60 protein-coding genes (1 of these 60 only partly in view) are annotated in these 57,671 nt (G+C 41.9%); 10 read left to right on the forward strand and 50 right to left on the reverse strand.

Annotation, left to right across the window (positions count from 1 at the left end):
* A partial coding sequence (locus ACTHOQ_RS02450) for a gamma-type small acid-soluble spore protein (RefSeq protein ID WP_440494083.1) occupies positions 1-308 on the forward strand: 308 nt, incomplete at its 5' end.
* 247 nt (positions 309-555) lie between these two features.
* On the forward strand, positions 556-1,449 hold the full coding sequence (locus ACTHOQ_RS02455) for an AraC family transcriptional regulator (protein WP_440494084.1): 894 nt from the start codon (positions 556-558) through the stop codon (positions 1,447-1,449).
* Positions 1,450-1,585: 136 nt separating this feature from the next.
* Here ACTHOQ_RS02455 and glnA read toward each other — a convergent pair whose 3' ends face one another.
* The 3 genes from glnA to ACTHOQ_RS02470 form a co-directional block, all read right to left on the reverse strand.
* Positions 1,586-2,920 carry a type I glutamate--ammonia ligase gene (gene glnA / locus ACTHOQ_RS02460; RefSeq protein WP_440494085.1) on the reverse strand — a complete coding sequence of 445 codons (1,335 nt, stop codon included), beginning with the start codon at positions 2,918-2,920 and terminating at the stop codon, positions 1,586-1,588.
* Between the two features lie 61 nt (positions 2,921-2,981).
* Positions 2,982-3,362: a MerR family transcriptional regulator gene (locus ACTHOQ_RS02465; RefSeq protein ID WP_440494086.1), complete on the reverse strand. Its 381-nt coding sequence runs from the start codon at positions 3,360-3,362 to the stop codon at positions 2,982-2,984.
* A 148-nt stretch (positions 3,363-3,510) separates the two neighbouring features.
* Positions 3,511-4,758 carry a methionine gamma-lyase family protein gene (locus tag ACTHOQ_RS02470; RefSeq protein WP_440494087.1) on the reverse strand — a complete coding sequence of 416 codons (1,248 nt, stop codon included), beginning with the start codon at positions 4,756-4,758 and terminating at the stop codon, positions 3,511-3,513.
* A gap of 117 nt (positions 4,759-4,875) precedes the next feature.
* On the opposite strand from ACTHOQ_RS02470, the gene ACTHOQ_RS02475 reads away from it, so the two are divergent.
* Positions 4,876-5,484 carry a trimeric intracellular cation channel family protein gene (locus ACTHOQ_RS02475; protein ID WP_440494088.1) on the forward strand — a complete coding sequence of 203 codons (609 nt, stop codon included), beginning with the start codon at positions 4,876-4,878 and terminating at the stop codon, positions 5,482-5,484.
* A 52-nt stretch (positions 5,485-5,536) separates the two neighbouring features.
* On the opposite strand, the gene ACTHOQ_RS02480 is transcribed toward ACTHOQ_RS02475, so the two are convergent.
* From ACTHOQ_RS02480 to gpr, 14 genes are all read right to left on the reverse strand, one after another.
* On the reverse strand, positions 5,537-5,839 hold the full coding sequence (locus ACTHOQ_RS02480) for a rhodanese-like domain-containing protein (protein WP_440494089.1): 303 nt from the start codon (positions 5,837-5,839) through the stop codon (positions 5,537-5,539).
* A 76-nt stretch (positions 5,840-5,915) separates the two neighbouring features.
* Entirely contained in the window at positions 5,916-6,143 is a 228-nt protein-coding gene (gene hfq, locus ACTHOQ_RS02485) for an RNA chaperone Hfq (RefSeq protein ID WP_440494090.1), read from the reverse strand.
* Between the two features lie 88 nt (positions 6,144-6,231).
* Positions 6,232-7,131, reverse strand: coding sequence for a tRNA (adenosine(37)-N6)-dimethylallyltransferase MiaA (gene miaA / locus ACTHOQ_RS02490; protein ID WP_440494091.1), 900 nt, complete (start codon positions 7,129-7,131; stop codon positions 6,232-6,234).
* Complete coding sequence (locus ACTHOQ_RS02495) at positions 7,124-8,041, reverse strand: alpha/beta hydrolase (RefSeq protein WP_440494092.1); 918 nt, start codon at positions 8,039-8,041, stop codon at positions 7,124-7,126. The genes miaA and ACTHOQ_RS02495 overlap by 8 nt, the downstream gene beginning before the upstream one ends.
* A 22-nt stretch (positions 8,042-8,063) precedes the next feature.
* Entirely contained in the window at positions 8,064-9,959 is a 1,896-nt protein-coding gene (mutL, locus tag ACTHOQ_RS02500; protein WP_440494093.1) for a DNA mismatch repair endonuclease MutL, read from the reverse strand.
* 13 nt (positions 9,960-9,972) lie between these two features.
* Positions 9,973-12,588 carry a DNA mismatch repair protein MutS gene (gene mutS / locus ACTHOQ_RS02505; protein ID WP_440494094.1) on the reverse strand — a complete coding sequence of 872 codons (2,616 nt, stop codon included), beginning with the start codon at positions 12,586-12,588 and terminating at the stop codon, positions 9,973-9,975.
* A 184-nt stretch (positions 12,589-12,772) separates the two neighbouring features.
* Positions 12,773-13,327, reverse strand: coding sequence for an outer spore coat protein CotE (cotE, locus tag ACTHOQ_RS02510; RefSeq protein ID WP_440494095.1), 555 nt, complete (start codon positions 13,325-13,327; stop codon positions 12,773-12,775).
* A 120-nt stretch (positions 13,328-13,447) separates the two neighbouring features.
* On the reverse strand, positions 13,448-15,634 hold the full coding sequence (locus tag ACTHOQ_RS02515) for an EAL domain-containing protein (protein ID WP_440494096.1): 2,187 nt from the start codon (positions 15,632-15,634) through the stop codon (positions 13,448-13,450).
* Positions 15,635-15,798: 164 nt separating this feature from the next.
* On the reverse strand, positions 15,799-16,236 hold the full coding sequence (locus tag ACTHOQ_RS02520; protein ID WP_440494097.1) for a YlbF/YmcA family competence regulator: 438 nt from the start codon (positions 16,234-16,236) through the stop codon (positions 15,799-15,801).
* Complete coding sequence (gene miaB / locus ACTHOQ_RS02525; RefSeq protein WP_440494098.1) at positions 16,233-17,768, reverse strand: tRNA (N6-isopentenyl adenosine(37)-C2)-methylthiotransferase MiaB; 1,536 nt, start codon at positions 17,766-17,768, stop codon at positions 16,233-16,235. Before miaB ends, ACTHOQ_RS02520 begins: the two co-directional genes overlap by 4 nt.
* A gap of 74 nt (positions 17,769-17,842) precedes the next feature.
* On the reverse strand, positions 17,843-18,187 hold the full coding sequence (locus ACTHOQ_RS02530; protein WP_440494099.1) for a hypothetical protein: 345 nt from the start codon (positions 18,185-18,187) through the stop codon (positions 17,843-17,845).
* A 119-nt stretch (positions 18,188-18,306) separates the two neighbouring features.
* A complete protein-coding gene (gene lepA / locus ACTHOQ_RS02535) occupies positions 18,307-20,136 on the reverse strand; it encodes a translation elongation factor 4 (protein ID WP_440494100.1) in 1,830 nt (609 codons plus the stop codon).
* Positions 20,137-20,436: 300 nt separating this feature from the next.
* Entirely contained in the window at positions 20,437-21,252 is an 816-nt protein-coding gene (gene spoIIP / locus ACTHOQ_RS02540) for a stage II sporulation protein P (RefSeq protein ID WP_440494101.1), read from the reverse strand.
* A gap of 84 nt (positions 21,253-21,336) precedes the next feature.
* On the reverse strand, positions 21,337-22,371 hold the full coding sequence (gpr, locus tag ACTHOQ_RS02545) for a GPR endopeptidase (protein ID WP_440494102.1): 1,035 nt from the start codon (positions 22,369-22,371) through the stop codon (positions 21,337-21,339).
* 165 nt (positions 22,372-22,536) lie between these two features.
* On the opposite strand from gpr, the gene rpsT reads away from it, so the two are divergent.
* Positions 22,537-22,785: a 30S ribosomal protein S20 gene (gene rpsT, locus ACTHOQ_RS02550; protein ID WP_440494103.1), complete on the forward strand. Its 249-nt coding sequence runs from the start codon at positions 22,537-22,539 to the stop codon at positions 22,783-22,785.
* A 48-nt stretch (positions 22,786-22,833) separates the two neighbouring features.
* On the forward strand, positions 22,834-23,037 hold the full coding sequence (locus ACTHOQ_RS02555; protein WP_440494104.1) for a hypothetical protein: 204 nt from the start codon (positions 22,834-22,836) through the stop codon (positions 23,035-23,037).
* A gap of 22 nt (positions 23,038-23,059) precedes the next feature.
* Here the strand turns inward: ACTHOQ_RS02555 and holA are convergent, their stop codons facing one another.
* Positions 23,060-24,070, reverse strand: coding sequence for a DNA polymerase III subunit delta (gene holA / locus ACTHOQ_RS02560; RefSeq protein WP_440494105.1), 1,011 nt, complete (start codon positions 24,068-24,070; stop codon positions 23,060-23,062).
* A 244-nt stretch (positions 24,071-24,314) separates the two neighbouring features.
* Between holA and ACTHOQ_RS02565 the strand changes: the two genes are divergently transcribed.
* Positions 24,315-24,488: a YqzM family protein gene (locus ACTHOQ_RS02565; RefSeq protein ID WP_440494106.1), complete on the forward strand. Its 174-nt coding sequence runs from the start codon at positions 24,315-24,317 to the stop codon at positions 24,486-24,488.
* A 51-nt stretch (positions 24,489-24,539) separates the two neighbouring features.
* Here the strand turns inward: ACTHOQ_RS02565 and ACTHOQ_RS02570 are convergent, their stop codons facing one another.
* The 12 genes from ACTHOQ_RS02570 to ACTHOQ_RS02625 form a co-directional block, all read right to left on the reverse strand.
* The gene (locus ACTHOQ_RS02570) at positions 24,540-26,858 is read right to left on the reverse strand and encodes a DNA internalization-related competence protein ComEC/Rec2 (RefSeq protein ID WP_440494107.1); all 2,319 of its coding nucleotides are present in this window, start codon (positions 26,856-26,858) and stop codon (positions 24,540-24,542) included.
* Positions 26,827-27,402, reverse strand: a complete 576-nt coding sequence (locus ACTHOQ_RS02575; RefSeq protein ID WP_440494108.1) for a ComE operon protein 2 — start codon at positions 27,400-27,402, stop codon at positions 26,827-26,829. The genes ACTHOQ_RS02570 and ACTHOQ_RS02575 overlap by 32 nt, the downstream gene beginning before the upstream one ends.
* 86 nt (positions 27,403-27,488) lie before the next feature.
* Complete coding sequence (locus ACTHOQ_RS02580; RefSeq protein ID WP_440494109.1) at positions 27,489-28,139, reverse strand: helix-hairpin-helix domain-containing protein; 651 nt, start codon at positions 28,137-28,139, stop codon at positions 27,489-27,491.
* Between the two features lie 129 nt (positions 28,140-28,268).
* Positions 28,269-29,006: a class I SAM-dependent DNA methyltransferase gene (locus ACTHOQ_RS02585; protein ID WP_440494273.1), complete on the reverse strand. Its 738-nt coding sequence runs from the start codon at positions 29,004-29,006 to the stop codon at positions 28,269-28,271.
* Positions 28,999-29,352, reverse strand: coding sequence for a ribosome silencing factor (rsfS, locus tag ACTHOQ_RS02590; protein WP_440494110.1), 354 nt, complete (start codon positions 29,350-29,352; stop codon positions 28,999-29,001). Before rsfS ends, ACTHOQ_RS02585 begins: the two co-directional genes overlap by 8 nt.
* Positions 29,353-29,358: 6 nt before the next feature.
* Positions 29,359-29,919: a bis(5'-nucleosyl)-tetraphosphatase (symmetrical) YqeK gene (gene yqeK, locus ACTHOQ_RS02595; RefSeq protein WP_440494111.1), complete on the reverse strand. Its 561-nt coding sequence runs from the start codon at positions 29,917-29,919 to the stop codon at positions 29,359-29,361.
* Positions 29,888-30,481, reverse strand: coding sequence for a nicotinate-nucleotide adenylyltransferase (locus ACTHOQ_RS02600; protein ID WP_440494112.1), 594 nt, complete (start codon positions 30,479-30,481; stop codon positions 29,888-29,890). The genes yqeK and ACTHOQ_RS02600 overlap by 32 nt, the downstream gene beginning before the upstream one ends.
* Before the next feature lie 11 nt (positions 30,482-30,492).
* Positions 30,493-30,798, reverse strand: coding sequence for a ribosome assembly RNA-binding protein YhbY (gene yhbY, locus ACTHOQ_RS02605; protein WP_440494113.1), 306 nt, complete (start codon positions 30,796-30,798; stop codon positions 30,493-30,495).
* Positions 30,799-30,803: 5 nt separating this feature from the next.
* The gene (gene aroE, locus ACTHOQ_RS02610) at positions 30,804-31,634 is read right to left on the reverse strand and encodes a shikimate dehydrogenase (RefSeq protein WP_440494114.1); all 831 of its coding nucleotides are present in this window, start codon (positions 31,632-31,634) and stop codon (positions 30,804-30,806) included.
* Positions 31,635-31,737: 103 nt separating this feature from the next.
* Positions 31,738-32,841 (reverse strand): ribosome biogenesis GTPase YqeH, encoded by a 1,104-nt coding sequence (yqeH, locus tag ACTHOQ_RS02615; RefSeq protein ID WP_440494115.1) that lies wholly within the window; start codon positions 32,839-32,841, stop codon positions 31,738-31,740.
* A gap of 56 nt (positions 32,842-32,897) precedes the next feature.
* Positions 32,898-33,413 carry a YqeG family HAD IIIA-type phosphatase gene (locus ACTHOQ_RS02620; protein ID WP_440494116.1) on the reverse strand — a complete coding sequence of 172 codons (516 nt, stop codon included), beginning with the start codon at positions 33,411-33,413 and terminating at the stop codon, positions 32,898-32,900.
* Between the two features lie 34 nt (positions 33,414-33,447).
* Positions 33,448-34,230, reverse strand: a complete 783-nt coding sequence (locus ACTHOQ_RS02625) for a phosphatidylserine decarboxylase (RefSeq protein WP_440494117.1) — start codon at positions 34,228-34,230, stop codon at positions 33,448-33,450.
* Between the two features lie 299 nt (positions 34,231-34,529).
* On the opposite strand from ACTHOQ_RS02625, the gene pssA reads away from it, so the two are divergent.
* Together pssA and sigK are read left to right on the forward strand one after the other, a co-directional pair.
* A complete protein-coding gene (gene pssA, locus ACTHOQ_RS02630) occupies positions 34,530-35,069 on the forward strand; it encodes a CDP-diacylglycerol--serine O-phosphatidyltransferase (RefSeq protein ID WP_440494118.1) in 540 nt (179 codons plus the stop codon).
* 86 nt (positions 35,070-35,155) lie between these two features.
* A complete protein-coding gene (gene sigK / locus ACTHOQ_RS02635) occupies positions 35,156-35,857 on the forward strand; it encodes an RNA polymerase sporulation sigma factor SigK (RefSeq protein ID WP_440494119.1) in 702 nt (233 codons plus the stop codon).
* Positions 35,858-36,039: 182 nt separating this feature from the next.
* On the opposite strand, the gene mtnN is transcribed toward sigK, so the two are convergent.
* From mtnN to ACTHOQ_RS02705, 14 genes are all read right to left on the reverse strand, one after another.
* The gene (gene mtnN / locus ACTHOQ_RS02640) at positions 36,040-36,732 is read right to left on the reverse strand and encodes a 5'-methylthioadenosine/S-adenosylhomocysteine nucleosidase (protein WP_440494120.1); all 693 of its coding nucleotides are present in this window, start codon (positions 36,730-36,732) and stop codon (positions 36,040-36,042) included.
* Positions 36,733-36,810: 78 nt separating this feature from the next.
* The gene (locus tag ACTHOQ_RS02645; protein ID WP_440494121.1) at positions 36,811-37,479 is read right to left on the reverse strand and encodes a YrrS family protein; all 669 of its coding nucleotides are present in this window, start codon (positions 37,477-37,479) and stop codon (positions 36,811-36,813) included.
* 237 nt (positions 37,480-37,716) lie between these two features.
* Positions 37,717-38,202 carry a transcription elongation factor GreA gene (gene greA / locus ACTHOQ_RS02650; RefSeq protein ID WP_440494122.1) on the reverse strand — a complete coding sequence of 162 codons (486 nt, stop codon included), beginning with the start codon at positions 38,200-38,202 and terminating at the stop codon, positions 37,717-37,719.
* A gap of 440 nt (positions 38,203-38,642) precedes the next feature.
* Complete coding sequence (udk, locus tag ACTHOQ_RS02655; RefSeq protein ID WP_440494123.1) at positions 38,643-39,278, reverse strand: uridine kinase; 636 nt, start codon at positions 39,276-39,278, stop codon at positions 38,643-38,645.
* The gene (locus ACTHOQ_RS02660) at positions 39,279-40,556 is read right to left on the reverse strand and encodes a peptidase U32 family protein (RefSeq protein ID WP_440494124.1); all 1,278 of its coding nucleotides are present in this window, start codon (positions 40,554-40,556) and stop codon (positions 39,279-39,281) included.
* Positions 40,557-40,575: 19 nt separating this feature from the next.
* Positions 40,576-41,508, reverse strand: a complete 933-nt coding sequence (locus tag ACTHOQ_RS02665; protein ID WP_440494125.1) for a peptidase U32 family protein — start codon at positions 41,506-41,508, stop codon at positions 40,576-40,578.
* A gap of 5 nt (positions 41,509-41,513) precedes the next feature.
* Positions 41,514-42,146, reverse strand: coding sequence for an O-methyltransferase (locus ACTHOQ_RS02670; protein ID WP_440494126.1), 633 nt, complete (start codon positions 42,144-42,146; stop codon positions 41,514-41,516).
* Positions 42,147-42,392: 246 nt separating this feature from the next.
* Positions 42,393-43,511 (reverse strand): endolytic transglycosylase MltG, encoded by a 1,119-nt coding sequence (gene mltG / locus ACTHOQ_RS02675; protein ID WP_440494127.1) that lies wholly within the window; start codon positions 43,509-43,511, stop codon positions 42,393-42,395.
* A 249-nt stretch (positions 43,512-43,760) separates the two neighbouring features.
* Positions 43,761-44,273 (reverse strand): DUF1292 domain-containing protein, encoded by a 513-nt coding sequence (locus ACTHOQ_RS02680; RefSeq protein ID WP_440494128.1) that lies wholly within the window; start codon positions 44,271-44,273, stop codon positions 43,761-43,763.
* A gap of 72 nt (positions 44,274-44,345) precedes the next feature.
* On the reverse strand, positions 44,346-44,636 hold the full coding sequence (locus tag ACTHOQ_RS02685; protein ID WP_440494129.1) for a DUF1292 domain-containing protein: 291 nt from the start codon (positions 44,634-44,636) through the stop codon (positions 44,346-44,348).
* 190 nt (positions 44,637-44,826) lie between these two features.
* The gene (gene ruvX, locus ACTHOQ_RS02690; protein ID WP_440494130.1) at positions 44,827-45,243 is read right to left on the reverse strand and encodes a Holliday junction resolvase RuvX; all 417 of its coding nucleotides are present in this window, start codon (positions 45,241-45,243) and stop codon (positions 44,827-44,829) included.
* Positions 45,240-45,512: an IreB family regulatory phosphoprotein gene (locus ACTHOQ_RS02695; RefSeq protein WP_440494131.1), complete on the reverse strand. Its 273-nt coding sequence runs from the start codon at positions 45,510-45,512 to the stop codon at positions 45,240-45,242. Before ACTHOQ_RS02695 ends, ruvX begins: the two co-directional genes overlap by 4 nt.
* A gap of 117 nt (positions 45,513-45,629) precedes the next feature.
* Positions 45,630-48,302, reverse strand: coding sequence for an alanine--tRNA ligase (alaS, locus tag ACTHOQ_RS02700; RefSeq protein ID WP_440494132.1), 2,673 nt, complete (start codon positions 48,300-48,302; stop codon positions 45,630-45,632).
* Between the two features lie 527 nt (positions 48,303-48,829).
* Entirely contained in the window at positions 48,830-49,978 is a 1,149-nt protein-coding gene (locus ACTHOQ_RS02705) for an MFS transporter (RefSeq protein WP_440494133.1), read from the reverse strand.
* Positions 49,979-50,081: 103 nt separating this feature from the next.
* Between ACTHOQ_RS02705 and yeiL the strand changes: the two genes are divergently transcribed.
* Positions 50,082-50,750, forward strand: coding sequence for a transcriptional regulator YeiL (yeiL, locus tag ACTHOQ_RS02710; RefSeq protein ID WP_440494134.1), 669 nt, complete (start codon positions 50,082-50,084; stop codon positions 50,748-50,750).
* A gap of 53 nt (positions 50,751-50,803) precedes the next feature.
* On the opposite strand, the gene ACTHOQ_RS02715 is transcribed toward yeiL, so the two are convergent.
* Complete coding sequence (locus tag ACTHOQ_RS02715; RefSeq protein WP_440494135.1) at positions 50,804-52,036, reverse strand: NupC/NupG family nucleoside CNT transporter; 1,233 nt, start codon at positions 52,034-52,036, stop codon at positions 50,804-50,806.
* 358 nt (positions 52,037-52,394) lie between these two features.
* Positions 52,395-54,890 carry an SF1B family DNA helicase RecD2 gene (gene recD2 / locus ACTHOQ_RS02720; RefSeq protein WP_440494274.1) on the reverse strand — a complete coding sequence of 832 codons (2,496 nt, stop codon included), beginning with the start codon at positions 54,888-54,890 and terminating at the stop codon, positions 52,395-52,397.
* A gap of 161 nt (positions 54,891-55,051) precedes the next feature.
* Here recD2 and hisA point away from each other — a divergent pair, with 161 nt between their 5' ends.
* Positions 55,052-55,813 carry a phosphoribosylformimino-5-aminoimidazole carboxamide ribotide isomerase gene (gene hisA / locus ACTHOQ_RS02725; RefSeq protein WP_440494136.1) on the forward strand — a complete coding sequence of 254 codons (762 nt, stop codon included), beginning with the start codon at positions 55,052-55,054 and terminating at the stop codon, positions 55,811-55,813.
* 89 nt (positions 55,814-55,902) lie between these two features.
* On the opposite strand, the gene ACTHOQ_RS02730 is transcribed toward hisA, so the two are convergent.
* The 4 genes from ACTHOQ_RS02730 to ACTHOQ_RS02745 form a co-directional block, all read right to left on the reverse strand.
* A complete protein-coding gene (locus ACTHOQ_RS02730; RefSeq protein ID WP_440494137.1) occupies positions 55,903-56,796 on the reverse strand; it encodes a manganese catalase family protein in 894 nt (297 codons plus the stop codon).
* A 66-nt stretch (positions 56,797-56,862) separates the two neighbouring features.
* Positions 56,863-57,069 carry a YuzF family protein gene (locus tag ACTHOQ_RS02735; RefSeq protein ID WP_440494275.1) on the reverse strand — a complete coding sequence of 69 codons (207 nt, stop codon included), beginning with the start codon at positions 57,067-57,069 and terminating at the stop codon, positions 56,863-56,865.
* A gap of 74 nt (positions 57,070-57,143) precedes the next feature.
* Positions 57,144-57,590 (reverse strand): D-aminoacyl-tRNA deacylase, encoded by a 447-nt coding sequence (gene dtd / locus ACTHOQ_RS02740; RefSeq protein WP_440494138.1) that lies wholly within the window; start codon positions 57,588-57,590, stop codon positions 57,144-57,146.
* An 18-nt stretch (positions 57,591-57,608) separates the two neighbouring features.
* On the reverse strand, positions 57,609-57,671 hold the 3' portion of the coding sequence (locus tag ACTHOQ_RS02745; RefSeq protein ID WP_440494139.1) for a RelA/SpoT family protein. 2,133 nt of this gene lie beyond the right edge of the window; the window shows 63 of its 2,196 coding nt (coding positions 2,134-2,196); its start codon lies beyond the right edge, outside the window; its stop codon occupies positions 57,609-57,611.

Here is a 57,671-nt window from a genome sequence, read left to right on the forward strand (position 1 = left end):
CTTCCGGTTTATTTGCCAACAATGGCTACCAGAAAAATTCCAGTGCCATGAACGCTGAATTCGGAATGGAAACGGACGTTAATCAAGTCCGGCAGCAAAACCAGCAGGCTGAAGCTAAAAAGCAGCAAGCTTCCGGTTTATTTGCCAACAATGGCTACCAGAAAAATTCCAGTGCCATGAACGCTGAATTCGGAATGGAAACGGACATTAATCAAGTCCGACAGCAAAACCAGCAGGCTGAAACTAAAAAGCAGCAAGCTTCCGGCATATTTGCCAAAGATCGCTACAAAAACAATAATGGCAAATAAGCTAATTATTTTTCAAAACCGGCAATCTTATTTGCCGGTTTTTTGCTTCCCGTATTATCGTTTTTTCACACTTCCAATTAGCTCCTCTTTATATATGGCATTCCTCTTATTCCTTAGTTTAAGCTCAAATAATTTCTCTTATAATCTACAATTACTTCCAAATACCGCAATTTTGGAACAGTATTTCTCCAGTATTTTGATATACTGGTTTTACTGTACGAAATGCCCTTTATTTGGAGGAACTTTAATGGACACAACGGAAACTCTGCAAGGAATTCTAGAATTTATTGACGAACATATCACAGATAATATCAGCCCGGAAGTTTTAGCTGCACAAGCGGGATATTCAACTTGGCACTTCTGCCGATTATTCCAATGGGGTACTGGCTATTCGGTGATGGCCTATGTACGGAATCGCCGCCTTGCTTTCGCTGCTTATGAACTTTCTTCTGGCAAGCGAATTCTTGATATCTCAATGGATTATGGGTTTGGGACTCATTCTGGTTTTAGTAAAGCTTTTCGGCGTTATTTCGGTTGTTCACCAGGAACCTATCGCTTGCATGCACATAGTAATCGTCCGTTCCCGCCAAGTCTCCCCGGCGCGTACAAATACTTGATTGGAGGAATTATTATGGAGCCTAAATTTGTTACACTTCCTGCTATAAAGCTTGCTGGTTTTGCAATCAAAACAACTTCAGTTGCTGGAGAAAACTCAAAAGCAATCCCTGCTTTCTGGAATGATTACATGAGTAATGGAATGATGGAAAAACTACACGCAGAAAAATTCATCAAAAAGCACGATGAATATGGTGTGTGCTTCCAGGAAGACATGACGACCGGAGAATTCGAGTATGTTATCGGCGTTGAACGGAAAGACGATGCAGAAATTTCTGGAGAATATCATGTTTGCGAAGTACCTCCCGCAACCTATGCAGTATTTTCATCCCCACCAAGTGATGGAGCAAACTTTGCTGCTGCTATTCAAGGCACGTGGAATTACATTTTTAATGAATGGTTCCCTAAGTCTGGTTATGAGTACGCACCAAATTGTAATGACTTTGAACTTTACGATGACCGCAGCATGCCTGATGAAGGAAAGATTTGCGATATCTATATTCCGGTAGTTAGAATGCAAAAATAGAGACAAAATACAATTGAATGGTGTTAAAAAAGATCAAATCCATTTAAAGAAAATAGCCATGTGGGCAAGGGAAAATCAGCTTGCGGACAATAAAACCATCAAAAGCGTTGGAGCCTACAGCCCCAACGCTTTCATCTTAGTACATTTTCATATATTGGTCGCGTTCCCACTGGTGGACAGTTGAACGGTACATTTCGAACTCGATTTCTTTCGCTTCTTTAAAGTTTGCGTAAATGTGGCTGCCTAATGCTTTTTGAACAACGTCATCCTTTGCAAGCAATGCAAGTGCGTCGTCCAAAGCTGCAGGCAAGTTGTCGATGCCATTTGCTTTACGCTCTTCTTCGCTCATCACATAAATATTACGGTTAATTGCTGGCGGTGGTGTCAATTGTTTGCGGATACCTTCGAGACCCGCTTCTAAAATTACAGCCATTGCTAAGTACGGATTCGCGGACGGATCCACTGAACGTACTTCCACACGTGTTGATACACCGCGGGAAGACGGGATGCGAATAAGCGGTGAACGGTTTTGTGCTGACCATGCAACATAGCATGGCGCTTCATAACCCGGCACTAAACGTTTATAAGAGTTGACAGTCGGGTTGGTAATTGCTGTGAAGCCTTGTACATGTGTCAATACACCAGCCATAAATTGCATCGCTGTTTCAGAAAGGCCCAATTCTGTTGATTCATCGTAAAATGCATTTTCTTTCCCTTTAAATAAGGAAACATTGAAGTGCATTCCTGAACCTGCTTCCCCGAATAATGGCTTAGGCATAAATGTTGCGTGCAGGCCATGTTTACGAGCGATCGTTTTCACGACCAATTTAAATGTTTGGATGTTGTCGCAAGCTGTGATCGCATCTGCATATTTAAAATCGATTTCATGCTGTCCGGGTGCTACCTCATGGTGGGAAGCTTCGATTTCAAAGCCCATTTCTTCAAGTTCTAAAACGATATCACGACGGCAGTTTTCCCCTAAATCTGTAGGGGCCAAGTCGAAGTAGCCTCCATGGTCGTTCACTTCCAAACTTGGTTCGCCTTTAGCATCCAATTTAAATAAGAAGAATTCAGGCTCTGGTCCTAAGTTGAAATCCGTAAATCCTAGCTCTTCCATTTCTTTTAACACGCGTTTTAAGTTATTGCGGGGATCTCCTGCAAAAGGTGTACCGTTCGGATTATATATATCGCAAATAAAACGGGCTACTTTCCCCTTCTCGGCAGTCCACGGGAAAACCATAAACGAGTCATAATCAGGGTATAAATACATATCTGATTCTTCGATGCGTACGAAGCCTTCGATTGAAGAGCCATCAAACATCATTTTGTTGTCTAATGCTTTGTCTAATTGGCTTACTGGAATTTCAACGTTTTTGATTGTTCCTAAAATATCAGTAAACTGTAGACGAATGAATTTTACCTGTTCTTCCTGTACAAGATGTTTAATATCTTCTTTTGTGTATTTACCCACTAAATTCCACACTCCTAAAATTGTTTGGACCGATGATTATCGTTCAAATATAGATTGCACGCTATTGATAAAAGCGCGATAAGTCCCCTTGTCGGATAGATGTTCTTTGCATGCGCTGAGCTTGGCGCATTTCTTCGCGTAAAATTTTACGCAATTCCGAATCGGATATTTCTTTGTTTGCTTGCTGAACAGTCGGATCGTTTTTCATTGCAAACACTTTTTTGATGCCTGCCATATTGATTCCTTGTTCCAGCATATCTTTAATTTCCAATAATGTATCGACATCATTCAGTGAAAACATGCGTTGATTTCCTTCTGTACGGTGTGGCTGAATTAAATCATGCTCTTCATAATAACGGATTTGCCTTGCTGTCAGGTCCGTTAGCTGCATGACGATGCTTATCGATAATAGCGGCATTGAACGTCGAATTTCACTACTCATTTAATTCACCTCCCTTATAGTTATATTACGGTCTGTTATGTTCCTTGTCAATTACATGTAAGAAAAACTGACACCCTTAGTATAACTTAGCGTTTTCCATTCCAAATGCAGAAAAAAATCGCCCAATAAATGGACGATTCTCGAATTATTATTTCAATTTTTGCACCGCTGAACAAATGGCGTACTTCACATGCTCATAAGTTAAGCCACCTTGGACGAAAGCTGTAAACGGCGGTCGAATAGGGCCATCAGCCGTTAGCTCGATGCTTGACCCTTGGACAAATGTCCCTGCCGCCATAATAACGTCATCTTCATATCCCGGCATATATGCAGGCTCTGGGGCGAAGTGCGCATTGATGGGCGAGGCCGCTTGAATTTCGCGGCAAAACGCGATCATTTGCTCCGCTGTACGGAATGAAACTGACTGAATTAAATCTGTTCGCACATCTTTATAATGAGGAGCTGTCGACATGCCGATTTCTTCTAGCATAGCCGATGTGAAAATTGCTCCTTTCAAGCTTTGGGCAACAATATGCGGTGCCATGAAAAAGCCTTGGTAAAAATCAGCCAATGCATTCAACGTTGCTCCTGCTTCTGCACCGATACCAGGCGAAGTCATACGGTATGCGCACTTTTCCACTAAATCAGCGCGCCCTGCAATATAGCCCCCGATTTTCGCAAAGCCGCCACCCGGGTTTTTAATTAATGAACCTGCCATTAAATCAACACCGACTTCTGTAGGTTCGAGCAGCTCGACAAATTCACCGTAGCAGTTGTCCACAAAAATAACCGCATATGGAGCAATTTCCCGAATTCTCACAACCATCTCCGAAATTTGTTCAATTGTAAAAGAAGGACGTGTCGCATAGCCTTTTGAGCGCTGGATCGCAATCATTTTCGTCTTTTCATTGACCGCTTTTTTTACACCGTCCCAGTCGATTTTCTTATTTTCGATCAAATCGACATGTGCATAGCCAATTTGATAATCTTTTAATGAGCCTGTATCTTTTTCGCCCCCATCAACAATTGATTGAAGGGTGTCATACGGTTTTCCTGTAATGTAAACAAGCTCATCTCCGGGACGCAAAACACCGAACAAACTTAATGTAATCGCATGTGTACCCGAAATGATCTGCGGGCGTACAATAGCCGCTTCCGCCCCGAAAACTTCCGCGTAAACACGCTCCAGATTGTCGCGCCCTTCATCATCATACCCATATCCTGTAGAAGGATGTAGATGGAAGTCGCTTACTTGATTATTTCGAAACGCCGCCAGTACTTTTTGTTGGTTAAAAAATGCGCGTTCGTCGACTTGCTGGTGAACGAGGCGCACTTTCTCTTCCACTTCGGCTGCGAGCGTTAAAGTTTCAGTTGTTAATACTGATTGAAATGCCATTATTACTACTCCATTCTGTTCAAACTGTATCTATTATACATTAAAAAATCCGGTTTTGACGAATGTTTGAAAAACTGCTATCCTCATGGTCGATAATATTTTAAAGGGGATTTGCTTATGGCTTGGGAAGTATTTAGCGTCATTGGGACCGTTGCCTTTGCGATTTCGGGGGCAATTGTCGCAATGGAGGAAGAATACGATTTATTCGGTGTGTACATATTAGGGATTGTCACTGCTTTTGGAGGCGGGGCTATCCGGAATATATTAATCGGCCTACCTGTGTCGACATTATGGAGCCAAGAAATGATGTTTCAAATTGCGTTGTTTGCGATTACGGTTTTCTTTTTGATGCCTCATCACCTTATTAAGCATTGGAACCGCTGGGGGTACGTGACCGATGCGATTGGATTGTCCGCATTTGCCATTCAAGGGGCAATGCATGCCGTACACCAGGATTTGCCGATCGGGGCCGTTATTGTAGCCGCCGTTTTAACGGGTGCCGGCGGTGGAATTGTACGCGATCTTCTAGCAGGCAGAAGACCGATCGTATTGCGCCATGAAATTTATGGTGTTTGGGCAGCAAGTGCAGGTTTGTTAATCGGCCTTGAAATTTTCAGCGGCGATCTATTCTTATATTTATTATTCATCATAATCACCGTATTGCGCTTCTTCTCCTACACAAGAGGCTGGAGTTTGCCGACGAAAAAAATACCTTTTATAAAATAGAATAAAACTAGGGAGCGCCGGATGATCCGACGCTCCCTTTCCATGCAGAAAATTATTTAAATTCCAATTCTCCATCATAGGCCGTCATGCCGCCTTCTAAATTCGTTGCATCAAAACCTTGCGCTTCCAAATATTCACATGCATTCGCACTGCGAACGCCGCCTTTGCATACTACGATATATGATTTTGAAGTGTCTAATTCATCTGTACGCTCCGGAATCGAACCTAGTGGAATATGTACAGCTCCCGGTATCATTCCGTGCTCTACTTCAAAGTCTTCACGTACATCAATTACGTGTAAATCTCCATTCGCATCGAGTAAGTTCAACAGCTCATCTGTCGTCATCGTTTTCATCATAATTCCTCCAATACTTGTAGCATCTTAGTCATTATAATCAAACAGCCGAAATCGCGCCACAAGTTTAGCCTAATTACTGTTCTTCATCTGCCAACGCCACATTTTTTGATGGGACGAAAGTAGAGATGGCATGTTTATAAATTAACTGTTGCTTCCCTTCCGATTCTAACAACACCGTAAAATTGTCATATGATTTTATTAAACCTTTCAATTGAAAGCCATTCAACAAAAATACTGTCACAAAAATATTGCTTTTGCGCATATTGTTCAAAAACGTATCTTGCAAATTCATTGATTTCATAATCGTCCAATCTCCCTTACCATAAAATACATGCAATAATTACCTATTCGTTGTTAGAGCAAAATATCCCTTTTAAAATCAGAATATTTTAGAACAAACTTTTGATTTCATTCCAATCATTTCCAATCCAAGCGATATCCATTTTGTTGCGGAAGTACGTTAATTGGCGTTTCGCATAGCGGCGGGAATTCTGTTTAATGTTATCGATTGCCTCCCCAAGCGTTACTGCACCATCAAAATATGCGTACAATTCTTTATAGCCAATCGCTTTAATGGACTGTACATCACGGATACCGGCATCATATAAAGCGCGCACCTCTTCAAGCAATCCAGCCTCCATCATTAATTCCACACGCAGATTTATGCGTTCATACAATTTTTCGCGGTCCATATACAACCCGATAATCAGATGGTTATATAATGGGATGTTCCCACGATTGAACTGTTCTTCAGCACGCGATACACCGGCAAGTTCTGCCATTTCGAGCGCGCGGATGACACGTCTCGTATTATTCGGATGAATTTCCGCCGCTGCGGCTGGATCAATTTGCGCTAATTTTGCATGCATCTGCTCGGGACCTAGTTTTTCAAGCTCTGCATAATAGTGCGCACGCGCCTGTTCATCCACTTCCCGCTTGGCAAACTGAAAATCATACAATACCGATTGCACATAAAGTCCAGTCCCGCCAACGATGATCGGCATTTTTCCGCGGGCCTGAATTTCTTCAATTTTGCCGCGCACAAGCTGTTGGTATTCCGCTACCGAAAATCCCTCTGTCGGCTCCTTAATATCGAGCAGATGGTGCGGGATTCCCTCCATTTCTGCCTCTGTGATTTTCGCAGTGCCGATATCCATATGGCGGTAAATTTGCATTGAATCACCATTAATAATTTCACCGTTCATTTCTTTCGCCAGACGAATGCTGAGCGCTGTTTTTCCGGATGCGGTAGGACCGATAATGGCCACTACATCGATTTTTTTATTCATTCTTTAACCACCGTACTATTATTTCAATTACTTGTTGCTTCTTTTTCTCATTTAAAATTTCGTGGCGCATCCCTTCAAACAAATGCACTTTCACCTGTTTCACACCTGCAAGAGCCAGCTGTTTTCCCGCTTGCAAAACACCTTTTGCTTCTGTACCGCCGACAGGATCCTCCGTGCCGCTTATGAGCAATATTTTTAAATCTGGACGTATTCGGGCATTTTCGCGATCATTTTTCAACATGGCCATTCCTCCGGTTAGATCGGCAAAAAATTGATTTGTCGCGACAAAGCCGCAAAATGGGTCATCAATATATTTCTGCACTTCCTTTTCATCGGTGGAAAGCCAGTCAAAATTCGTTTTGGCATTTGGGATATTGCGATTAAAATTCCCAAAACTAAGCTTATCCATTAATTTGCTTCGCGTTTTCGCCCCTTGCAGTTTCACTAGCTGCCGCGCGACAATATGGCCCGTTTCATGCAGCAATGTCGGGGAACCTGTGCCGCTTAAAATTAAGCGCTCTATTTTTCCGCTATATTGCTGTATAAATCGCCGCGCTATAAATGAACCCATACTATGCCCGAATAAAATAGGGCGTCCCGCAGTTTCATCTTTTAAATATGCAAGCACTTCATGCACATCTTCCACAATGCGGTCAAAACCGTTTTTCAATCCAAAACAGCCGAGCATACCGCTTTTTTGTGCAGTAAATCCATGGCCGCGATGATCATGGGCCGATACAAAATACCCTTCTTCACATAGCTTTTCGGCAAAACGTTCATAGCGCGCACTATGTTCTGCCATTCCATGTAAAATATGAATATGGCCTAACTTATTTCCTTTTGGTGTAAATGTACGGACAAATATATCGTGTCCATCCGACATCGTTGCATAAAATGAATGTTGATCCATAAACTCCCCCCCTTTTTATGAATTACATAACTCGTTTAAACATTTTCTCCACTTCATAGGACGTAAAATGAATTAAAACAGGGCGTCCATGCGGGCATGTAAATGGGTTATCTGCATTCCTTAAATCTTCTATAAGTCTTTCCATCTGCTCTTTATTTAAATAATGGTTTGCTTTGATCGATTTTTTGCAGCTCATCATAATGGCCGCATCTTCACGCAGTTTCTTTATATTCGTTTTCCGCGCGTTTAATACTTGTTCGATTAGCTCCTCAATAATTTCCTGTTCTTCCCCTTTTGGAAACCAGGTCGGATATTCTCTTACGACAAATGACGAAAGCCCAAATTCCTCCAAATAGACTCCTACTTCTTCAAGTGCTTCCATACATTCTTTTAGACGCAATGCCTCGTCCGCAGCATAGTGGAATGTGAGGGGCATCAGCAGTGCCTGGCGTTCATTCGCATTTACATCGCCGACTTTATTCCGGTAATATTCGTACTTGATTCTTTCCTGTGCCGCATGCTGGTCGATTAAATAAAAGCCGTCCTCCATTTGCGCCACAATGTACGTACCGTGAATTTGCCCAACAATTTCTACTTGCGGAAAATGACGTTTCATCTCCTGTTGATCATGCTTTTGTTCATGTTGGACAGTTTGCGTTTCAGCGTAAGGCGCTTCACTTGGAGGCATACGCATTTGACGCTGTTCGTCCTCTTCAAAAAGAGCGTCTGCCTTATCTGAATTTTGTCGAAGTTCAATAGGTGCCGGTGCATACGGCTCTTTTACAATCGAAGCCTCATTCGTTAAACGCTCAACAATTGTCGTTAGTTTATCCTCATCAAATGCAGGCTGCGAAGCTTTCATTGGATTCCAAATATTCATTTGTTCGCTCTGTGCACGAATCGGTTTCTCTTTTTTTTCCGCAAGCGGAATACGAATGACTTCACGAATGGCTGCCCGGATCGTATCCTCGATCAGCTTGAGCAGCTCTGGCTCTTTGCTTAAACGTACTTGGTGCTTTGCCGGATGCACATTGACATCGGTTAATTGCGGATCGCCTTCCACATAAAGAAGGACGATAGGAAACCGTTCAATCGGCAAATACGTATGATATGCATCAATGATCGCTTTTTGAATGACAAAATGCTTGACCCATCTGCCATTCACGAATAAGGACATATAATTTTTCGATGCGCGTGTTACTTCAGGCAAGCTTGCAAAACCATGTATTTTATAGTCATTATTGCTCGCTTCAAACGGCAGCATTTTTTTTGCGTGATGCGCACCGTATATCGCCGCCAAAACTTGCTGTACTTGTCCGCGACCATTTGTTTGGAGCAAAGTTTGGCCATTGTGGACAAGCTTAATCGCAATTTTCGGGTAGCCGAGCGCAATCCGGTTAATAAAATCAATTGTATGCCCTAGCTCTGTCTGAATCGTTTTCAAGTATTTCAATCGTGCAGGCGTATTGAAAAAAAGCTGTGCAACGGTAATATCCGTCCCTCGGCGCAATGAAGTTGGCTTGTGTTCTTTCAAGTGGCCGCCCTCTAGATGTAAATGCACGCCGCCATCCCCGTCAGATGTGCGAAGCGTCAATTTAGAAACCGAAGCAATGGATGCCAAAGCCTCGCCGCGGAAGCCAAGTGTACGAATACGGAATAAATCCTGCTCTTTTTCAATTTTCGAAGTGGCATGGCGGGAAAAAGATTTAAGCGCGTCTTCTTCATCCATGCCGCTTCCGTTGTCGATTACTTGGATCGAGCTAAGACCTGCTTCTTCCAGAAAAATTTCAATTGATGTGCTGCCTGCATCAATGGCATTTTCGACTAATTCCTTGACGACAGATGAAGGACGTTCCACTACTTCACCAGCCGCGATTTTATTCGATAGCCATTCATCCATTATTTGAATTTTTCCCATTGCTCTTCCCTCCTTATTTATTGCCTGCCAGCTTTTGCTGCAGTTCGTATAATAAAGTCATTGCCTGCATCGGTGTCGTACCCATCACATTCAGTTTTGCCAATGTATCGAGTACTTCTTGCTGTTCCGGTGCAATTGCCGGTTCTTCATTAATCGTAAATAATGAAAGCTGCAGCTCCTCTTCCGCAATTTGTTCAGGAATTCGTTCAACTGTTTGTGGCGATTGCTCATGAATAATCACTTTCGGTTTTTCTGCGGCTGCTCCTTCAAATTGCTGAAGTAAAATACGCGCACGCTGTAAAATCGGTTCCGGCATTTCCGCAAGCTCAGCAACGTGCACCCCGTAGCTTTTATCTGCTGCACCTTTCTTCACTTTATGCAAGAACACGACACGCCCGTCTTGCTCTGTTGCACTTACATGAACATTTTGCAGACGGTCAAGCTCATTTTCCAAGCCTGTCAACTCATGATAATGCGTTGAAAATAAAGTGTTTGCGCCAATTTCCTCATGAATATATTCCATCATCGCCTGCGCCAAACTCATACCATCATATGTGGAAGTTCCTCGCCCGATTTCATCAAAAAGCAATAAACTATTTTTCGTCGCATGTGTAATTGCATGTTGTGATTCCAGCATTTCAACCATAAACGTCGATTGCCCGGCAGCTAAATCATCGGCAGCACCAATTCGCGTGAAAATTTGATCAGTAATCGGCAGTACCGCTTCATCCGCCGGTACATAACAACCCATTTGCGCCAGCACGACGATTAGTGCAACTTGGCGCATATACGTACTTTTCCCGGACATGTTCGGGCCCGTAATAAGCATCATATTTTTTTCATCTGTCAATACACAATCATTCGGTACATAGCTTTGCTTATTAAGCATTTTTTCGACTACCGGGTGACGCCCTTCAATAATTTTCAATGTGCGCCCTTCATGGAATACCGGCTTTGTAAAACGGTATTTGTCCGTCACGGCAGCAAAGCCCATCAGTACATCAAGCTCGCTTATCTGTGCGGCCAATGCTTGGACACGGGGAATATATCCCTTCAATTCATCACGCAGCGCCACAAATAGATCATATTCCAATGCCAAGCTTTGCTCTTCCGCATTTAAAATCAGCGTTTCTTTTTCCTTCAGCTCTTCTGTAATGAAACGCTCGGCATTGGCCAATGTTTGCTTCCGTTCAAAACGGGCTAAATCCGTGTTATTTAAATGCGATTTCGTAATTTCGATATAGTAGCCAAAAACGCGGTTATAGCCGATTTTCAGGTTTTTGATGCCTGTCAATTCACGTTCCTTTTGCTCAAGCTGGGCGATCCAGTCTTTGCCGTTGCGGGAGGCATCACGGTATTCATCAAGCTGTGCATTGTATTCATCGCGGATGACATCGCCTTCTTTGATCGAAATCGGCGGGTGGTCTGTAATCGCCTTTGCCAATAGCTGCTCAATTTCGGCACAGACGTCCAGTTTCTCCCCTAGTGCCGAGCATTTTTCATGGCCGCTGTTTATTAGCTTTTCTTGGATTGTAGGCACTTGACGCAATGATTCGCGCAGCTGCGCCAAATCACGCCCGCCGACAGAGCCGAATGCGACACGCCCCGCTAGACGCTCTAAATCATAAACATTTTTCAATAATGTCGTTAATTCATCGCGCAAAAAGAAATCTTCCAGCAATTCGGCAACAACTTCCTGGCGTGCTTCAATCGCCTTTTTATTGGCGAGCGGCTGATGCATCCATTGCTTCAGCTTTCGTCCGCCCATTGCTGTAACGGTTTCATCCAATAACCATAATAGCGTCCCTTTCGAATCCCCGCCGCGAATCGATTGAATCAACTCTAAATTACGCTTTGAATTTGTATCGATCCGCAAATAATTATTCTCCTCTGTATAGCGGAATGGCTGAATATGTGACAAAGAACGCATTTGTGTTCGTTCAACATATTGTAATAGACGCTTTGCCACACCTTGCAAACCCGCGGGCACATGGCTGACATACTGAGTTGCCTTTGTCGCGTCCATCTCTTCATTTTCCAAAGATAAAACAATCCCGCCCGCCTCCGCATAATCCGCCACAAGCAGCTGCAATTGCTCCGTTACAATTACTTCTTTAATCGCGTATGCTTGTACTTGCTGGATTAATTGTTTGGCGTTTCCCTCGATAATCGAACAATTCGCTTCCCCTGTCGATACATCTAAATAGGCAAAAGCGATTTCGTTTTGGGCAATGCTTTCTGCGGCTGCGATGAAATGGTTTGACTTGCCGTCAAGCGCTTTTCCTTCAGTAATTGTCCCTGGTGTAATTACTTGCACGACTTCACGTTTCACTACACCTTTTGCATGTTTCGGATCTTCAGTCTGTTCGCAAACTGCCACTTTATAGCCTTTTGCGACAAGTGTTTCGATATAGCCCTGTGCTGAATGATGTGGAACCCCGCACATCGGGATCGGATTATCGGTATTGCCTGCGCGCGCTGTCAACGTGATTTCCAACAGCTGGGACGCTTTTATCGCATCATCGAAAAATAATTCATAAAAGTCGCCTAGGCGATAAAATAAAAAAGCGTCTTTGTAATCTTGTTTCACGAGCATATATTGCTGCATCATCGGTGTATATGTAGTCATTATTGATTTCCCTCACTTGCTAAAACTTGTACAAGTATTATACCATTTGCCTCGCAATTTTCCTCACAAACACAATGAAAAAAGGAATTGCCTGAAAGAATTTTTCAAACAATCCCTATGCACAATGTAATGACAGATACTATTAGTCATGACGCAAAAAACTGGATTTCAACAATGCATGCTTTTACGAGTATGAAGAAGATTCATAGTCTTCACTGGACGAACTGGATGATGAAGATGTGCTTGATGGCTGATGCGAGCTTTCATCATAGGACCATTCCTCTTCATAATCCATTGGGTGGACATTAATGACAACCGTCGTCTCCCCGATAATCTCCACTAAAAATTCCCGCTCGATTGTCACTTGGAATTTATCGCCTTGCTTCGTGATCACCGCTTCAATACAATTCGGCTGCTGCAATACACGAACCTTTACATCATTTGAATCAATTTCATTCCCATCGCGGAACGACAGCTTTATACGGTCCTTATAGGCAATTGTTTCTGTATGAACCGCCGTTTTTGAATGATTGTTATATGCGTACCAAACATTCACATCGAATTTCCCTGCCACCTCAACAAATTTGCCGTTTCGTTTTGCCTGGTATTGATGATTAATTACCCAACAACCTAAAATGCTTGTTGGCGCATTCGGTGGACAGAGCGTTTCTACACATTCGGTTCGCTTTTTCCCTTTCGCAATAACTGCTTTCGTCACAATTTGACGTAAACGCTTCACCGAACATCTCTCCTTTCTTCAACTACTCGACTTATTGTATGCGACAGTTGCCTAAAGGGTGAAATGAGTTTATAGAAAAGAAAAAACTACTACAAAGGGTAATTGTAGTAGCGCTTTTCCCTATTTCATGGACAAATGATTATCCAGCAGCACATTAATTTGTTCAATCGGCATTGGCTTGTAATAGTAATACCCTTGCCCGATTTGGCAGCCTAGCCGTTTCAATTCCAGATGCTGCTCCTCTGTCTCGATCCCTTCGGCAACCGATATCATGTTCAAGTTGTTTGAAAGCTGAATAATCGTTTTGATAACGGCATTCATCCGCGGATCTGATAAATTATCGACAAAGCTTTTATCGATTTTAATTTCTTCAAACGGCAATTCCTGTAAATAGCTTAACGAAGAGTAGCCTACGCCAAAATCGTCGATGGAAGTTGCAATTCCAAAACGCTGCAGCTCATTGATAATTTTTTTCGCCCGCAGCACATTGTCCAATTCAACACTTTCCGTTATTTCAAATTTGATGTATTTCGGATCGACACCATACATTTCAATTAATGTAACCGAGTTTTCCACAAACGCGGCACTGTAAAAATGGCTTGGCGAAATATTGACTGATACTTGATACAGCTTTAAGCCAGCCTGTTGACGTTCCTTTTGCCACTGCAATACTTTTTTGAAAATTTCGCGGTCAACTTTATAAATATTGCCTGTATTTTCCGCGACCGGGATAAACAATGCCGGTGATACAAAACCGATATCCGCCGAAACCCAGCGCGCCAATGCTTCAAAGCTTTCAATTTGCCCTGTTTTGAGATTGACTTTAGGCTGGAGCATCGGGAAAAACTCGCTGTTTTTTAAGCCTCTCGAAAAATAGGCCAATACATTCATCTCTTGCTCGATAGATTCAATTAAACTTTGCTCGAATTTTTTAATGACTGTGCCTGTCGCCTTCAGCGCGCTCGACAATGCTGTATCCGCTTGGCGAACCGCTTCTGTAAATGTGATTTCGGAGCTGAAACTGGATGTCCCGATTTTTAATGTCAGCAGCACCTCTTTGCCATCGATATGATATGGCTCCGATAAAATTTCATCCACTTCATTTTGGGGAATATTCATTTCCCGAAGCGATAAACGTGTTGCCGCAATAATGGATGAATGAGTATATCGCGCAATAATCGAATCCTCGAATGTCGATAAGCTTTGGATTCTGTTCGCCAGCTGCCGCAAAACTTCATCTCCGCCCCGGCGGCCGTATAAATCAATGATGTTTTGGTATTCCCCAGGTTCAATAATATATAAATGGCCATCGCATCCATCTGTAATCAATCCGTTTAAAATAATTTTAAATCGCTCAAAATTATTCAAGCCGGATGCTACATCTTGATATGCAAGACGGCGTATCGCATTCTTCTGGTCAAAATATTTTACTGCGAGTGTGACGATCGGCGCAATACGATTCAAGAATTTAAAATCAGTGGCTTGCGGCTCTGCCTGCTGCTCAAAATACATCGTGAATAAACCGATTATTTTTCCTTCCGTATTTAAAATCGGCTGACTCCATAATGAAACTAAATGATGCTTCTCAATTAGCATGCGGTATGCTTCACTATATTCGGATTTCACTAAATCTTTAATAATGAGCGGTTTTTTGACGCTATTTTTATGTTCAGCGCCTATGCCCATTAACAGCACGTTTTCATCGAGCTTTTTTAAATCTTTCCACATTTCGCCATAAATATTGATCATGCGGTCATTATCATCTACAAGAACAATCGAACAATGACATTTTTTGCCGAAAGTCGTTTCCACAGTATTGCATATATTCCGCAAAACATTCTCGAAAGCATCTCCATTTTCCAAACTAAAATAAACATCGCGTTCCAGCTCAATCAAGGATTCCACATTCATGGAATCAGTGACGTCCCTCATAACGATTACACTATACTGTAATTCGCCTTGCTGGTTGCGCATCGGTAAATTGCTTACTTCATTCCAAAAAGCGGAACCGTCTTTTCGATAGTGGAAGGAGGACGTTTTAAACGTCAGCCCATTTTCAATACTTTCCTGAATCGCATCCTCATTCAACATATCAGTATTAGGTCCATGGAGTAACGAAAGCGTTGACCCTATCATGTCGTTTTCGCTGAATTCTGTCATGCGCATAAAGATATGGTTTACATAATCAATTATATACCCTTTTTTCGGGTTTATGATGGCAACTGCCGAGTCGAGCTGTCGCGCCATCTGACATAACCAAAAATACATTTCTTCATCACTTAAACTTCGATTGTCAAATTCGTTCATAGGCAATGTCCTTCCTCATAGTTCGCACTAACTAAATAGTATAACAAATTACGATAGGAATATCGACAGAAAACATATACAGATTCTTCTAAATTTCGAGAGGTAAAAGGCCCATTTCCCAAAAAGAAGATATCCTAATTCGGATATCTTCTTCTACTGGTTATTTACGAGCAAGAGCCTGGATTGCTGTTGCGCACTTTCGATCCCGTTTCGCCTTTTAATAAATCGCCTCCTGTAGAAGCGATCACTTCATTTGTTACATTGTTTGCAATGGCATTTGAAACTAATTGCAAAAGTTCATTCACTTCTGTTTGGGATTGTTTAAATTGTTGAACAACCGGCAATTCATCAATTTCCACTTCAATGCCAGCAATTTTGCCTTCAATCATCTTCAGTGCTTTTTCTTTCCCTAAATGCTGAAAATTAACCGCTTGTTTCTGCAATGTTTTTAATGAAGCAATTTTTTCGCGAACAAATTGATTTTCATTAATTTGCTCTTCCGCTTTTTTGAAAAACTCCACTTCTTCTGTGTTCGCAATCATATGTGCGATTTCTTTTGCTTTTTCTACGATTTCGTCTTTTGTATACAATTTTGTTGTCATTTTACGGATTCCACCTCTTCTATTGCTTCTTCTACAAATTCACCCGTTAAGGAGTAAGATTTTGCTTCTAAAATCTTGACTTGTACAAGCTTCCCAATGTATTTTGGATCGGCTTTAAAGTTTACAAGACGGTTTTTACGCGTATAGCCAGCTAAAACATCATCTCGTCTTTTACTGCTGCCTTCAACTAAAACTTCCACAATTTGACCTTCTAAATCTTTTAAAGCTTTTGCCGAGTATTCTGCGACAACCGCATTGAGACGTTGTAAACGGTCTTTCTTTTCTTCCTCTGTTACATTATCGACCATTTTCGCAGCCGGTGTACCTTCGCGTGGTGAATAAATATACGTGAATGCCATATCAAAGCCGACTTGGCGATATAAATCAAGTGTTTCCTGGAATTGGTCTTCTGTCTCATTTGGATAGCCGACAATAATATCGGTCGTCAGCGTAACACCTGGAATCGCCGCTTTAATTTTATCGACCAATTGCAGAAAGTGCTCACGTGTATATTTGCGTGCCATGATTTTTAAAATCTCATTTGAACCCGATTGTACAGGCAAATGAATATGGTCGACTAAATTGCCGCCTTTTGCTAGCACTTCGATTAAATAGTCATCAAAATCACGCGGATGGCTCGTCGTAAAACGGATACGCGGGATTTCGATTTTGCGCAGCTCATCCATTAAATCGCCAAGGCGGTATTCGATGTCGTCAAAATCTTTTCCGTAAGCATTTACGTTTTGCCCTAAAAGCATAATTTCCTTATATCCTTGTGCTGCGAGTTCACGTACCTCCTGAATAATTTCTTCAGGGCGGCGTGAGCGCTCTTTGCCTCTTGTATACGGCACGATGCAATATGTACAGAATTTGTCGCAGCCGTACATAATATTTACCCATGCTTTAATCGATCCAAGACGTTTTTTCGGGAGATTTTCGATGACATCCCCTTCTTTTGACCAAACTTCCACAACCATTTCTTTAGACATGTAGGCATCATGTAAAATATTCGGCAAGCGGTGAATATTATGTGTACCGAACACCATATCAACATGCTGGTACTGCTTTAAAATTTTGTTGACGACAGATTCTTCCTGCGACATGCACCCACAAACGCCGATCAGCATTTCCGGGTTTTTACGTTTATATTTTAACAAGAAGCCAAGCTCACCGAACACTTTGTTTTCAGCATTTTCGCGAATCGCACAAGTGTTTAAAAGAACAACGTCCGCTTCCTCGATCATTTCTGTCGGTGTATAGCCAAGCTGCATGAAAATACCTGCCATTACTTCTGTATCGTGCTCATTCATTTGACAGCCGTACGTGCGAATATAAAATTTACGGTCTTGTCCCATTCCTAAGTATTTTTCTTCAATATCAAAATCCTTATGATATTTCACTTCTTCTTTACCGCGTTTTTTAGCGTCTTTCAGTGAAGGAGCAGTAAATACTTTTTCAAAATATTTACTATAGTCTTTTTCTTCCTTAGGCTGCTTAATTTGTTGACTAGCTAGTCGTTGTTCTTCATTCATCGACCCAGAGCCCCTCTCATTTATTACATTTACTCATTTCATCATTATAGCGAACTGTTGCTGGTTGTTACAAGCTAGTCGATAAATTGTTTATAGCTATTTATATCATTTGTCCGCAAAATTGTAAGAAATGTGACACTTAATTTTATAACTTGTGTCCATTTCATCTCATATTTCGCTTCAAAATGATGTTTCGGCAAGCGGAGGACATCTTGAAACAATGTTTTTGCATCAAGCTTTTGCTGTGCCAAATATGCCAAAAATGCCAAAAACAGCTTATGGTCCTCTAGCTGCAATGCTTTGTTTTCCAATAATGCATCTACCCGGCCCGCCGGTGAGTTCGCGCGCTCCAGCAATTTGCTTAATTCGTTTTCAAGCTTCTCATTTTTATAGTGCAAAAAATTTAAAATGTCCGTCATCGCTTCAAGCCTCATTTTAAAATGGTTTTCATTTACTTTCTACTGTAGCAGATTGCCCCGGAATTCTCACCAAAAAAGCAAAAGACAGAAAGATTGCTCCTTCTGCCCCTTTGCTGCTACTACTTATTATCATCCATCTTCAGCACAGCCATGAACGCTTCCTGCGGCACTTCTACAGAACCGACTTGCTTCATGCGCTTTTTACCTGCCTTTTGCTTTTCAAGCAGTTTACGCTTACGGGAAATGTCCCCGCCGTAACATTTAGCAAGAACGTTTTTGCCGATTGATTTAATTGTTGAACGCGCAATAATCTTTTGGCCGATTGCCGCTTGCACTGGCACTTCGAATTGCTGGCGCGGAATCAGCTCTTTCAGCTTTTCAACAATTACTTTTCCGCGTTCATAGGCAAAGTCTTTATGAACGATGAAGCTTAATGCATCAACTTGCTCGCCGTTCAATAAAATATCCATTTTGTTTAGCTTCGAAGGCTTGTAGCCGATTAATTCATAATCAAATGACGCATAGCCTTTTGTGTTCGATTTTAAATAGTCAAAGAAGTCGTAAACAATTTCAGCTAATGGCATTTCATAGACGATAGACACACGTGTCGTATCAATATAGTCCATCCCGACAAAGTTTCCGCGCTTCAGCTGGCATAGCTCCATTACTGCCCCTACATAATCATTCGGCACCATAATGACCGCTTTTACGTATGGTTCTTCGACACGGTCAGTTTTTTGCGGGTCTGGCATCATTGATGGATTATCCACTTTTAATGATGAGCCATCTGTCATGAACACTTCATAAATTACTGACGGTGCTGTTGTAATTAAATCAATATTGAATTCGCGCTCGATACGCTCTTGAATAATTTCCATATGCAATAGCCCTAAAAATCCACAGCGGAAACCAAAGCCAAGCGCCTGTGATGTTTCAGCTTCATATTGCAATGCAGAATCGTTCAGCTCCAGCTTTTCCAGCGCATCGCGTAAATCGTTGTAGCGCGCTGTATCGATTGGGTAAAGACCACAATATACCATAGGGTTCAGCTTACGGTATCCCGGCAATGGCTCTTTTGCCGCTTTCGCCCCGGCAAATGTGACAGTATCGCCTACACGCGTGTCCTGCACATTTTTAATTGATGCGGTTAAGTAGCCTACATCCCCTACAGTCAATTCTGCTTGCGGAACTGATTTCGGTGTATGGATGCCGACTTCAATGACTTCAAATTCCGCACCTGTTGCCATCATGCGGATTTTGTCGCCCGCTTTAACCGTGCCGTTTACAATCCGAATTGAAATAATGACACCTTTATAAGCATCGTACACAGAGTCAAAAATTAATGCTTGCAGCGGCGCTTCAGGATCTCCCTCGGGTGCCGGCACTTTCTCCACGATCTGCTCTAAAATATCTTCAATGCCGATGCCTGCTTTTGCGGATGCAAGGACAGCATCTGAAGCGTCCAAACCGATCACATCTTCAATTTCTTGCTGCACACGCTCAGGGTCCGCGGCCGGTAAATCAATTTTGTTGATGACAGGTAAAATTTCCAGATCATTATCGAGCGCTAAATAAACATTCGCTAAAGTCTGCGCTTCGATTCCCTGTGCTGCATCGACTACTAAAATGGCCCCTTCGCATGCAGCTAATGAACGGGACACTTCATATGTGAAATCGACATGTCCTGGTGTGTCGATTAAGTGTAATGTATACTGCTCTCCATTCTTTGCATTGTACTTCACTTGAACGGCATTTAATTTAATCGTAATGCCTCGCTCGCGTTCTAAATCCATCGAATCCAATAGCTGGGACTTCATTTCACGCTGTGTAACAGTTTGTGTCGATTCTAAAAGACGGTCCGCTAAAGTTGATTTCCCGTGGTCGATATGCGCAATAATCGAGAAATTTCGGATATTTTTTTGGCGTTTTAAACGTTCTTCTCGGTTCATGTTTAATTCCTCTCCTAATTAGAAAAAACACCTGTGCCCTTGTTAATAAGGGTGGTGTCACTACATATGTAGATTATTCATCCATTTACTTTTCTACTAAAATACAGCCCCTACATCCATCGAATTTGCGGCAATGGAACAATAGAGGCATTTCGTATTTTAAATTATACTATGAATCGTAGTAAAACGACAACAGCGAACAATCATCTCGCATAGGAAAAAAGCATTTCGCGCCAATTTATCGCGAAATGCTGTTTTTTCATATGAAGAAATACTTTGGTATTATAACTAAAAAAACAGCTACACCATCGCCTCGACAAACGCCAATCGAATGGCTTGCGCCAAAATTGCCATCGTCCTGTGCAATTCTTCTTCCGTGTTGTCGATGCCTCCGAACTCGATAAGGAGCATATTCGATGCAAGGTCCTGGTTATAGATCCCATTTACATCAGTTCCCTGTTGTTTTAGAATGCCGCGTGAAATTCCCGGCAACATGCTGTTCAACTGTTCATTCAGCATGTTCGCATACGCTAAATTCGCTTCATATGCCGGATGTTCCGCCCCTACTACAAATGCCACTTTTGCATAGTTCTCATTATTTGCGGTAAGTGTCGTAGCCTTTTTTGGAACTGCATCCCTGTGAAAATCGATAATCAGTTCGTATTCGCGCTCTTCCAAATACTGCGCCAATATAGGCCGGGCAATTTTGTAGGCTTGAGGCAACTTCGCATCCACTAATTTCATTTCCGTCATTACATCAAAATCGACGATATGCGGCGTAATCTTATTCAATTCAAGATAATGCTGCATCATTTGCTGCAAAGAAAAAATATTCGTTTCCTCATCATACACTGCCTTCATACCTTTGCTTTTTTCAACAATTGGTTTATACGACTCATGGGAATGCGTATACATAAGCAGTACATTAAATGGTTTGGATACTGGCTCTTCTGCGACATTTAAAATTGGCTCTGTTGCTGCATACACGACAGCCGAACGCTCCTGCTGCGGAGTGGACGTTTCATTATTTGGAAAAGGGAATTGCCCAATAATGATAGGCAGTGAAAATAAAAATAAGAACAATAATGAGAAGCGTTTTAGTTTCCGCAAACACATCACCCTTTCTCCAATACAATATGGCGAAAGAGGAAAACTTAGAACGGATGACTAGTTTTTAATAACTTAAATTTTTAACTAATGCTAATTTACAGGATTTTGTTTTTCCGTAGCCCAAGTGAATAAACTTTCGCTTAACAAAAAAGCGTATTGGCTGAGCCAGAAATCCACTTCTTTCGGCGTAACCATCAATCGTTCTGGATGTGTGCTGAATACTTCTTCAAATAATTGGCGGCGGTCTTCTGTTGTCCATGTTGCCCATTGCCCAAAAATCGGCTCCACTGTCGTTAAATCCACTTGTTCATTAACAGGTGTCCAATTCGTTACAGATAGCTTGCCGGAAGGTTTCCCTTTTTCCTGAATTTTTGCGGCAATCGATCGGAAAGCAACATCAATCGCATCCGCAATTAAAATCGGCGCCTCCACGACGGTAGGTATACCAATTGCCGTTACGGGTACACCTAAAACTTCCTTAGAAACTTCTTTACGATGATTCCCGACACCCCCACCTGGATGAATGCCTGTATCCGTTAACTGTATTGTCCTGCATAAACGGGCACTGCCGCTCGTTGCAAGCGCATCGATGATTATAACGAGGGCAGGCTTTATTTTTTCTGTCAATGCATGAATGTAGTCGCTCGTTTCAAAGCCGGTCTGACCCGTCACCCCTGGCGCGTACAGTATAAACTGCGGCGTTTCTAATTCCGATTGCTTTTTATGCATCGCATCAATCGTATATGGACCGATTGCATCAGGGGTAATCATTTTATTCCCTAAGCCAATCACTAATATTTTTGATTGGGCCGTTAATTCCACTTTCTTATGCAGATCATGCAAATAGTGGATCAACGTATGTTGGAGTTGTGTAAATCCATGGCTATCTTCTGCCGTTAATGTAGGTATTGATAATGTAATATACACCCCTTGCTTTTTGCTGATTTGCTCTTCTCCTGTTGCGTTCACTTCCACTTTCGTGATTTTCACACGGTTTTGTTGCCATTCTTCCATATGAACGCCACGTTCGCGCTGTAATTCTTCCTTTTGTTCTTTTGTTTGATGAAGTACGACTTCTGCTGTTTCATCAATTAAGTCTGTACGATTCCAATCTATTTTTTTCATAAACGCACCTCCATTTTTCAGTCTGTTCAAACTGTCAAGTAAATATTCTTTGCGTTTATGTATTGCAATTCGTTCAATCCTTTGGTAGAATGATTTTTGTTGTATTGACACATGAAATAAGTGAGAAAATACTCATCTCGTACCTAAATCTAGGAGGTGAAAGAAATGCCAAACATTAAATCTGCTATCAAACGTGTAAAAGTTAACGAAAAAGCTAACGCTGCTAACGCACAAGCAAAATCTGCTATGCGTACTACAGTTAAAAAAGCTGAGCAAGCGATCGCAACTGGTGCTGACAACGCACAAGAATTAGTAGTTGCTGCTTCTAAAGCATTAGATAAAGCTGCTTCTAAAGGTCTTATTCACAAAAATGCGGCTTCTCGTAAAAAGTCTCGTTTAGCGAAAAAAGCTTAATTGTAAACTTATAAAGCCAACTGTCTATTAGGGCAGTTGGCTTTTTTCGTGATTCAGGAGATTATAGATCTTTATGTTGTTATAGCTTTGGAAAAAGAGGATTTTAGCAGAGCCTCAAAAAACCCCATTGTTAATCGGCAAGCAAGAACAAAAGCTGAAAAACGATGCTGCTCCCGCCAAAAAACAATGGGGTTTAATTATGTGCTAAATTTAGAAGGTTCTTTAAATTATATAAGGAAAAATAAATTTTAGTATGCTTTCGCGTCTTTATCTGCTATAGTTTCTTCATCAAAAACAGCTCCAAATGGCGCTCGCGGTTGCCGCCTGTTGTTTTTAGCTGGAGATCCACTTCCGCAAGGCTATATAATGCCTGCAGTAAACGTTGGTCTGATGGACGGTTTTTCTGGTTCGAAATAACTTGGACACGGTATGGATGGAGCTTTAGCTGCTTAGCGATTTGCTGCTGATGGTAGCCTTTTTTCTGCAAATAAAAAATGCTGTTCATCGTGCGGATATTGCTTGCAAGCAAACCGACAAGCTTAATCGGCTCCTCTTTTTGGCGCAGTAAATCATGATATATTTTAAGCGCTTCCTCCTGATTATGCCCCAAGTAAGCATTCAGCATTTTAAAGGCATCATGTTCAAGCGTTTTCGCCACTAAATCTTCAACGAGTTCACGTGTGATTTCCGGCTCCCCGCCTAAATAAAGCGCCATCTTCTCTATTTCTATTTGAAGCTGGAGCATATTCGGGCCAACCATTTCAAGCAGCTTCCCGATCGCTTCATCGGTGATTGCTTTGCCGTGCTGTCTCGCCTCATTTTGCACCCATACATTTAAATCATGATTTTGAGGTGTTTCCGCCAGTATGACGGTACATTTATCCTTCATAAGCTTCGTGATTTTTTTGCGCTCATCCAATTTTTCATATGGGGCTATAAATACCGTAATGGCTGTATCTGTAGGGTGCTCCAGCCATGTTTCGAGACGCTTTAGATCATGGTCGATCTTTTCTTTCCCTTTTTCCGCCGCTTTTAGAAATGATGCATTTTTGGCTATGATTAATTTACGATCTGTAAAAAAAGGGATCGTATCCGCTTCATCAATGACATAATCAATCGGCTGTTCACTTAAGTCAAAAGTCATCACTTCCGCTTCTTCCTCTTTGCGGAGAGCGCCTTTCAATTGCTTAATTGTTTCATCCACAAAATAAGTTTCTTCTCCGACAAGCAAGTAAACCGGCGCGAAATTCCCTTTTTTAAAATCTTGCCACACTTTTGTTATCATATCGGGAACCTCCTTTACTTTCGTAATTCTAAGTATAACATTATTTAACCGAATGAGGTTGTATAGTTGCGAAGACGGCTTTACTGACAGAAAAACGAAATTATATAAAATGCAATCCGCTACTTTGTGGATTTTTCTTGAAATTTGTGTCGCCGCAATACGCCAAGAAAAGGAATAATTAGCATTTCATATAGCATTTTCATTTAGATTATTCTATAATTATTGGAGATTAGGAGGGATACTTATGGCAGGACATCAAGATCCAAACTATGTAGCTGAAAATCCATTTGAAGGTCGTGGCCGAGCAATGAAAGGTAACGACTTCCCGGATGCGGGTTACGGTTTCATGATTGGTGGCGGCTTCTTCATTGTAATGTTTATCATTGCAATCATTGTAGAAGCAGCTACACGTATTTAATTTAAAAAAAGTGGGATGATTTCTTAGAATATAAAGAAATCATTCCATTTTTTATTTTGAAAATAAGGAATTTGATTTTTCAATATACATTTCGCCTTGCCGTACCGTCACTTCGACAGTTCCGTCCACACCTGTTGTAGCATAAGGGATGTTGCGTGCTTCAAATCGATTGACGACATCGATATGCGGATGCATGTACCGATTGTTTTTTCCAGCCATGAACACGGCAAACCCAGGTTGTGCAAGTGCGACAAATTCTTCTATGCTCGACGTTTTACTGCCATGATGCCCCACCTTCAATAAATCGATATTCCGTAGTTTATCTCCATAAAGACGAACTAATTGCTGTTCCCCTTCTTTTTCCAAATCACCGGTAAACAATGCCTGAAACTGCTTCTGTTCCACGAGAAGCACGAGCGAATCATTATTCCCTTCGTAATGGGTTTCCATCGGCCATAAATATTCAAATGATGCCGCACCTACTTGCCACCCGTTGCCGGCCATTTTTTCGATGAGCTTTGTATTTGTTTTTTTCAGCTCTTGCATGAAATCACCCATCACAGGCTTCGCAATCGAATTTGGTGTGACATGCACCTCCTCAACAATGACTTCCCGCAATACTTCCTCAGCCCCTTCCACATGATCGGCATCGGCATGCGACAGAATAAATGTATCCACCGATTGAATACCGCGTCCCTTTAAATACGGCACAACTACTTGACGGCCTACTTCGTACGGGGTTTGCCGCTCCTTCCATTTCTCCTGTTCAAATCTTAGCAAGCCTCCTGCATCAATGACAATGACGGATTTCCGGTAAGGCAATTCAATGACGATACAATCTCCCTGGCCGACATTCACGAAGGCAATCTTCAAATCATTGTGCAACAATGGCTGAATATGGAACAGCAAGGCAGGGATCAGCAACAAAGCGGGCACTTTTTTTAATTTCCCCTGCTGGTCGAGCAAATAAAATGCGGCAAATACCGAACCGTATAAAATAGAAAGCCATAGAAGCGATGGTTTTCCGGGATTCCACATTTGGACAATCGGCTGCTGAATGATGAATATAAAGTTTGTAAGCAATGTGCGAGCAGGTTCATAAAAATGAAAAACGATGGAATCGAGAGGGATGGGAATAAAAGTAAGAAATAATACGAGTAAATTTATCGGCAAAATTATAAACGAAAACAGCGGGACAAAAAAGATGTTTGCGATAAACGAGGAAAGACTGATTTCATAAAAATGAAAGAGCAATAAAGGATAAACGAGAAGTTGGCAGACAAACGTAATAAAAAATGATTGAACCCAAAAGTTTGAGTACTTCGCCAAAATGCGGCTTGAGTAAACTAAGCTGTATGTTGCTAAATAGGATAATTGGAAACCTACCTGAAAAATGGCTCCAGGCTCCATCAGGACAAATACAATAAAGCTTAACGATAACGCGTCGTCCATCGGTATTTTCCAACGCAAGTACTGGGCGAGCATAATAAATTCCACGACACTTACCGCACGCCAAATAGAAGGGGCGCCTCCTGCCAAAACAGCATACATCGGCAATAGGGTGAGAAGGAAAACCGTTGCGGGCTCCCGGCGAACACCGATTCGAAGCAGCAACTGAAAAAATAATAATGATACGAGCGCGACATGGAGACCAGAGATCGCAAATAAATGTGTAATGCCAAGCTTTTGATAGGCACGGTTTAATTCATCGTCGACATTTTCCTGCAACCCAATTAAAAGAGCTTGTGCTTCGGCAATGAGCGATGGAGGAAACGTCTCTTCAATGTGCAATTTCAATCGAAAGCGCTGGTCATAAAGCGGCTGCAGCAAGGAGTTCTTCGTTCCAGCATATGTGAGCTGACTAATTTCAACAATGCCACGCGCATTTTTGCTTTGCAGGTAGCGGGCCATGGAAAAGCCGTAGCGATGTGCGGGTATGGACGGCGATATTTGCTCGCCAATGACTTGAAATTCCGTTCCAGCAAGCTGCTGTGCCTGCAATAGCTGTTTTTCTTTTTCGCTTTTCAACTCATATGTCACATATAGCTTTTCGCCTGCCGCATCTTTCATAAAGCCCCGCAGCATGACACCGTTTATTTTATATTCATCTGTCCATGTCAAAATTGCCGGAAGTTCGACTGGAATGGAAAGCTTGTCCACCTCATGGCTAAAAAAGCTATAGCTCGTAATCCCGACAACGAAGATTAAGACAAGATGAACTTTTAATAAACGCTTATAAAAACAAAAAAGTAATAACAGAAAGAGCAATAGCAGCAGCCTCATCGACTCAAACGCCGCTATAGCGCTGATTAAAATCGATAAGGCATAATATATCCAGTTATGCTTGAACAAGTTTACCAAATAAAGCATGCATCTTCTCCTCTAATGGGAGCAATTCTTCTTTACTTGCACCAAATCCGCGAAGTTTTTCGAGCATTTCAAATGTTAAGGCGAATTTTTCGTCTTGCAGGAAATCAATTTTTGCCTCGTCGAATGGAATATGCACGACATGGACATTCGCTTTTTCAAGCAGCTCCATTGCATACACATTATTTTTATAATCCTTTGCATAATATAAATTCTTTATTCCTGCCTGGATAATCGTTTTTGTGCATGGCAAGCATGGAAAATGCGTCACATAAAGGTCTGCCCCGTTCGCCGGTGTTCCATATTTTGCACACTGGAGCAAGGCATTTGTTTCAGCATGCACTGTTCGGATACAATGATTGTCGACAACATAGCAGCCTTTTTCTATACAATGCTCGTCACCGGATATCGAACCATTATACCCACCCGCAATAATGCGTTTTTCCCGTACGATTGTCGCCCCTACAGCAAGACGGGTACATGTGCTTCGTAATGCAAGTAGATGGCTTTGCGCCATAAAAAATTGATCCCAAGTAATTCGCTCCATATGATAACCCCCAAAAAATTAAGTCACTTAACAGTTTATACGTTGTTTTAATCATTCGCAATGTAAGATTGTTTTGAAACTTCTCTTTATTTTACATCAACTAAATCTTTTAACTGTTCGAATGTCTTTTCGCCGATTCCTGTCACCTGTTTCAAATCTTCTATCACCTGAAAGTTCCCGTTCTCCGTTCGATGCTGAATGATGGCATTCGCTTTTGATGGACCGATGCCAGGTAATTGCGTCAATTCGGTTTCGGTCGCTTTATTTAAATTAATCTTCCCGGCGCTGTTTCCACCGCTTGCCGAATTTGTTTGGCCAACTTGCAAAAACTGCTCCATCGTTTCAGAAGCATCTTCGCCGACTTTAGGGATGTAAATGACCATTTCATCGTGAAGTTTTTGCGCATGGTTTATGAGCACAGGATTGGCATCATCCGTATAGCCCCCTGCTGCTTCAATCGCATCGACAATCCTCTCTTCCTCCGACAATGTATAGACACCCGGATATTTTACTGCACCTTTTACGTCGATAATAATATTTTGAGGTTCAATCGGGTTTTCATCAGGCTCTTGGGCTGCATTCGGGGCTTCCAATGCAGCAAGTGCCATTTGGTCAATTGTTTCGACCGTAGAATTGTTCGTGGAATCGTGGATGGAAAATAAATAAATGAATACCGCAACAGCTGCACCCGCCAGGATGATAAGCTGCTTCTTGTACTTCTCCAGAAATGAATGCACAGCAAAAAACACCCTTTCATAAAGAAGGTTTTATATATGGAGCTTACTCCCACTATACAAAGTCTGCTTCTTTATGAAAAGGTATTTTAGTAAAAACCGCTGAAACTTTCTTTTTCAGCCGTTATTTTTTCACTTCACTGCACGGATAAAAATGCGTTCGTTTTCATCGGCCGGTTGATCATTCGTCCAATCCGCCGAAACTTCGATTTGCGAGAAGCCGATTTCCTTCAGCCACTTGACATATTGTTCATATGCAAAAGTGCGCTGGAAATGCTCCTCATCAAAGCGTTCATACAAGCCGTCCTCTGTTTGTACGAAAAATGTCATTTGATGATATACGGAATGCGGGGCTTCACCGGGCTCAGTATGCCAAACATAGGAGATTTCCCCATCATCATACGTAAACGGGCCATCCAAAAAAATCTCGTCCATCTTGAATAAGGAATGCACATCGAAAAATAGTTGGCCACCTTCACGAAGACTTTCAAAAATGCGCTTCAATGTTTCGATTACATTTTGCTCCTCTTTCACATAATTAATGGAATCTATCGGAATAATCGCCACATCAAGGTTACTGAAGCCTTCCAGCTCATCCATCGACATTGCAAAAAGAGGCATCGCAATACCGGCAGCATTCATGCGGGCACTCGCAACGGAAAGCATGTCCTCAGACAAATCGATGCCTGATACATTGTAGCCCGCTTCTTGCAGCAGCAAAGCGAGCGTTCCAGTGCCGCAGCCAATATCAAGCATGTTTTTATAGCTTTGTGCGGGGGCAAATGATTGAATCCACTCGACATATTCCGCATACGGGATATCTGTCATTAATTCGTCATACACTTCCGCAAAACGCTCATAGCTACTCATTGTCCATTTGCGCAGCGTCCAGCTGTGGCGCATCTCCCCATAAACGCTCCAGGTTATAGTATGCACGCTCATCTTTGTGGAAAATATGTGCCACCACATCGCCCATGTCGACTAAAATCCAGCGCGCTGTGTCGAAGCCTTCCAATTTACGGACATTGTAGCCAGCTTCTTCGGCTTTTTCCTTTATTTCGCGCGCGATTGCTTGCACTTGGCGCTCAGAGCTGCCTTCTGCAATGATGAAGTAATCGGCTAACAGGGAAATTCCTTGCATATTTAATGCAACGATATCTTCCCCTCGCTTGTCGTCGATTGCTTTGTACGTAATATTCAATAAAGTATCATTCATGTATGTTTATTCCTCTCTCATTAAACTGTTGTAGCACTCGATTGAAACGGGGTAAATCGCCTGCTGAGACGCCACCAAAAAGCTGATTGTATGTGTGATGCATGCGCGGAATGCATCATTTAAACTGATGTCCGCGAACGCCCTTAGCTCATCTACACCAGGGAACTTGCGATTCTGCTCAATCATATCCGCCACAAAAATAATCTTTTCGAATGCCGTCATATCCGCCCGTCCAGTTGTATGGTATCGTATCGCATTCAATATCGCGGAATCGTCAATTTGAAATTCCGTTTCGGCAATCCATGCACCTACCGGACCGTGTAAAATTTCGGCATTCCAGTCAAGCAATCTTGAATCCAATTGTTGCTCCATCACGACTTTTTTCATCCATTCGACATCCGCATATTTTGCAATGTCATGTAAAATGGCCGCCACTTCAGCTTTTTTCGGATCTTCTCCATATTGCTCCGCCAAACGGATGGCCGTTTCCATTACACCTATTGTATGAATATATCGCTTTTCGGGCATGCGGTCTTTAATGGCCGCCAGCATTGTTTGTCGCTCCATACAGACCTTCCTTTCGAATATAATGTTCGACAGCAGATGGCAATAAAAAATGCAAGGGCGCCTTTTTTTGCTGTAGACGATCACGAATAAAAGTTGAAGAAAGGTTGATCTCCGGCGCTTCCACCATTTGCACATTATACGGGGATTCAGCTTCAGTGCCGGGACGCTTCACTCCAACAAATGTAACAAGTTCCATCAATTCATCAATCCGGTGCCATGTATGCAATGTATCGATCATGTCTCCGCCGATGATGAAATAAAACTCGGTATTCGGCTCACGCTCGCGCATCGCTTGCATCGTATCGAATGTATACGATACGCCGCCACGCTCAATTTCGAATGTCTCCGCTTTGAAATATGGAATATCGGCAATCGCCAATTCTACCATCAATAAACGCTGTAAATTCGTAGCGGAGGCCGAAATGTCCTTATGCGGGGGTTTTGCATTCGGCATAAAGCGGACTTCCGCCAAATCGAGTGCTGCATATACTTCATTTGCCATTATTAAATGCCCTATATGCGGTGGATTGAATGTTCCGCCAAAAAGACCGACTTTCTTCATTTTACTTCACCTTATTTCGTAGCTACTTTTGGTAATACGATTTTTTTGTTGTTGCGTGATTCCTTATATAAAACAACTGTTAATCCGATCAATTGGACCAATTCCGCCCGTGTGCCGGCAGCCAGTGCTTCTGCAACGGTGTTTTTATCTTCTTCACAGTTATCTAAAATGCGTACTTTAATAAGCTCGCGTACTTCCAGTACATCGCGTAATTGTGCAAGCATTGCATCATTTACCCCGCCTTTGCCGACTTGGAAAATCGGATCTAAATGATGTGCCTCTGCACGTAAAAAACGTTTTTGTTTACCTGTTAACATAAAATTCATTTTCCTCCTAATTGCGCCGTTAAACGTGCAATCATTGCATTTGTATTTGGGTAATTGCCTAGCCAATGTTCATAGGCAATTGCACCTTGATGCACGAACATGCCCAATCCATTGACGATTGCCGCCCCTTTTTGCTCAGCCGCCTGCAAAAATGGCGTCATTAATGGATTATACACAATATCTGCAGCAATTGCGCCTGCCGGGAACTTTTCAAGAGAAAATGGCAGCGCAAAATCGCCTGTTGCCATTCCTGCAGGTGTTGTTTGTATAAAAATCTGAAATGCGGACAAGCTTTGTTCTGCTTGCTGCAGCGACATTGCCCGGCCTGCATTCATTTCATCTGTAATTTGCTGGGCTTTCTCAATTGTGCGGTTCGCAATCGTAATGTTCGTGTAGCCTTCCATTTGCAGGGAAAAGGCGATACCGCGTGCTGCACCACCTGCCCCGATTATTAAAACAGCCTCATTGCGTTTTTTTGTGCCGATCGCTTCTTCCAATGATTTGACAAAGCCTGGGCCGTCTGTATTATAGCCTTTTAGCTTGCCTTCTGCAGTATGGACAACAGTATTAACCGCGCCCATTTTTGCAGCAAGTCCGTCCAGTTCATCCAAAAAAGGAATGATCGTTTGCTTATGCGGGATTGTGACATTCCAGCCGCTTGCGCCCAGCAGTTTGAGCGATGCCACAGCTTGTTGTATATGTTCTGGCTTTACATGCATTGGAATATACGTCGCATCCACATTCTCTTCTTCATACCATGCATTGTGCATTTCCGGAGATTTTGATTGTGCAATCGGATCTCCAATAACCGCAAACCACTTTTTCATCGACAATTCCCTCTTTCCTGCTACCATTCATTCCCTGAAGTGTATCCACTAACTACTTCAGATGATCAAATATCCTCCTGTTCTAGATGAAGAGACCGTTCTATTAAATCAGCGACGGCCGGATGAATACTTCTACTCCTTTTGGTGCGTGTGCTGCTACGACAACATTGGCATGCTGTACTGTAATCCAGCCCAATCCTGAAATGACTACATCAGTTTTTGGTTCCTTGATCGAGAACTCGTGACGTACTAATGGTGGCAACTGATCGATATGTTTAGACGTTGGCGGTGCCAGTAATTCACCTTTATGTTCTTCATATAATTGATCTGCACGCTCCAGTTTCGTACGGTGAATCGGCAAATCATTGGCGATATGAACCGTAAATGCTGAACGTTCGCCTTGAATGAAGTCAAAACGGGCAAGTGCGCCGATAAACAATGTTTGCCCGGGATTTTGCTGATATACTTTCGGCTTGATTTCTTTTTTCGGCATAATGTATTTTAATTCGCTTGAGTCAATATGGTGTGCCATTTGGTGATGGTTAATAATTCCCGGCGTATCATATAAGGACGTACCGTCATCCAGCGGAATCCCGATCATATCCAATGTTGTGCCCGGGAAATGGGATGTCGTAATGATTTCCCCCTCACCTGTCGCCTGCTTAATAATGCGATTGATGAACGTCGATTTCCCTACATTTGTACAGCCTACTACATACACATCCTTGCCGTTGCGGTACTCCTCAATCGCGCCGACAACTTCCTCCATGCCCATTCCTTTATGCGCGGAGACAAGCTTTACATCGATTGGCTTTAATCCCAGCGCTTTCGCTTCACGCTTCAGCCAGTTTACAACTTTCTTTTCCTTTACCGATTTCGGCAAAAGATCTGCTTTATTTGCTACTAGAAGCACGGGATTATTTCCGACGAAGCGGTGTAAACCCGGCAACCAGCTGCCGTTAAAATCAAAAATATCAACGATTTTCACGATGAGGCCCTGCTGCTGTCCAAGACCGTTTAAAATACGCAAAAAATCGTCATCCGTTAAGCTGACTGGTTGAATTTCATTATAATTTTTTAAACGGAAACAGCGTTGGCAAATAATCGTTTCCTTTTCCAATGAAGATGCGGGCGCATATCCTAATGCATTTTTATCTTCTGTTTGAATCACTGTTCCACAGCCAATACATTGTGGCATTTCATTCATTCAATATTTCCTCCTAACTGCTATTGCATATACATGCAAAATCTCGGGCTACTATACTAGTCTTCCCAAGGATATTGTCCTTTTCGTTTTAAATCATTGTATACACGACGTTCCACAAAACGGTTGAATTTTGTGACAAGGCCATCTGAATCAGCAACAGGGCGCACTAAAAACGTATAAAGCTTTTGACGCTTAGCACCCATTACATCTGTCAGGAGCTGGTCCCCTAGCATGGCAACTTCATGTCGACGGAGACGCAGCTGTACAAGCGCCGCATAATATGCCCCGCCTAAAGGTTTTTTTGCGCGGTAAATGAACGGGATGCCATGTGGTTCCGCAAACTGACGGACGCGCGCTTCATTATTGTTCGATGCAATAATAATTTTAATGCCTGCCTCGCGCATCATTTCAAACCATTCGACAAGTTCCTCTGTTGCATCTGCGCGATCCCATTCCACAAGCGTATTGTCCAAATCTGTAATAATGCCTTTAATGCCTAAGCCCTTTAGCTTTTCAGGTGTAATTTCGTAAACAGTGCGGATAAATTCATTTGGTAATAAAAAGTTATACAAAGCCGTAACCCCTAACTCAAAATTTATTTATTCATTATAACATAGTAGCAAAAGCTTCTCCCATTTTTATCTTCGCTGCACTTGTCACATTCTCATTAAATTCAACGGCATTTTGTTCAAATAGCATAACAACCGTCGAGCCAAACGCAAAATAGCCGATTTCCTCCCCTTTTCTCCACTGTGAGGATGTATTTGTAAGCTCAATTGTGTTCACAAATGTTGCGCCTACTTTAATGAAAGCCGCACAGAGCTCTTTTTCATAGTTAATTTCGCTAATCATACGATAATTATGACTGATTGGTTTTTTCCCGTATTGTAAGCCCATTTGATTCACAGGATAGGATTTTTGCCCGAGGATATACTGGCGGACAATTGTACCATCAATCGGACTATGGATACGATGATAATCTGCTGGACTCAAATAAAAGACAATATATTTACCATCGATGTATCGAGCTGCCTTCGCTTCGTTCCCTAATAAATCAACTAGCGAATATGGTTTGTTTTTAACCGTAAATATTTTCCCATCCGAAATATTGCCGAATGCCTCTATCTTTGCGTCGACAGGGCTCGCAAAAACATTCGGACGTTTATCTACAGGGCGCACATTGTCCTTCAGCTCCCGTACAAAAAAATCATGCAAACTTGTGAATTCTTTTGGAGATTTTGAAACTTCCTGTATATTAATTCCGTATAGTTGACTGTAGCTGCGAATAAAATTTTTACTAATACCCGATTGTGCGACAGTTTGCAGAATTTTCGAGGAGAGTTTGCCATTTGAAAGCTCTATCAGATTTTGATATAATTTTTCCTTCATTTTAAGACCTCCAATTTATAATGATACGATGATTTTCATTAATTTATTTTATCTGTATAATGTAAAGTCAAACAAACAGGCTCTTTTGGGCATGTCATTAATCCTTCGTCCGCCCTTTGTCCTGCCTTAAAGCTGAAATCGCAAGTGCCTGCCTGCTAATGTGAGATAACTAAGGAACAAAGATAAATTATATAATGTATAGACGTACAAAGAAAGGTCTTATTATGAATAAACTATTACCTTTTTTTATTAGAAGAAGTATAATAGAGAATAGCCGATGAGCAAGGGAGTGTTTTCCGATGTTTCTACTTCAAAAAGTTGATTCAACATTGAAAAAAATAAAAGCAAATGCTGCAAATATAATTACAATTACGAATATGTCATTTGGTGGGGCTGCTATTATGGCTACATTAAATGAGTATTATAGCTATAGTGTACTATTAATTTTTATCGCTGCATTTTTAGATCGTTATGATGGGAAAGTAGCCCGGAAATTTAATCAGGAATCCGAATTAGGAAAGCAGCTCGATTCAATGGCCGATATTATTTCTTTCGGTGTTGCGCCAGCTCTCTTAATGTATGAAATGGCATTGATGAATGCGGGTGTCACAGGTATGATGATGCCAGTGCTATTCATTGCCGCTGGTGCATTGCGGCTGGCCCGTTTTAATGTAATGGACTCTACAGGGTATTTTGTCGGTTTGCCAATTACAGCCGCTGGTACTTTACTTGCACTTTCTTATTTCTTTACAAATGTATTATCCGAAACATTTTACATGATTTTATTCCCTGTGTTAGCACTGCTGATGGTAAGTACTTTCACACTGAAAAAGGTGTAAGAGCTTAATTTTTGCTCTTACACTTTTTTTCATTTCAGCGCAAAATTTATCATATACTGTCGAAAAGATGAAAGGATGTTGTATGCTTGAGCGGTTTTGTGACAGCATTGCTTCAACTTTGGCTTGAGCTTCCCGCACTATTAGGCTATTTAAAAGGGCAAACGTTTTATAAACCTTTATCACGCGAGGAAGAAGAGGAAGTCATTGCCCGCTTTATAAACGGCGATGAAAACGCGCGTGTCGAATTGATCGAACGAAATATGCGTTTAGTTGCACACGTCGTAAAGAAATTTCATCCCCCGCACGATTTGTTAGACGACTATATTTCGATTGGCACAATTGGTCTCATGAAGGCGGTAAGCAGCTTCACGCCCGAAAAAAAGACGCGCCTCGCCACGTATGCCGCACGCTGTATTGAAAATGAGATATTAATGCATTTACGCGCTCAAAAAAAAGTTCAAAAAGATGTGTCGTTATTTGAGCCGATTGGTGTCGACAAAGACGGACAGTCACTTCAAATACGCGACTTGCTTCAGCTTGATGAACCTTCAACAATCGAAAAAATCGAAAAACAGGAGGATTTTGCACAGCTTTACCGCTATTTGAATACGCTCGATCCACGCGAACTTGAAATTATATCATACCGCTATGGCCTGCAAAATTTCGACCCGCATACACAAAAGGAAATCGCGAAGCGTCTTAATATTTCCCGCAGCTATGTTTCCCGCATAGAAAAACGAGCGCTCATAAAGCTCTACCAGCAGTTCAAACATGGGGAAAAAGAGTAAGCTATTTTGTTGAATGGCAAAAAGCGATGTTTCATCAATCGGAAAACGCCCAATCATTTTCGGCGATTGGGCGTTTTCCTTTCCTATTATTCTATTTTGCCTTCATTTGTATGGAGCTGCATCATGAAGCCGTCAGTTGTCGTAATCGCTGCTTGCTCTCCTGCCATTTTCAAAACAATAAATTACAGCTTCGCAATCGCATTCAATACGACTTCCGTCGAATGCTTTGCTGCTACAGGCAAAAATTCATCAAATGATACGCCAGATTCCTGCCCTGCAATATCCGACAATGCACGGATCACGACAAATGGCGTATTAAACTGATGGCAAATTTGCGCTACAGCCGCCGCTTCCATTTCGACCGCCTTCATCGTCGGGAAATCTTTTCGAACAGCCTCAACACGTTCAGGGTCGCTCATAAACACATCGCCTGAACAAATTAAGCCGACACCGCAGTTATGCTCCCCTACTTCAGATACAGCCTGTTTTGCAATTTCCATTAATTTCTCATCCGATTTATACGCTGCCGGCATACCTGCCATTTGGCCAATTTCGTATCCGAACGCTGTTACATCGACATCATGATGGCGCACTTCATCTGAAATAACGATATCCCCAACATTTAACGCTGCATCAAAGCCGCCTGCGGAACCTGTATTAATGACAACAGCCGGATTAAACTTTTCCAATAAAATCGTTGTCGACATTGCGGCATTCACTTTCCCGATACCGCTTTTCAGCAAGATGACTTCTTTGCCTTCATATGTCCCTGTCGTATATTCGCTGTTTGCGATTGTTTCTGTTTTCGTATTTTGTAATGCATTGCGCAATAATTCAACCTCTTGCTCCATCGCGCCAATTACTGCTATTTTCATTTCCGGCTTCCTCCAATTTAGTACATTGTTCATAATGCAATTTTTTCGTCAATTCTCGCATTAAAAAAATTAGTATGCTCAGTCAATTGCCGTTAACACTTCAACTTGAACCGGCTTCCATCCTTCGCCGTCGATCCATTCAATGCTTACACGGTATTTCTGCTCTTTATCCATTGAAGTGACAACAGCAATGGAACTCTTAGTATTTCCGTTATTTTTAACACTTAAGACGATGCTATTATCCTGCTCTATTTCGAGCACACTAAAGATTGCCTTTAGCTTTTCTTCATAATCGATATGCCCTTTTTCATATGTCGACACATGCTCACCAGTTTGGGCGGTTGGATATGCCTGCCAACTTGGATTAGTAATGACCTCCTGTACTGAGGGATCTGTAGATGGGCTTACAGTATCGTCTGTTTCTGTCGATGATTGTGCGGGCTCGTCCAGTGACGCATCTTCATTTTCTTCCGTATCATCATTTTCTGTTTGTTCATCCTCTGCCGCTTGTCCGCCCTCTTCCTGTGACGGTTCATTCGTGGCAACATCAGCAGGCTGGTCCTCTTTTTGCGCCTCATCATCTGGCAGCGGATCCCGGGAAATAATAAAGATCAATGTTGCGACAATTAGTATGGCAACGACCGCGATTAAATAGTTTAAGCTTTTATTAGCTTTCTCGAATTTCGTTTCTTTCGCTTTATGTTCCGCATACTGTTGCCGTGTTTGAAATCGTCTTTTTCGTTCCATTCCAATTCCTCCTATGCATGCTTATTTTAGCATTAGAAAAACAGATTGTGCACGAAAATCGCACGAAAGAAGTTTTTAGGATCTGCGTCTTCCATTACTGATGTTTTTTTGGCGTTTAGAAAAACATATTTATTGCAAAATGATGTTTTTCATTTTATGGATTCCCTTGAAAAACTAACACTTTCTTATCCGCGAAAAGAAAAGCAGTTAGCGCATGAATGCTAACTGCTTTTGAAATTATTTGACTTCTAAAATAATAACTTCCATATCTCCGCCTGGTGTTGTCAATTTTACAACATCGTCGACATGCTTGCCCATTAATGCTTTTGCGATTGGTGAGTCATTTGAAATTTTCCCTTCAATTGGATCGGCTTCAGCTGAACCAACAATCGTATATGATTCTTCAAAGTTGGCGCGTTTCCCGTTAATCAGCTCGTCAAATGTAACCGTTTTGCCTAGGGAAATTGTATTGGATGAATCGTCCTCTGTAATAATGACCGCATTGCGCAGCATTTGCTCAATTAAAGAAATACGTCCTTCCACGAACCCTTGCTCTTCCTTCGCCGAATCGTACTCCGAGTTTTCAGATAAATCACCAAAGCTGCGAGCAACTTTAATACGCTCTACTACTTCCGGACGCTTTACTGTTTTTAGCGTGTTTAATTCGTCTTCCAATTTTTGCTTTCCTTCTAGTGTCATTGGATATTGTTTTTCGTTTGACATTATTCCCACTCCTTAGTAATAACTTGAAAACGTTTTCTTTTTTCGTTTTCTTTTTCTAAATAATACGTTTTATCAATTATGCCCCGGCATAATTGCATCCGGATTTATAAAAGCTCCCTTTAAAAAATCTGTGGCATCTGCCAGGGGCTTATCTTCATTCAGCGGGCGTTCGGGAAATCCCCTGAAACTAACAAAACAAGCATTCATAATCTGCCGAAAGAGGCGAGTGTTTTTTGCTGGATGAAAATAAAATATAATTATTTAACGTATTTTCGTTCATAAATAACAGAAAACCCGACTACTAGTTTACGGTATGTGGAAATGCCCCAATTTAGAAGCTCATTTCCACAGCGTTTGCTAGCAGCCGAATTTCGTGAATACTTATTTATGTTCGTCTTTCATATTTGAAATGTAAATATTGTAAATACTACATCATCATATTACAAGTTTGATTCAGTTTCAAGAATTGTTTTTATTTTCGTTACCATTAAGTCGATTGCCACGTTATTTCCGCCACCTTCAGGAATGATGACATCCGCATAGCGCTTTGTCGGCTCGATGAACATATTATGCATAGGGCGTACCGCTGACAAGTATTGTTCAATTACAGAATCCGCCGTACGACCGCGCTCTTTAATATCCCGCTGTATCCGGCGAATGATGCGTAAATCCGAATCTGTATCAACGAATAATTTAATGTCCATCAATTCACGTAGGCGCTCGTCTTCCAGCACTAAAATCCCTTCGATGATAATGACATCTTTTGGTTCTACATGGATGACTTCATCAGAACGTGTATGCTGCACATAGTCATATACAGGCTTTTCAACAGACTGATATGCGAGCAAGCTGTTAATATGCTCAATTAATAAGTCATTGTCAAAAGCTAATGGATGATCATAGTTCGTTTCAAGTCGCTGTTCAAACGTCATATGGCTTTGATCTTTATAATAATAGTCCTGTTCGATTACGACTACTGAATGGTCACGGAAAACATCATAAATGGCACGTGTCACGCTCGTTTTGCCTGAGCATGAACCACCCGCAATCCCGATGACGACTGGACGCTTTGACATTTAGTTATTCTCCTTTCGCATCATATCAAAGTGCGATAATGAGCGATCTACTTTAAATTTAACGATTTGCAGCGGGTGGCGGGCAACATCAAGCTCATTGCCGTCTTCATCCCAAAGCTGGCCAACCGTCATTTTGAATGTATCCATATTAGGGCCGAAAAATTCAACCGTATCGCCTGTCTTGAAATAGTTGCGTTGTTCCAATGTAACCATTTGTGTTTCGGCATCATAGCCCATTACAAAACCGGCAAAATCCCACTTCATCTTATGTGAATGGAAACCAAACATTTGCTGCTTATAGCTTGGCTCCCCTTCAAAGAATGATGAGGCTGTTGCACGGTTTGCACAGCGCGCCAATTCCTCCAGCCATTCTTTTTCGAACGTGAAGTTTTCAGGGTCTGCACAGTATGCGTCAATCACTTTACGGTATACCGAAATAACTGTTGCTACGTAGTGAATCGATTTCATGCGTCCTTCCACTTTTAATGAGTCGATGCCCAATTCAATCATGTGCGGAATGGATTCGATTAATTTCAAGTCTTTCGGGCTCATCGCAAATGGTGCTTCGCCTTCGCTGAACAATGCCACTTCTTCGCCGTCTTTTTCTTCGTATAAATCATAATCCCAGCGGCAAGATTGACAGCAGCCGCCGCGGTTTGAGTCACGTGCAGTCATATGATTCGATAATGTACAGCGACCTGAGTATGCGATACACATCGCACCATGCACGAAAGCCTCGATTTCAATATCCACTTCCTCTTTCATTTTGCGCATCTCTTCGCCGCCAACTTCGCGTGCCAATACAACACGCTCCAGCCCTTCTTCTTTCCAATACTTCACAGCTTTCCAGTTTGACAATGATTGCTGTGTTGAAAGGTGGATCTCCAAGCTAGGCGCCGCCTTTTTGCAAGTTTCGATAATGAGCGGGTCCGCAACGATGATCCCTTTTACACCCGCTCCTTCGATTGCCTGCAAATATTCCTCCAACCCTTCCATATTTTCGTTATGAGCAAAAATATTTGTTGTTACGTAAATGACCGCGCCGTATTTGTTTGCAAACTCGACGCCTTCTTTCATCTCTTCAATTGTGAAGTTGCCTGCATTCGAGCGTAAACCAAATTCCTGGCCGCCGATAAATACCGCATCTGCTCCGTAATGTACGGCTACTTTCAACTTTTCCAGGCTTCCCGCTGGCGCAAGTAGCTCCGGCTTTTTTGTAATGACTGTTTTTCCGTTAACTGTTTCACGGATTTTTTCGTTTTGAATTAATTGTAGCATGCTGCCTTCGTTCTCCTTCCTAGTAGACTGTTTCCTTGTAGATGAAGCCAGTATCCAGTGGACGTAACGCTGGCTGAATTGCCTCCACTTGCTCAAATAGCTCTGATTTAATGTCATCGTATGCATCTTCGCCTTTTTCGAAATACGCATCAATCGCTTGACGGTAAAGGCTTGTCACTTTTACGACATAGTCAAATTCCTGAAGAACCCCGTCGATTTTCAATGAGTCGATGCCAGCTTCAAATAATTCATTCAACTCTTCGATAATGCACATATCGTTCGGCGAGAAAATATGCGTCCCGTTCATATCTTCATAAATCGGGTATTTGTTTTTGCGCTCTTTGTCGTGCAGGAACATATTTTTGTTTTCTTTACGGTTTTCCACTTCCATCGCTTCATCACGGTATAAGAAATAATTCCCTAAAAGTGAGCGTTTTGACTGAAACATACATGTCATGCCATGTACTTGCACTTCAATCTCATGCTCTGTATTTTCTTTAATTTCGATTACTTCATCGACAGAAAGCTCACGCGCTAAAACAGCACGCTTGCTGCCGCGCTCGCCCCAATAATTCACCTGGAAGTAGTTTGTCGCAGTCGTTTCCGGATTCCAATGCAGCGGGATTGTAATGCCTAATTCACGTACTGCAACAATTACTGCAGGATCGCCGAAAATTAAAGCATCCACACCAATTCGCTGCATTTCGGCTAAATATTCATCCAATGCATCTAAACGGTCGTTATGAAATAATGCATTGACAGCTACATATACTTTTTTGCCTGCAGCATGAATGAGCTTTGTCGCTTGCTCCACTTCGGCTACAGTGAATTCTCCAGCTAAACGCAAGCCAAATTTTTGTTCCCCAATTACGAAGGCATCCGCACCAGCATCAAGTAATGCAGCGATATGCTCAACGGATTGTGGTGTCAATAATAATTCTGGTTTTTTCACAATCTTCACCTCTTCAAACAAATTAACAAACCATCACCGACAGGGAAAAAAGCACTTGTGTATTCTGGATGTGCCATAACCCAATCAGAAAATGTTTTTAAATTTCGAATCATCGTTCTTTTTCTTCTCGGCACTTCTTTTATATCTAAATCTGAAAGCCCGTGCATATACATATTATCGATGTACAATACCCCGCCTGACGGAACTAGCGGTGCATACTTTTCGAAAAATTTCATGTACTGGCCTTTCGCCGCATCAATAAAAACAGCATCAAAAGCAGGTGGAAGTTTATCCATATCTACTTCTAACGCGTCTCCCTCAATTACTTGTATACGGTTTGCTGCCTCTGATCTTGCAATGAATTGTTTTGCATACTGGACCCGCGACTCGTCACGTTCAATCGTCACAATATCGCAATTCGGCAATGCTATTGCCATACGTATAGCGGAATAGCCAATTGCTGTGCCAATTTCCAAAATAGATTTCGGATTTTGAATACGCAATATTTGATTCAGTGACTCGATTCCCGCCAGCTGCATAATCGGAACGTGATTTTGTTCGGCGAATTTTTCCATTTCAACCAATAATTCATCACGTTCAGGAATGAAGGAAGCAATATAAGCGTCTGATAATTCCATTCGTCATTCTCCCTTTACCTGTTTGTGTGCGCATGTCTTCCATCCATAAGAAAAAAGACGAAACCTCGATGTTTGCGCCTACAAGTTTGTTATATAAGGACAAAAAATCACATCTTATAATAGCACGAAAAGAAAAGGAATGCGAATAATCTTTTTTAAATTCCGCCTTTGGACGTAATTTCAAAGCCATTCGATTCCTTTTTCAATTCAATCAATTACGCCTTTGCCTCCACACTCGACCTTGCACTAGCGCAAATATTTTTCGATGTTCGCTAAATGCTCATCATATGATTTGGCAAAGTGATTCGTGCCTTCTTTATCTGCCAGGAAGTACAAGTAATCAGTTTGCGAAGGATTCAGTGCAGCCTCAATCGACGTTTTCCCCGCCCCGGCAATCGGTCCTGGGGGCAACCCTACATTTACATAAGTATTGTAAGGATTGTCGATCTCCAAATCTTCATACAGGACACGGTCTTTATGCGAGCCTAATGCATATAAAACAGTTGGGTCTGTTTGCAGTGGCATATCAATCCCCATTCGATTGTAAAACACGCTTGCGATCGTTTCGCGGTCTGTTTGGGCAGTTGCTTCTTCTTCAAGCAATGAAGCAAATGTCAATAATTCGTGAACCGTCATTTCACGGTCCTCCAAAATTGGCGTATACTCTGACACAATCGTGTTTGTCGCAGAAAGCATCGTGTTCACAATCTCGTCAATCGATGGCTTTTCCTCATAGAAAGGATATGTCGCCGGATATAAATACCCTTCCAATGCATGACGAATATTTTCATTTAAAATATTTTCCGTTAATAAATCGGGATATTCGGACATCAGCTGCTCAATATATGATGCGTCCGTCACTTTTTTCATGAAATCCTCTGCTCGATGGGAAGTGTTTTTCTGAACGATTTCCGCTATTTGCTCAAGAGTCAATCCTTCCGGCACGGTAATCGTAAATACAGGCTCTCGATATACCCGACCCGTTTTTAAACTTTCAATAATCTCGTCCAATGTCATTGATTGCGTTAAAGAATAATCGCCTGCCTGGAATTCTGATTCATTTTTAAATTTTGTATAATATTTAAAAATTCGTGCATCTTTTATAATTCCCTTTTCCTCTAAAATGCTTGAAATTAATGTAATCCCGGAGCCCATTGGAATTTCGACATCAATTTTTTCATTCGATTCCGGATCCATTGGTTGTAATGCAGATTTGACATAGTTATAGCCCGAGTAGCCTGCAACTGCGATAACGATAAGAGCGACAAGCGCGATGAGTCCTACAATTTTTCGCACGGTTTTAACTTCTCCTTTACGCTCTTTCATCTTATTGAACATTTCCTGCTTTGAATTTTCATCTAGCACGGGAGCCCCCCCTTTTTCTCTTTCATAATGATACATAAAATTTCCTTCCGGCACAATAATGAGCCGCGAAAGTTATACTCGTTATAATGAATAGCGACGTTTTTTAACGGGAAATGTTCTAAGTCGTTCAAAAAGTTGCATTACTTAACTAAAAGAAGGGAATATACGGCAATTGCGACAAACTGCCGCGATTTTCCAAGCAAAATAAAAACCTGGCCGACGCATCAATCGTCAGTCAGGTTTTCAAAACTAATGCTGTGCCAATGAATTTAGAACTTGCTCGATCATTTCCCATTCCGCATCTGTCTCGATCGGTAAAAGATCTGCTACTTCGCCGTTTTCCCCGGCAATATATGCTGAAGCGAATACTTCATCAAGCATTGGTTCATCATCTTCCAAAATTGCGTAAAACAAATAACTTTTGCCGCTGTTTTCGAAGCGATGCAAAATTTGACACATAATTTCTTCGTCATCCTCAATAGTAATCGTAAAGTAATTTGTCTGATCTGCTCCAAACTCTGCTAATACGGTGTTCATGACTTCCTCAACCATTGCCCATTCTTCTTCTGTTTCGATATCGGAAAAGCCGCTCATTTCGCCATTATCATCAAGCACATAGCGAAGCGCGGAAATGCCCGCCTCTTCGTCACCGATCAATGAGAACAATACATAGGAATGCTCTTCGGAATCAAAAGTGAAAACAACACGGCACTGTTGCTCACCGCCATCTTCTGTCTGTAAAATGAAAATATTCTCTTCCATTATTTTTCCTCCTTATTAAGAAATAAAACAGAGCAGGCTCATCACCCACTCTGTTTCATCATGTCGAATGAATTATTCTTCTTCGCCTAATTCGTCTTCGATTTGGTTTAAAACTTCCTCGATTAAATCCCATTCAGCTTCTGTTTCGATTGGAATCAATTCTCCATCTTCACCGTTTTCAGCTGGAACGAATGCAGAAGCGAAAATTTCAACTGCGCCATCTTCATCTTCTTCCGCACCTACTAAAGAATATAATACATATGATTTACCGAACTCTTCCGAATCGAAAGTGTGTAAAATTTCGCAAAGTTGTTCGTTGCCGTTTTCATCGACTACTGTAATGTGGTGTTGTTGTTCTGACATGATTGTCACCTCTTCATTATATTTAGGCATTGCCTGTTGTTGCTTCATTTATTATACATAAAGCTTTTCCATATAAGTACAAAAAAGCCCTAATTTAAGCAACTTTCTTATTGATAAACGTCCTTGTCCCATCCTTTCCTCTTCATTTAGCCAATGCATGGAAAATGGGGATTCGGAATAAAACAAATCATTAATTTTTACTATCTAAATAACCTTGCAAAATCATGACGGCAGCCATTTTATCAATAACTTGCTTTCTTTTTTTGCGGCTTACATCTGCTTCAATCAGCATCCGCTCTGCAGCCATTGTTGTCATACGCTCGTCCCAAAGCTTAACAGGAAAGCCGAATATGTCTTCGAGCAGCTTTTTATAGTTTTCCGAAGCTTCTCCGCGGGGACCGATTGTATTATTCATATTTTTGGGATATCCCACAACGAATTCCGTTACATTGTGTTCCTTCACAAGCTCTTTAATACGTTCAATCCCAAATTCGCCTGCCGCTTCATCAATTTTAACTGTTTCGATCCCTTGCGCTGTCCACCCTAGCGCATCGCTAATCGCAACGCCGACTGTTTTCGAGCCGACGTCTAAACCCATAATTTTCATTTATCCGCCTCAGTATTCTTTCTAATATAAAATTTCACGAGCTCTTCTAAAATCTCGTCACGCTCAAGCTTGCGGATTAAATTACGTGCGTCCTGGTGGCGAGGGATGTATGCCGGGTCACCAGATAATAGATACCCCACAATCTGATTTGTTGGATTATACCCTTTTTCCTCCAAAGCCGTATACACCTTCAGCATCACTTGCTTTACTTCTTGTTCCATTGATTCTTCTGGAAAACTAAATTTCATCGTTTTATCGAAAGAACTCAAGACCAGCACCTCGCTTTCAGCAATAAGGAGATGGAGCATAGTAGCCCATCTCCATTTTTACCATTATAACTTATTCCTGCAAGCACTTCAAATATGCCAGTAGTAAATTTTAGTTGATCAGAAAGATTTTACATATTCGTATACTGCATTTAACGCTTCTTCCAGCTTCGCAGCATCTTTTGCACCGGCCATAGCCATATCCGGACGACCGCCGCCTTTACCGCCGCAAGCTTCTGCAACTTGCTTCACAATGTTGCCGGCATGGTAGCTGCCGCCTACGATATCTTTCGTTACACCTGCGCAAAGCATTACTTTATCGCCATCGACTGCACCAAGAACAATAACGGCTGATTGCATTTTCTCCTTTAAATCATCCATCATTTGACGCAGTTGATTGTTGTCTTTTGCCTCTACACGTGTTGCAAGCACTGTCACATCGCCAACTTTTTGTGCGGCATCCATTACTGCGCCGGCTTGTGCATTGGCGATTTTTTGCGATAATGACTCATTTTCACGTTGCAATTCTTTATAATCCGCTTGAAGAGATGCTACACGAGCTGCCACGTCTTTTGCATTTGATTTTAAAAGGCTTGCTGCTTCATTTAAAATCGCCTCTTCTTCTTTAATCGCTTCATATGCCGCTTTTCCTGTTACCGCCTCGATACGGCGAGTCCCTGCACCGATACCGCCTTCGGAAACGATTTTGAAAATGCCGATTTCAGATGAACGGCTTACGTGCAGTCCGCCGCAAAGCTCAATTGAATAATCCGAAACTGCTACTACACGAACTACATCTCCGTATTTCTCGCCGAATAACGCCATTGCTCCCATTGCTTTTGCAGAATCGATATCCATTTCTTGAATCACGACTTCGATATCTTCCCAGATTTTTTCGTTTACAGCACGCTCCACTTGCGCAAGCTCTTCTTTTGTCGCTGCACCGAAATGCGAGAAGTCAAAGCGTAGACGGTCCGGGCCTACATAGGAACCCGCTTGTGCTACATGGTCGCCTAATACATCTTTCAATGCGCGGTGCATCAAATGTGTCGCTGTATGGTTTTTCAGGATTAATTTACGTTTTGCTTCATCCACTTTTGCAGTTGCCGCATCCCCTACATTCATTTCGCCTGACTGTACGACAACCGTATGGAGCGGTTGACCATTCGGAGCTTTTTGGACATCTTTTACGATTGCTGTGAATCCATCTGCTTCGATGACACCAGTATCTGCAATTTGCCCGCCCATCTCAGCATAGAACGGCGTTTCAGAAAGGATGATCAATGCCTCATCACCTTCAGAAGCTGCAGTTGTTTCTTGGCCATTCACGACAATTGCCGCGATTTTAGCAGAAGCCTCGAATGCATCGTAAATAAATGTTGATTGCTGTGTTAAGTTTGACAGCACTTCATTTTGCACTTGCATTGAATCAACATCCGCACGCGCATTGCGGGCACGTTCGCGCTGTTGCTCCATTGAAACTTCAAAGCCTTCATGGTCAACAGTCATGCCAACTTCTTCTGCATATTCTTCTGTCAATTCAATCGGGAAACCGAATGTATCATATAAACGGAATGCATCCGCGCCTGGAATAATTGTTTCGCCTTTTGCTTTTTGGCTTTCGACGACTTCATTAAAGATCGCCAAACCGCCATCAAGTGTTTCATGGAAACGAACTTCTTCATTTTTAATGACACGCTGGATAAATGCTTCCTTTTCTTTCACTTGCGGATAGAAGTCTTGCATAATCTCTCCGACAGTCGGCACTAATTCGAACATGAACGGCTTTTCGATACCAATTTTTTTCGCGTATCGGACAGCACGGCGAAGTAAACGGCGCAATACATAGCCGCGGCCTTCATTTGATGGCAATGCACCGTCACCGATTGCAAACGCCACTGTACGGATATGGTCAGCGATTACTTTAAATGGTGTATTGATATCTTCTGTTGAACCGAAAATTTCTTTTAAATCTACTTCGTTTGGACGCTTGTATTTGCGGTTTGCAAAAGTTTCCGTCTTTTCGATGATCGGCATGAATAGATCTGTATCAAAGTTTGTTGGTACGTTTTGCACAACAGAAACGATACGCTCAAGACCCATTCCTGTATCAATGTTTTGCTTTGGCAGTGGTGTGTATGTGCCATCCGGATTATGGTTGAACTGGGAAAATACAAGATTCCAAATTTCTAAATAACGCTCGTTTTCTCCTCCTGTATACAGCTCTTCTTCCGGTGCGCCAACCGCGTATTCTTCACCGCGGTCATAGAAGATTTCGGAGTTGGGACCAGATGGACCTTCGCCGATATCCCAGAAGTTCCCTTCCAAACGGATTAAGCGTTCTTTCGGAATGCCGATTTCATTGTGCCATACGTCGTAGGCTTCCTGATCTTCAGGGTGTAGCGTGACAGACAATTTTTCCGGATCAAAGCCCATCCATTTCGGATCTGTTAAAAATTCCCAAGCGTAATGAATCGATTCTTTTTTGAAGTAATCCCCGATCGAGAAATTCCCTAACATCTCGAAAAATGTATGGTGACGCGCTGTTTTTCCCACATTTTCAATATCGTTTGTGCGAATTGATTTTTGGGCATTTGTAATACGCGGGTTTTCCGGGATAATACGTCCGTCAAAGTATGGCTTTAATGTTGCCACCCCTGAGTTGATCCATAAAAGTGATGGATCGTTGATTGGTACTAATGGTGCTGATGGCTCTACGTGATGTCCTTTTTCTTTGAAGAAATCCAAATAAAGACGACGGATTTCAGAACCTGTCATAGTTTTTGCAGTCATGTTTTTTTCCTCCTAATTGTTTTTGAAGCAACGATGAAGTGGCGAGAAAATCTGTTGCGCCTCGGCATAATGGCGTCCCGATTTTTTTGAGTTTAAGCCCGCAGGAATTAAATCAGTCAGCCGGTATCGCACGAGGCGCGCATTTTAGGCTGATATCCTCTTAAAACTCCTCTGAAATATCCGGGACATATGCCAAAAGCTTATTTTCATACAGCGCCTTTCCGGGACACCCGCTAATTGAAAACAAAAAAGCCTTCATCCCGGTAAAGGGACGAAGACTGTCATCTCGTGGTACCACCCTAATTTATAACGCAATAAACATTATATCTCAAGTGCTTGTAACGTAAGCAAACGGCAGGGATTAGCTGCACTCTGGAGTAGCTTTCGGTAAATTCCCGTGGAGATCTTTTCAGCCAAGAAATCTCTTTCTGCGCGCGGGGTCAAAACGTACTTGTTCCATCATCGTTTTTATTTTATTTATGCTCTTCATTATAAAAAAATGATAAGGTGCTGTCAATTGGCATTGTTCAATAATTAAAACGATTTTTCGTCAATAATATTAAAATGATTGCAGGCACTGTACAAATAATCATCCCTAAAAATGCTAAACCAGGTTCGATTTCATAAAGAGCCCCGCCTAAAAGCGTCAATATTGCAGCGCTCAAACTCATTGCAAGAGCTGAATAGATGCCTTGCGCATTTGGAATTTGCTCTTTCGGTAATGCATGGGAGATGTAGCGTATGAAGGCATAGTGAGCCATTGCAAACGACAATGCGTGCAGCGCTTGCGACACAATGAACATCGGCATGCTCGGAAAAGCATAGACAGTTATCCAACGAACGGTCGATCCAATCGCGGCAACAAGCATTAACGATGACGGCTTCCATTTCGTTAAAAATGTATCGGCCTTCAAAAAATAAATAATTTCGAATAATACCGCGACGTTCAAAATCATTCCGATATAGAAAGGGTTCGCATTTAAGTCCTGCAAATAAATATAGCCATAGTTGTAATAGGAAGCATGTGCACCTTGGAGCAATATAACAACGAAAAGCACAACAATGAAACTCCTGACTTCCACTAGCCCTTTCATCGATAGCGCCTTTCCATTCCCTTTTGCCGGGGCTAAGCTTAACACTTGCGGTGCCGGCATCAATTGAATCGCCAACAATGCGGTCAAGCCGAAAATCATCATCCATAAAATCATTTGCTCACCGTAAATTCCCGTAAGCATACTAATTATTAAAACAGCGACAACATAGCCGAATGACCCTAAGGAACGCGCCTTCCCGTAGTGAATTACCCCATGCCGCATCAGAGTAGAGGCACTGCTTTCGACAGCAGGCAATAATGCCGGGTACAATGCACTAAACAGCAGCGTCATAATAAATAAGCCCATGAAAGAATCAATCGGAATATAAAGCAATGCCACAACTAAAGAGCCTGCCGTAAAAAAGATCAGCACATTTTTATTGCTCATCACCTTTGAAACATACGGGAAAATAAACATTGTTGAAATGGCACGGGCTACTAAGCCAAACCCCATTACGATGCTCGCTTCTGAAACGGTCAGCCCCTTATCATTTATAAGCCAACCTGTCCAATATGGTAGAAAAATACCCCATGTAATAAAGAACATAAAAAAATTTTTTGCCAGCCAACGCTGATTGTTCATAGTATCCATCCTTTTCCACTTCTATTACGTTGAATAATAACACGACAAATAATACAATAATGTGAGAAATCTCATATTTTATTATAAGGAGCTGCTTTATAATTTGAGAAAATTGCCGCTTGAAGAAAGCCTTGGATATATTGAACAATACCCGATTTCCCAATATTTTTCGTTTGATATTATCCCATATATCGACGTATATGAATTTAATAAAGGCGAATTTATTTTTCATGAACATTCTTATCCCGACTATTTATATTACATGGTCGAAGGAAAAGCAAAATTATATATTACGCATAAAAACGGTAAAATTTCGCTCATAGATTTTTTAACATCACCCACATTTATGGGTGAGATAGAGCTGCTGAATGCTGAACGCTATTCAAAAGGCATCCAAACCGTCACAAAATCGATTTGTTTTGCGATAGCGATACGCGAAGCTAAGGAAAAATTGTTGGCTGATCCCGTATTTCTGAAAATGCTCTGTCTCTTTTTAAGCCAAAAGACGATGAATACGACAGCCAAATATACGCAAAACCAGGCATACCCTTTGGAAAACCGACTAGCTTCATTCATTTTACTATCGTCCGATCAGCAATTCTATAAAGAAAAACATACAGAAGTATGCGAATATTTAGGGGTATCCTATCGCCACTTGCTTTTTGTTCTTGCACAATTCAGTGAAGCCGGCTACTTAACAAAGCAAAACCGGGGATATGTATTGACAAACCGCCCGGAATTAGAAAAGCTTGCTGCTGAAATTACATATTAAAAAAGACTGCGCTAAAAAAATTTTAGCACAGTCTCTTCTAAATTTAAGCTGAATTAAATGAACATGCCTGCAATGGCAGCAGATAATAAAGATGCCAATGTACCTGCAGCAACCGCTTTAATCGCAAGCTGTGCAATCATACTGCGTTTTTCCGGAGCCATGCCGCCTAGACCGCCGATTAAAATGCCCATTGAGCTCAAGTTCGCAAATCCGCAAAGCGCAAACGAAATAATAATCGCCGTTTTATCCGTTAACTCGCCGATAATCGGGCCGAAGTTAGAATATGCTACGAACTCGTTTAAAATTAGTTTTTGACCAATGAAAGAACCAGCACGAACAGCTTCATCCCATGGTACACCAATCAAAAATGCCAATGGCGCAAATACATAGCCGAGAATGCCTTCAAGTGTCACGTTGTCTAATGCTGCCCAACCTGTCAAGTCACCGATCCAGCCTGTTACGCCGCCTAAAATACCATTTAGCAATGCAATCAATGCGATGAAACTCAGCAGCATTGCACCAACATTGACAGCCAGCTTCAAGCCATCTGACGCACCGACGGCAGCAGCATCAATAACATTTGTCGCTTCTGAATTACGCTCTAATTTAAAGTTTGCTTCATCGACCTCTTCCGTTTCAGGAATCATTAATTTCGCCATTACCAGTCCTGCAGGAGCAGCCATGAAACTTGCCGCCAATAAGTATTCAAGCGGAACACCCAATAAAGAATAACCGATTAATACAGATCCGGAAACAGATGCAAGTCCACCTGTCATAACAGCAAACATCTGTGATTTTGTCATTTTATTTAAAAATGGACGAATAACAAGCGGGGCTTCTGTTTGGCCAACGAAAATATTAGCAGCAGCATTCACCGATTCTGCTTTTGTCGTACCGAGCACTTTTGATAAAAAGCCTCCGATAATTTTAATGATGAATTGCATAATTCCTAAGTAATAAAGAACCGAGATTAAAGACGAGAAGAAAATGATGATTGTCAGTACACTCATCGCAAATACAAAGCCTACATTATCCGCATCTGCCAACCCGCCAAATACGAAGACGATACCTTCATTTGCATAGCCGATCAGCTTTTGCACGCCTGCAGAAAGGTCCATTAGCTTTTCGCGGCCATATGACCACTTCAATACGATAAATGCAAAGATTAATTGTACGATTAAGCCCGAAATAATGATTCTCCACTGAATTGCTTTACGGTTGTTCGATAATCCGATTGCAATCGCCACGATTCCTAGAATACCGATGATTCCCCAAACGAAATCCATATATGTGCACCTTCTTTTTTTATTTTGAAAACCTTTTCATTTTACAATAATTGACATCAAACTTCGGACGTCGTATAAGTTTTTTCTATACTAACATACCCACCTTTATATTAATAATTAATAGTTTCTTTTAAAATTTCTGATTTTATAATAAATTCTTGATATGTGCACAATTAGGAATTGAGAAGAGATTTTGTTTTTATTATGTCCCATTTTATTTTTATTTTTTATCAACTTTAAAAACATCCATATTCCTAAAATCGGTAATAGCCTCCTTTGCAATCTAAACTAAAAAACCTTTAACAAATAAAAAAAACTAGCTATTTTCGTTCGTAGTGAACAAAAATAGCTAGTTACATTAATCGTTAAAGTCATATGGCGAAATTTGATCCATGCCTATAAGCGGATGGATATAAGGGGCTGTTTCGGTCGTTAAATGGTTCGGCAGCGATTCCCCGATTTTATGCGAAGCGCCTACATTTAGCAATCCAAGCTGCACTGTCGACAATTTCGGCTCAGACGCTTCGCTTGTTTGCTCCGCTTTGTCTTTCGTTTGCGGTAATTCATTCGTTTGCTGGGCGGCGGTAAATTCAGGGTTGAGCCTTGCCTTTAATGTGGTGAGCCGCGTTAAATCATCTGTCTTTCCTAAGCCGCTCGCCAAAACATCTGGCTCCCCGCATAAAATCAAAAAGTTTTTTGCGCGTGTAATGCCTGTATACAATAAATTTCTGCGCAGCATTTTCGAATAGCCACGGACAACGGGCATAATAACCGTCTGAAATTCCGACCCTTGCGACTTATGGATGGAACAACAATAAGCAAGCGTTATCTGATTTAAATCGGCACGCTGATATGTCACTTCTATCCCATCATAGCTTACGATTAGCAAATCCTGCTTTTCCACCGTTTCCTTTGCCCGGATGATCGAAATAACTTCGCCCATATCGCCGTTGAATACATTGTTGTCCGGCTGGTTGACAAGCTGCAGCACTTTGTCGCCAATCCGGTAAATTGTATCGCCAAATACAATTTCCTTGCGCGATCCATCATTCGGATTGACGAGCTGCTGGATTTCTTTGTTCAAACTATCGATTCCCGCCGGCCCTTTATACATCGGGGCAAGCACTTGAATATCCCTGATAGCCTGTCCTTTCGCAAGTGCGCTTTTCACGATTTGGGTAACGACACCTGTCACTTGTGCAGCCCCCGCTTGAATGAACGAGCGATCCGATGTTTTGGCGGTCAATGTATCCGGGACGATTCCTTTTTTGATTTGGTGGGCCATTTCTATAATCGTGGACCCTTCCGCCTGTCGGTAAATATCGGTCAATTCGACTGTTGGAATTTGTTTTGACGCAAGCAGGTCCTTTAATACTTGCCCCGGTCCTACAGGCGGCAACTGATCTTGGTCCCCTACAAAAACGACTTGCACGTCTTCATGAAGCGCTTTTAATAATTGATGTGCAAGCCATGTGTCGACCATCGACATCTCATCAATAATAATGAGTCGCCCGACAACTTCGCGCTCCGTTTCTTCATCCTTTTCCTGACCGTTAAACCCAAGCAAACGGTGAATCGTCATCGCAGGCAAACTTGTCGACTCGGCCAGCCTTTTTGCTGCACGCCCAGTCGGTGCCGCGAGTACAATGGGAAATGGCTCCTCTTTTTCTGCATATGTTTTAGGGTCCAGCGATAATCCGTGAAGCTCCGCATACACTTCGACTAAACCGCGCACAACGGTCGTCTTTCCCGTACCTGGACCGCCTGTCAATATCATGACCGCGGAATTGAGGGCGGTTTCGATTGCTTGTGCCTGTGTTGGCGCATATGTCACATTATACTGTTCCTCTATATCGCCTATCGCCTTGCGAACTTCATCACGGGAAAAGCTTTCGACTGTTTTATTTTTTTCCTTCAGTTCATTGATTTTACTTGCAATACCGATTTCACTGAAGTACAGGGACGGTAAATACATACGTGTTTCTTCACCGCAAATTTTTGACTCTTCGCGCATCTCGATACAAGCATTCGAAATGGCTTCATACGGGATTTCGATACGCTGACTTTGTTCAAGCATTTCCTTCACCATCGGGAGCACCATTTCCGCATCTAAATAAACATGCCCTTCTGACAGCGCGGCATTTGTCAATACATGATAAATTGCCGCTTTTATACGATCAGGATGGTTGCCTGTTATGCCTAATTTAGCACCGAGCTCATCAGCGCGTATAAAGCCGACGCCTTCCACTTCCTCAATAAGCCTGTATGGGTTTTCCGTTAGCAAATGCAGTGTTTCTTCGCGGTATGCTTGATAAATTTTCATGCCAAGCTGTGGACCGAATCCCCATTCATTAAGACGTACCATAACACGCTCCAGCCCTAAGTTCTCCTCAATCGTTTGGCGGATGAGCACCTTTTTTTCGGCGGATAGTCGAGGGACGGCATCCAGTGCGGATGGATCTTCCAAAATTCTCGTTAATGCATCCATTCCAAGTTTTTCGACGATTATTTCCGCTGTTTTACGACCGATTCCCGTAAATAAATCGCTTGATAAATAGTGGACAATCCCTTGCTCTGTAGTCGGTACTTCTTTTTCGAATGTTTCGATTTGAAATTGCATGCCGTATTTTGGATGGCTTTTCATCTGTCCTGTAAAACGATAAAGCTCATCCTCGGCCAATTGCGGGAAATAGCCGACGACAATAATTTCCTTCTCGTCATGCTGAATATTTGTTTCTTGTATTTTGACACGAACAATGGAGTACATATTCGTTGCATTATGAAAAATTGTTACAATCGGCCGACCTAAAATAAAGAGCTTATTTACGTCAAACAAATTTAGATTTTCCGCCATTTTCATGCCACGCTTTCTAATAAATTGTATGCCCATTTTATCATACACATCGCAGCGTGTCTTACATTATTGCATACATATGGATCTGCCTGATTTTTCTATCAATTCACTGTGCTAAAATGTTATGATAAGTAAAATTGATTGAGAAAGTAGTGTATGAAATGGAGTTTAGACCATGTATTGATTTGCATGAAGGAAAAGTGAAACAAATCGTCGGGAGCACACTCGGTTACGAAAACAAAAAAGTTGTGGAAAATTTTACTTCTGAACATGATGCTTCGTATTACGCTTCATTATTTCAGCAGCAAAAATTAACGGGCGGGCATGTCATTATGCTTGGTCCCGGCAATGAAGAAGCAGCCATCCGCGCTCTTCAGGCATACCCAAACGGCTTGCAAATAGGGGGCGGCATTACTGCCGAAAATGCACAAAAGTATATTGATGCAGGTGCCTCACATGTCATCGTGACATCGTATATTTTTTATGATGGGCAGCTTGATATGGAGCGATTGCAGCTTTTAGTCGAAAAAGTAGGGAAAGAGAAGCTCGTTCTCGATTTGAGCTGCCGTAAGTATAATGGCAAATGGTATGTCGTCACCGATAAATGGACGAAATTCAGTGATTTCGAAGTGAATGCACAATCAATTAAGGATATTGAAGCATATTGTGATGAATTGCTTATCCATGCAGTGGATGTGGAGGGAAAACGCAGTGGCATGCAGGAAGAGTTGGTACGTGATTTGGCAGAGTGGACGACAATCCCGACAACATATGCCGGAGGGGTCCGTTCATTGGACGACTTGAAAAAGTTTGAAGCGATTACAAACAGCAGGCTCCATGTAACAATCGGCAGCGCACTTTCGATTTTCGGCGGAGAGCTGGATTTCCAGACGGTTGTCAATTATTGCGAAGGCATCGGCTAAAGCGCATTTTTTATTGATAAGCTGCTGTCAATCGGCATGAAAAACTAGACTGTCTGGAAGGGTCCCTGCTCCATGACAGCCTAGTTTTTTCATAAATTCGACATGAGGCGTTTTGCGATCATCTGAAATTCTTCCGGACCGATACCCGGGGCAAATTCTTCCGGCAATTCATCCAAATCGGGAATTTTCCCGCCCTTTGGCATCCCTTCTTCCACAATGAGCGGGGCGTTCGATGTCGGATGTTTCCCTTTCCAAATTTTATTAATATCTTGATAGTCCCCTACATAATTCCATGTAAACAGTACATTTCCATAGCCGCGCTCCTCATACTTCCGGGCATGGTCAAATACATGATTATCAAGGCTCGGTATCGGAAGCATCTTTGTCACATCCAGCCCTGTCGCCATTTCCAGCGCTTTTGCATAGGCAACGACATGTGTGCCGCCTCGCACTATTAAATACCCTATCGTTTCACGCGCTGTCGGGTGATCGGTCATTTCATAGACACGCATTTTATGTGTACGTGCCCCGCATTCCAAAAAGAAATTATGCAATAAATCGAGCACTAAGTTTCCGCTGGAAAATACATTTTCCCCGGTCCATGCTTTCCCCATTGAATCAACAGGCAATGATGTTTGGGCAGCAGCGATAAAGCTTTGGGTATTGCGCATATTTTTGGCATTGAGCATCGGCGCAACATTCGGAGTCCCGGCAAATGTCGTATCTTTGCTCAGTAAATTAATAGTGTTGGCAACAAGTTCAACATGGCCGAATTCTTCTGCCGTAATGCTTGCGACCAAATCATAAAATGGCTTTAGTTTCTTTTTTCCCCGAAAGTTGAATGACTGGTACATATAATTATTCAATGTCGACATTTCGCCAAATTTCCCGCCTAATAATTCCTGGACAGCACTTGCCGCATTCGCATCCCCATATTCAACTTGCGGTAAATCAATTGCTAAACGATTAACTCGCTGAAACAATAAAGCACCCCCTAATTGTCATACTAAGCTTATGACAACCAGAAAATGCATAGACCTAAACCATCATCATTTTTTTAAAAACGGCATAACCGAAACAATTTTTTCAATGCGAATATAAAACGGTGTTTGGCAAACGTCAAGCACAATATAATCCGGACAGATTACAGCCAAAATTCCTTGTTGGACTCGATTTCCCTCCTGCTGTACCGCAACCATTTGCCCTAAATAATTTTGAATTGCTTCAAGCCAATAGGCGTTCGAAAAAGTGTTCATTTGAACCAAAAAAATCACTCCTTTGTATGCATACTTTACAATATGCTCCAAAAGAGTGTTAGGTTCATCGATTATTATTTAGCTTTGGACTCGACCGTGATTGTTACGGGCCCATCATTTATAAGGGCTACATCCATCATTGCACCGAAAATGCCTGTTTCAACATGTAAACCATATGCTTTTAATTGTTCATTAAATGCCTCCCATAATGGCTCGGCATGTTCCGGTCTTGCCGCCTCCACAAAACTTGGCCGCTTCCCTTTGCGTGTATCGGCATATAATGTAAATTGCGAAATGGATAATATATCGCCGCCCGCTTCGAGAATGGAACGGTTCATTTTTCCTTCTTCATCTTCCCAAATGCGTAAATCGGCAATTTTTTTCGCAGCATATGCAATATCATCTGCCGTATCGCTATGGGTAATGCCGACCAATAATACATAGCCTTTTTCTATCGCGCCTGTCACCTGTCCATCCACTGTGACAGACGCTTGTTTTGAACGTTGTAATATTACTCGCATACTTTAACCTTCCATCTGTTAATTAATGACCCGCTGTACGGAATAAATATCCGGCAGCTGCTTAATTTTTTCGACCACTTT

Source organism: Solibacillus silvestris (assembly GCF_051967575.1).
Classification (GTDB): Bacteria; Bacillota; Bacilli; order Bacillales_A; family Planococcaceae; genus Solibacillus; species Solibacillus silvestris_B.

Bases quoted from the DNA above. Each gene is read 5' to 3' on its own strand.
- spoIIP (WP_440494101.1), bottom strand. From the start codon at position 21,252: ATGTGTTTGCGGAAACTAAAACGCTTCTCATTATTGTTCTTATTTTTA.
- dtd (WP_440494138.1), bottom strand. From the start codon at position 57,590: ATGCGAGTAATATTACAACGTTCAAAACAAGCGTCTGTCACAGTGGAT.
- ACTHOQ_RS02685 (WP_440494129.1), bottom strand. From the start codon at position 44,636: ATGTCAGAACAACAACACCACATTACAGTAGTCGATGAAAACGGCAAC.
- ACTHOQ_RS02660 (WP_440494124.1), bottom strand. From the start codon at position 40,556: ATGCTACAATTAATTCAAAACGAAAAAATCCGTGAAACAGTTAACGGA.
- gpr (WP_440494102.1), bottom strand. From the start codon at position 22,371: ATGAAAAAAATAGATTGGAATCGTACAGACTTAATTGATGAAACAGCA.
- mutS (WP_440494094.1), bottom strand. From the start codon at position 12,588: ATGACTACATATACACCGATGATGCAGCAATATATGCTCGTGAAACAA.
- hfq (WP_440494090.1), bottom strand. From the start codon at position 6,143: ATGAAATCAATGAATTTGCAAGATACGTTTTTGAACAATATGCGCAAA.
- miaB (WP_440494098.1), bottom strand. From the start codon at position 17,768: ATGAATGAAGAACAACGACTAGCTAGTCAACAAATTAAGCAGCCTAAG.
- ACTHOQ_RS02705 (WP_440494133.1), bottom strand. From the start codon at position 49,978: ATGAACAATCAGCGTTGGCTGGCAAAAAATTTTTTTATGTTCTTTATT.
- holA (WP_440494105.1), bottom strand. From the start codon at position 24,070: ATGATAACAAAAGTGTGGCAAGATTTTAAAAAAGGGAATTTCGCGCCG.
- yqeH (WP_440494115.1), bottom strand. From the start codon at position 32,841: ATGAATGAAATGCCACAATGTATTGGCTGTGGAACAGTGATTCAAACA.
- aroE (WP_440494114.1), bottom strand. From the start codon at position 31,634: ATGAAAAAGTGGTTTGCGGTTATTGGAGATCCGATTGCACAATCAAAA.
- ACTHOQ_RS02625 (WP_440494117.1), bottom strand. From the start codon at position 34,230: ATGAAGGAAAAATTATATCAAAATCTGATAGAGCTTTCAAATGGCAAA.
- udk (WP_440494123.1), bottom strand. From the start codon at position 39,278: ATGTCAAAGCGTCCAGTCGTCATCGGGATTGCGGGTGGTTCATGCTCA.
- ACTHOQ_RS02520 (WP_440494097.1), bottom strand. From the start codon at position 16,236: ATGACAACAAAATTGTATACAAAAGACGAAATCGTAGAAAAAGCAAAA.
- lepA (WP_440494100.1), bottom strand. From the start codon at position 20,136: ATGAACCGAGAAGAACGTTTAAAACGCCAAAAAAATATCCGAAATTTC.
- ACTHOQ_RS02735 (WP_440494275.1), bottom strand. From the start codon at position 57,069: ATGAACACTTTTTCGAACGCCTATTGGCTTGAAGCAATTCAAAATTAT.
- ACTHOQ_RS02470 (WP_440494087.1), bottom strand. From the start codon at position 4,758: ATGGCATTTCAATCAGTATTAACAACTGAAACTTTAACGCTCGCAGCC.
- recD2 (WP_440494274.1), bottom strand. From the start codon at position 54,890: ATGGCGGAAAATCTAAATTTGTTTGACGTAAATAAGCTCTTTATTTTA.
- pssA (WP_440494118.1), top strand. From the start codon at position 34,530: ATGTTTCTACTTCAAAAAGTTGATTCAACATTGAAAAAAATAAAAGCA.
- hisA (WP_440494136.1), top strand. From the start codon at position 55,052: ATGGAGTTTAGACCATGTATTGATTTGCATGAAGGAAAAGTGAAACAA.
- ACTHOQ_RS02715 (WP_440494135.1), bottom strand. From the start codon at position 52,036: ATGGATTTCGTTTGGGGAATCATCGGTATTCTAGGAATCGTGGCGATT.
- ruvX (WP_440494130.1), bottom strand. From the start codon at position 45,243: ATGAAAATTATGGGTTTAGACGTCGGCTCGAAAACAGTCGGCGTTGCG.
- ACTHOQ_RS02585 (WP_440494273.1), bottom strand. From the start codon at position 29,006: ATGAGTAGCTATGAGCGTTTTGCGGAAGTGTATGACGAATTAATGACA.
- ACTHOQ_RS02515 (WP_440494096.1), bottom strand. From the start codon at position 15,634: ATGAACGAATTTGACAATCGAAGTTTAAGTGATGAAGAAATGTATTTT.
- alaS (WP_440494132.1), bottom strand. From the start codon at position 48,302: ATGACTGCAAAAACTATGACAGGTTCTGAAATCCGTCGTCTTTATTTG.
- yhbY (WP_440494113.1), bottom strand. From the start codon at position 30,798: ATGTTAACAGGTAAACAAAAACGTTTTTTACGTGCAGAGGCACATCAT.
- ACTHOQ_RS02600 (WP_440494112.1), bottom strand. From the start codon at position 30,481: ATGAAGAAAGTCGGTCTTTTTGGCGGAACATTCAATCCACCGCATATA.
- ACTHOQ_RS02480 (WP_440494089.1), bottom strand. From the start codon at position 5,839: ATGAAAACGATGACGACAGATGAGCTGTTGAACTTACTCGATGCGAAT.
- ACTHOQ_RS02530 (WP_440494099.1), bottom strand. From the start codon at position 18,187: ATGACGGACATTTTAAATTTTTTGCACTATAAAAATGAGAAGCTTGAA.
- ACTHOQ_RS02670 (WP_440494126.1), bottom strand. From the start codon at position 42,146: ATGGAATTATCAGACGCTTATATTGCTTCCTTCATTCCTGAACGTGAT.
- mutL (WP_440494093.1), bottom strand. From the start codon at position 9,959: ATGGGAAAAATTCAAATAATGGATGAATGGCTATCGAATAAAATCGCG.
- ACTHOQ_RS02565 (WP_440494106.1), top strand. From the start codon at position 24,315: ATGGCAGGACATCAAGATCCAAACTATGTAGCTGAAAATCCATTTGAA.
- ACTHOQ_RS02475 (WP_440494088.1), top strand. From the start codon at position 4,876: ATGGCTTGGGAAGTATTTAGCGTCATTGGGACCGTTGCCTTTGCGATT.
- greA (WP_440494122.1), bottom strand. From the start codon at position 38,202: ATGTCAAACGAAAAACAATATCCAATGACACTAGAAGGAAAGCAAAAA.
- miaA (WP_440494091.1), bottom strand. From the start codon at position 7,131: ATGAATAAAAAAATCGATGTAGTGGCCATTATCGGTCCTACCGCATCC.
- ACTHOQ_RS02645 (WP_440494121.1), bottom strand. From the start codon at position 37,479: ATGGAACGAAAAAGACGATTTCAAACACGGCAACAGTATGCGGAACAT.
- ACTHOQ_RS02570 (WP_440494107.1), bottom strand. From the start codon at position 26,858: ATGCTTTATTTGGTAAACTTGTTCAAGCATAACTGGATATATTATGCC.
- ACTHOQ_RS02680 (WP_440494128.1), bottom strand. From the start codon at position 44,273: ATGGAAGAGAATATTTTCATTTTACAGACAGAAGATGGCGGTGAGCAA.
- yqeK (WP_440494111.1), bottom strand. From the start codon at position 29,919: ATGGAGCGACAAACAATGCTGGCGGCCATTAAAGACCGCATGCCCGAA.
- mtnN (WP_440494120.1), bottom strand. From the start codon at position 36,732: ATGAAAATAGCAGTAATTGGCGCGATGGAGCAAGAGGTTGAATTATTG.
- ACTHOQ_RS02495 (WP_440494092.1), bottom strand. From the start codon at position 8,041: ATGGATCAACATTCATTTTATGCAACGATGTCGGATGGACACGATATA.
- ACTHOQ_RS02455 (WP_440494084.1), top strand. From the start codon at position 556: ATGGACACAACGGAAACTCTGCAAGGAATTCTAGAATTTATTGACGAA.
- ACTHOQ_RS02465 (WP_440494086.1), bottom strand. From the start codon at position 3,362: ATGAGTAGTGAAATTCGACGTTCAATGCCGCTATTATCGATAAGCATC.
- ACTHOQ_RS02575 (WP_440494108.1), bottom strand. From the start codon at position 27,402: ATGGAGCGAATTACTTGGGATCAATTTTTTATGGCGCAAAGCCATCTA.
- rpsT (WP_440494103.1), top strand. From the start codon at position 22,537: ATGCCAAACATTAAATCTGCTATCAAACGTGTAAAAGTTAACGAAAAA.
- rsfS (WP_440494110.1), bottom strand. From the start codon at position 29,352: ATGAATGATACTTTATTGAATATTACGTACAAAGCAATCGACGACAAG.